Annotated in this window: 56 protein-coding genes and 1 tRNA gene (2 of these 57 only partly in view); 26 read left to right on the top strand and 31 right to left on the bottom strand. The window is 70.6% G+C overall.

Translation table 11 applies throughout. From position 1 onward, the window contains the following. The 4 genes from GT755_RS15185 to GT755_RS15200 all read right to left on the bottom strand — a co-directional run. Positions 1-508 carry the 5' portion of an alpha/beta fold hydrolase gene (locus tag GT755_RS15185; protein WP_161480359.1) on the bottom strand. The gene continues 377 nt to the left of window position 1, outside the view, so 508 of the gene's 885 nt are visible here — the first part of the coding sequence; the start codon lies at positions 506-508; its stop codon lies off the left edge, out of view. 23 nt (positions 509-531) lie between these two features. After that, positions 532-1,311, bottom strand: a complete 780-nt coding sequence (locus GT755_RS15190; RefSeq protein WP_161480360.1) for an enoyl-CoA hydratase-related protein — start codon at positions 1,309-1,311, stop codon at positions 532-534. Positions 1,312-1,324: 13 nt separating this feature from the next. Further along, positions 1,325-2,437, bottom strand: a complete 1,113-nt coding sequence (locus GT755_RS15195; protein ID WP_161480361.1) for a nitric oxide synthase oxygenase — start codon at positions 2,435-2,437, stop codon at positions 1,325-1,327. 274 nt (positions 2,438-2,711) lie between these two features. Continuing rightward, positions 2,712-2,784: transfer RNA gene (locus GT755_RS15200), tRNA-Asn, on the bottom strand. Positions 2,785-2,952: 168 nt separating this feature from the next. Here GT755_RS15200 and GT755_RS15205 point away from each other — a divergent pair. Further along, on the top strand, positions 2,953-3,234 hold the full coding sequence (locus GT755_RS15205) for a YtxH domain-containing protein (RefSeq protein WP_235966686.1): 282 nt from the start codon (positions 2,953-2,955) through the stop codon (positions 3,232-3,234). Between the two features lie 52 nt (positions 3,235-3,286). Here the strand turns inward: GT755_RS15205 and GT755_RS15210 are convergent, their stop codons facing one another. The 7 genes from GT755_RS15210 to ppdK form a co-directional block, all read right to left on the bottom strand. Beyond that, complete coding sequence (locus GT755_RS15210; protein WP_161480362.1) at positions 3,287-3,757, bottom strand: hypothetical protein; 471 nt, start codon at positions 3,755-3,757, stop codon at positions 3,287-3,289. A 67-nt stretch (positions 3,758-3,824) separates the two neighbouring features. Next, positions 3,825-4,931, bottom strand: a complete 1,107-nt coding sequence (gene rpoD / locus GT755_RS15215; RefSeq protein WP_231515294.1) for an RNA polymerase sigma factor RpoD — start codon at positions 4,929-4,931, stop codon at positions 3,825-3,827. A gap of 178 nt (positions 4,932-5,109) precedes the next feature. Continuing rightward, a complete protein-coding gene (gene dnaG / locus GT755_RS15220; protein ID WP_161480363.1) occupies positions 5,110-6,948 on the bottom strand; it encodes a DNA primase in 1,839 nt (612 codons plus the stop codon). Between the two features lie 9 nt (positions 6,949-6,957). Continuing rightward, on the bottom strand, positions 6,958-7,824 hold the full coding sequence (locus GT755_RS15225; protein ID WP_161480364.1) for a M23 family metallopeptidase: 867 nt from the start codon (positions 7,822-7,824) through the stop codon (positions 6,958-6,960). A gap of 67 nt (positions 7,825-7,891) precedes the next feature. Beyond that, complete coding sequence (locus GT755_RS15230; protein WP_161480365.1) at positions 7,892-9,085, bottom strand: NAD(P)/FAD-dependent oxidoreductase; 1,194 nt, start codon at positions 9,083-9,085, stop codon at positions 7,892-7,894. Between the two features lie 10 nt (positions 9,086-9,095). Then, positions 9,096-10,328: a deoxyguanosinetriphosphate triphosphohydrolase gene (locus GT755_RS15235; RefSeq protein ID WP_161480366.1), complete on the bottom strand. Its 1,233-nt coding sequence runs from the start codon at positions 10,326-10,328 to the stop codon at positions 9,096-9,098. A gap of 105 nt (positions 10,329-10,433) precedes the next feature. After that, positions 10,434-13,031 carry a pyruvate, phosphate dikinase gene (gene ppdK / locus GT755_RS15240; protein ID WP_161480367.1) on the bottom strand — a complete coding sequence of 866 codons (2,598 nt, stop codon included), beginning with the start codon at positions 13,029-13,031 and terminating at the stop codon, positions 10,434-10,436. A 301-nt stretch (positions 13,032-13,332) separates the two neighbouring features. On the opposite strand from ppdK, the gene GT755_RS15245 reads away from it, so the two are divergent. Next, positions 13,333-14,754, top strand: coding sequence for an alpha/beta hydrolase (locus tag GT755_RS15245; protein WP_161480368.1), 1,422 nt, complete (start codon positions 13,333-13,335; stop codon positions 14,752-14,754). Between the two features lie 8 nt (positions 14,755-14,762). Here the strand turns inward: GT755_RS15245 and GT755_RS15250 are convergent, their stop codons facing one another. Beyond that, positions 14,763-16,145: a glycine--tRNA ligase gene (locus GT755_RS15250; protein WP_202610044.1), complete on the bottom strand. Its 1,383-nt coding sequence runs from the start codon at positions 16,143-16,145 to the stop codon at positions 14,763-14,765. Between the two features lie 65 nt (positions 16,146-16,210). Continuing rightward, the gene (locus GT755_RS15255; RefSeq protein WP_030450688.1) at positions 16,211-16,492 is read right to left on the bottom strand and encodes an antibiotic biosynthesis monooxygenase family protein; all 282 of its coding nucleotides are present in this window, start codon (positions 16,490-16,492) and stop codon (positions 16,211-16,213) included. Between the two features lie 53 nt (positions 16,493-16,545). On the opposite strand from GT755_RS15255, the gene GT755_RS15260 reads away from it, so the two are divergent. From GT755_RS15260 to GT755_RS15285, 6 genes are all read left to right on the top strand, one after another. Then, positions 16,546-16,941, top strand: coding sequence for a DUF6703 family protein (locus GT755_RS15260; protein WP_161480369.1), 396 nt, complete (start codon positions 16,546-16,548; stop codon positions 16,939-16,941). Between the two features lie 61 nt (positions 16,942-17,002). Then, complete coding sequence (locus tag GT755_RS15265; protein WP_328794351.1) at positions 17,003-17,908, top strand: metal ABC transporter substrate-binding protein; 906 nt, start codon at positions 17,003-17,005, stop codon at positions 17,906-17,908. 14 nt (positions 17,909-17,922) lie between these two features. Next, a complete protein-coding gene (locus GT755_RS15270; protein WP_161480371.1) occupies positions 17,923-18,705 on the top strand; it encodes a metal ABC transporter ATP-binding protein in 783 nt (260 codons plus the stop codon). Then, positions 18,702-19,532: a metal ABC transporter permease gene (locus GT755_RS15275; protein ID WP_161480372.1), complete on the top strand. Its 831-nt coding sequence runs from the start codon at positions 18,702-18,704 to the stop codon at positions 19,530-19,532. The genes GT755_RS15270 and GT755_RS15275 overlap by 4 nt, the downstream gene beginning before the upstream one ends. After that, positions 19,529-19,906, top strand: a complete 378-nt coding sequence (locus tag GT755_RS15280; RefSeq protein ID WP_161480373.1) for a Fur family transcriptional regulator — start codon at positions 19,529-19,531, stop codon at positions 19,904-19,906. The genes GT755_RS15275 and GT755_RS15280 overlap by 4 nt, the downstream gene beginning before the upstream one ends. Positions 19,907-19,936: 30 nt before the next feature. Further along, positions 19,937-20,461, top strand: coding sequence for a CGNR zinc finger domain-containing protein (locus GT755_RS15285; RefSeq protein WP_161480374.1), 525 nt, complete (start codon positions 19,937-19,939; stop codon positions 20,459-20,461). On the opposite strand, the gene GT755_RS15290 is transcribed toward GT755_RS15285, so the two are convergent. Genes GT755_RS15290 through recO form a run of 3 tightly spaced genes read right to left on the bottom strand, consistent with a single transcriptional unit; the run spans position 20,458 to position 23,608 of the window. After that, positions 20,458-21,228 (bottom strand): isoprenyl transferase, encoded by a 771-nt coding sequence (locus GT755_RS15290; RefSeq protein WP_161480375.1) that lies wholly within the window; start codon positions 21,226-21,228, stop codon positions 20,458-20,460. The genes GT755_RS15285 and GT755_RS15290 overlap by 4 nt on opposite strands. 42 nt (positions 21,229-21,270) lie before the next feature. Beyond that, complete coding sequence (locus GT755_RS15295) at positions 21,271-22,848, bottom strand: hypothetical protein (protein WP_161480376.1); 1,578 nt, start codon at positions 22,846-22,848, stop codon at positions 21,271-21,273. 10 nt (positions 22,849-22,858) lie between these two features. Next, complete coding sequence (gene recO / locus GT755_RS15300; RefSeq protein WP_161480377.1) at positions 22,859-23,608, bottom strand: DNA repair protein RecO; 750 nt, start codon at positions 23,606-23,608, stop codon at positions 22,859-22,861. A gap of 168 nt (positions 23,609-23,776) precedes the next feature. Here recO and GT755_RS40570 point away from each other — a divergent pair, with 168 nt between their 5' ends. Together GT755_RS40570 and GT755_RS40575 are read left to right on the top strand one after the other, a co-directional pair. Further along, on the top strand, positions 23,777-25,312 hold the full coding sequence (locus GT755_RS40570; protein WP_202610045.1) for a CDP-alcohol phosphatidyltransferase family protein: 1,536 nt from the start codon (positions 23,777-23,779) through the stop codon (positions 25,310-25,312). Next, on the top strand, positions 25,309-26,025 hold the full coding sequence (locus tag GT755_RS40575) for a DUF5941 domain-containing protein (RefSeq protein WP_161480379.1): 717 nt from the start codon (positions 25,309-25,311) through the stop codon (positions 26,023-26,025). Before GT755_RS40570 ends, GT755_RS40575 begins: the two co-directional genes overlap by 4 nt. 24 nt (positions 26,026-26,049) lie before the next feature. Here GT755_RS40575 and GT755_RS15315 read toward each other — a convergent pair whose 3' ends face one another. Together GT755_RS15315 and GT755_RS15320 are read right to left on the bottom strand one after the other, a co-directional pair. Further along, entirely contained in the window at positions 26,050-26,706 is a 657-nt protein-coding gene (locus GT755_RS15315) for a hemerythrin domain-containing protein (RefSeq protein ID WP_161480380.1), read from the bottom strand. Between the two features lie 38 nt (positions 26,707-26,744). Next, a complete protein-coding gene (locus tag GT755_RS15320; protein WP_161480381.1) occupies positions 26,745-27,404 on the bottom strand; it encodes a hemerythrin domain-containing protein in 660 nt (219 codons plus the stop codon). Between the two features lie 93 nt (positions 27,405-27,497). On the opposite strand from GT755_RS15320, the gene GT755_RS40585 reads away from it, so the two are divergent. From GT755_RS40585 to GT755_RS15340, 4 genes are all read left to right on the top strand, one after another. After that, on the top strand, positions 27,498-30,878 hold the full coding sequence (locus tag GT755_RS40585) for a BTAD domain-containing putative transcriptional regulator (RefSeq protein ID WP_161480382.1): 3,381 nt from the start codon (positions 27,498-27,500) through the stop codon (positions 30,876-30,878). A gap of 86 nt (positions 30,879-30,964) precedes the next feature. Beyond that, positions 30,965-33,067 (top strand): MMPL family transporter, encoded by a 2,103-nt coding sequence (locus GT755_RS15330; RefSeq protein WP_161480383.1) that lies wholly within the window; start codon positions 30,965-30,967, stop codon positions 33,065-33,067. Between the two features lie 138 nt (positions 33,068-33,205). Beyond that, on the top strand, positions 33,206-34,096 hold the full coding sequence (locus GT755_RS15335; RefSeq protein ID WP_285579045.1) for a helix-turn-helix domain-containing protein: 891 nt from the start codon (positions 33,206-33,208) through the stop codon (positions 34,094-34,096). 60 nt (positions 34,097-34,156) lie between these two features. After that, complete coding sequence (locus tag GT755_RS15340; RefSeq protein WP_030450704.1) at positions 34,157-34,384, top strand: DUF397 domain-containing protein; 228 nt, start codon at positions 34,157-34,159, stop codon at positions 34,382-34,384. On the opposite strand, the gene GT755_RS15345 is transcribed toward GT755_RS15340, so the two are convergent. Both GT755_RS15345 and GT755_RS15350 read right to left on the bottom strand, forming a co-directional pair. After that, on the bottom strand, positions 34,381-35,100 hold the full coding sequence (locus GT755_RS15345) for an ABC transporter permease (RefSeq protein ID WP_161480384.1): 720 nt from the start codon (positions 35,098-35,100) through the stop codon (positions 34,381-34,383). The two genes, GT755_RS15340 and GT755_RS15345, sit on opposite strands and share 4 nt — an antisense overlap. Before the next feature lie 143 nt (positions 35,101-35,243). Beyond that, positions 35,244-35,981, bottom strand: coding sequence for an ABC transporter ATP-binding protein (locus GT755_RS15350; protein WP_161480385.1), 738 nt, complete (start codon positions 35,979-35,981; stop codon positions 35,244-35,246). A 55-nt stretch (positions 35,982-36,036) separates the two neighbouring features. Here GT755_RS15350 and GT755_RS15355 point away from each other — a divergent pair, with 55 nt between their 5' ends. From GT755_RS15355 to rocD, 4 genes are all read left to right on the top strand, one after another. Beyond that, positions 36,037-36,681, top strand: coding sequence for a TetR/AcrR family transcriptional regulator (locus GT755_RS15355; RefSeq protein WP_202610046.1), 645 nt, complete (start codon positions 36,037-36,039; stop codon positions 36,679-36,681). Positions 36,682-36,915: 234 nt separating this feature from the next. Beyond that, positions 36,916-37,347, top strand: coding sequence for an Lrp/AsnC family transcriptional regulator (locus GT755_RS15360; protein ID WP_034382928.1), 432 nt, complete (start codon positions 36,916-36,918; stop codon positions 37,345-37,347). A 200-nt stretch (positions 37,348-37,547) separates the two neighbouring features. Continuing rightward, positions 37,548-38,321: a dimethylargininase gene (gene ddaH / locus GT755_RS15365; RefSeq protein ID WP_161480636.1), complete on the top strand. Its 774-nt coding sequence runs from the start codon at positions 37,548-37,550 to the stop codon at positions 38,319-38,321. 11 nt (positions 38,322-38,332) lie between these two features. Further along, positions 38,333-39,535 (top strand): ornithine--oxo-acid transaminase, encoded by a 1,203-nt coding sequence (gene rocD, locus GT755_RS15370; protein WP_161480637.1) that lies wholly within the window; start codon positions 38,333-38,335, stop codon positions 39,533-39,535. A 19-nt stretch (positions 39,536-39,554) separates the two neighbouring features. Here rocD and GT755_RS15375 read toward each other — a convergent pair whose 3' ends face one another. From GT755_RS15375 to GT755_RS15385, 3 genes are read right to left on the bottom strand one after another with little or no spacing between them, the layout of a single operon-like run. Further along, on the bottom strand, positions 39,555-41,111 hold the full coding sequence (locus GT755_RS15375) for an alkaline phosphatase D family protein (protein WP_328794352.1): 1,557 nt from the start codon (positions 41,109-41,111) through the stop codon (positions 39,555-39,557). Between the two features lie 29 nt (positions 41,112-41,140). Further along, positions 41,141-42,037, bottom strand: a complete 897-nt coding sequence (locus tag GT755_RS15380; RefSeq protein WP_161480387.1) for an NAD-dependent epimerase/dehydratase family protein — start codon at positions 42,035-42,037, stop codon at positions 41,141-41,143. Beyond that, positions 42,034-42,474 (bottom strand): SRPBCC family protein, encoded by a 441-nt coding sequence (locus GT755_RS15385; protein ID WP_235966688.1) that lies wholly within the window; start codon positions 42,472-42,474, stop codon positions 42,034-42,036. The genes GT755_RS15380 and GT755_RS15385 overlap by 4 nt, the downstream gene beginning before the upstream one ends. Before the next feature lie 82 nt (positions 42,475-42,556). Between GT755_RS15385 and GT755_RS15390 the strand changes: the two genes are divergently transcribed. After that, a complete protein-coding gene (locus GT755_RS15390) occupies positions 42,557-43,225 on the top strand; it encodes a TetR/AcrR family transcriptional regulator (RefSeq protein ID WP_161480389.1) in 669 nt (222 codons plus the stop codon). 167 nt (positions 43,226-43,392) lie between these two features. Beyond that, the gene (locus tag GT755_RS15395; RefSeq protein ID WP_161480390.1) at positions 43,393-44,364 is read left to right on the top strand and encodes a Glu/Leu/Phe/Val family dehydrogenase; all 972 of its coding nucleotides are present in this window, start codon (positions 43,393-43,395) and stop codon (positions 44,362-44,364) included. A gap of 9 nt (positions 44,365-44,373) precedes the next feature. On the opposite strand, the gene GT755_RS39565 is transcribed toward GT755_RS15395, so the two are convergent. Further along, on the bottom strand, positions 44,374-44,643 hold the full coding sequence (locus GT755_RS39565; protein WP_235966690.1) for a hypothetical protein: 270 nt from the start codon (positions 44,641-44,643) through the stop codon (positions 44,374-44,376). Next, positions 44,640-45,266, bottom strand: a complete 627-nt coding sequence (locus tag GT755_RS15400; RefSeq protein ID WP_235966692.1) for a Gfo/Idh/MocA family protein — start codon at positions 45,264-45,266, stop codon at positions 44,640-44,642. The genes GT755_RS39565 and GT755_RS15400 overlap by 4 nt, the downstream gene beginning before the upstream one ends. 70 nt (positions 45,267-45,336) lie before the next feature. Between GT755_RS15400 and GT755_RS15405 the strand changes: the two genes are divergently transcribed. Continuing rightward, complete coding sequence (locus GT755_RS15405) at positions 45,337-46,443, top strand: NAD(P)/FAD-dependent oxidoreductase (RefSeq protein WP_161480391.1); 1,107 nt, start codon at positions 45,337-45,339, stop codon at positions 46,441-46,443. A 135-nt stretch (positions 46,444-46,578) separates the two neighbouring features. Here the strand turns inward: GT755_RS15405 and leuA are convergent, their stop codons facing one another. Next, complete coding sequence (gene leuA / locus GT755_RS15410) at positions 46,579-48,294, bottom strand: 2-isopropylmalate synthase (protein WP_161480392.1); 1,716 nt, start codon at positions 48,292-48,294, stop codon at positions 46,579-46,581. A gap of 191 nt (positions 48,295-48,485) precedes the next feature. Between leuA and GT755_RS15415 the strand changes: the two genes are divergently transcribed. The 3 genes from GT755_RS15415 to GT755_RS15425 are packed head-to-tail and all read left to right on the top strand — an operon-like array spanning position 48,486 to position 50,668. Then, the gene (locus GT755_RS15415) at positions 48,486-48,728 is read left to right on the top strand and encodes a DUF2630 family protein (protein ID WP_161480393.1); all 243 of its coding nucleotides are present in this window, start codon (positions 48,486-48,488) and stop codon (positions 48,726-48,728) included. 42 nt (positions 48,729-48,770) lie between these two features. Continuing rightward, positions 48,771-49,724: a GNAT family N-acetyltransferase gene (locus tag GT755_RS15420; RefSeq protein WP_161480394.1), complete on the top strand. Its 954-nt coding sequence runs from the start codon at positions 48,771-48,773 to the stop codon at positions 49,722-49,724. Then, the gene (locus tag GT755_RS15425; protein ID WP_161480395.1) at positions 49,721-50,668 is read left to right on the top strand and encodes a GNAT family N-acetyltransferase; all 948 of its coding nucleotides are present in this window, start codon (positions 49,721-49,723) and stop codon (positions 50,666-50,668) included. The genes GT755_RS15420 and GT755_RS15425 overlap by 4 nt, the downstream gene beginning before the upstream one ends. Before the next feature lie 137 nt (positions 50,669-50,805). Here the strand turns inward: GT755_RS15425 and urtE are convergent, their stop codons facing one another. From urtE to urtA, 5 genes are read right to left on the bottom strand one after another with little or no spacing between them, the layout of a single operon-like run. After that, entirely contained in the window at positions 50,806-51,495 is a 690-nt protein-coding gene (urtE, locus tag GT755_RS15430; RefSeq protein ID WP_062340107.1) for an urea ABC transporter ATP-binding subunit UrtE, read from the bottom strand. Continuing rightward, positions 51,482-52,243 carry an urea ABC transporter ATP-binding protein UrtD gene (gene urtD / locus GT755_RS15435; RefSeq protein ID WP_161480396.1) on the bottom strand — a complete coding sequence of 254 codons (762 nt, stop codon included), beginning with the start codon at positions 52,241-52,243 and terminating at the stop codon, positions 51,482-51,484. Before urtD ends, urtE begins: the two co-directional genes overlap by 14 nt. Continuing rightward, entirely contained in the window at positions 52,240-53,322 is a 1,083-nt protein-coding gene (gene urtC / locus GT755_RS15440) for an urea ABC transporter permease subunit UrtC (RefSeq protein WP_161480397.1), read from the bottom strand. Before urtC ends, urtD begins: the two co-directional genes overlap by 4 nt. Then, complete coding sequence (gene urtB, locus GT755_RS15445; protein ID WP_161480398.1) at positions 53,319-54,185, bottom strand: urea ABC transporter permease subunit UrtB; 867 nt, start codon at positions 54,183-54,185, stop codon at positions 53,319-53,321. The genes urtC and urtB overlap by 4 nt, the downstream gene beginning before the upstream one ends. A gap of 60 nt (positions 54,186-54,245) precedes the next feature. Next, positions 54,246-55,475: an urea ABC transporter substrate-binding protein gene (gene urtA, locus GT755_RS15450; protein ID WP_030450726.1), complete on the bottom strand. Its 1,230-nt coding sequence runs from the start codon at positions 55,473-55,475 to the stop codon at positions 54,246-54,248. Between the two features lie 231 nt (positions 55,476-55,706). On the opposite strand from urtA, the gene GT755_RS15455 reads away from it, so the two are divergent. Beyond that, complete coding sequence (locus GT755_RS15455) at positions 55,707-56,009, top strand: urease subunit gamma (protein ID WP_030450727.1); 303 nt, start codon at positions 55,707-55,709, stop codon at positions 56,007-56,009. Continuing rightward, positions 56,006-56,013 carry the 5' portion of an urease subunit beta gene (locus GT755_RS15460; protein ID WP_030450728.1) on the top strand. Its footprint extends 319 nt past the window's final position, so only the first 8 of its 327 coding nucleotides appear in the window; its start codon is at positions 56,006-56,008; its stop codon lies beyond the right edge, outside the window. Before GT755_RS15455 ends, GT755_RS15460 begins: the two co-directional genes overlap by 4 nt.

The raw sequence follows: 56,013 nt of genomic DNA on the forward strand, positions 1-56,013 counted from the left end.
TGCGGGTGACCGGGAGGGTCAGCATCTCCCGGGCCGCCTCCTCCCCCTCGTGGCCGGGCCGCAGGGCCACCAGCTGGCGCATGGCCTCGCCCAGGCCCTCCTCGTAGGCGTTGCCGTTCTGGACCACCAGGCCGGCGATGCGTTCGGGGTGGCGCAGGGCCACGCGGAAGCCGACCGGGGCGCCGTAGTCGAAGACGTACATGACGAAGTGGTCGAGGCGGAGCCGCTCGACGAAGCCCGCCATGACCTCGCCCAGCCGGTCGAAGGTCAGCGGGCTCGCCGGGACGTCGCTGTGGCCGAAGCCCGGCAGGTCGGGCGCGATCAGCCGGTAGTGGGCGCCGAGGGCGTCGACGAGCCGGCGATATTGGTGCGAGGCCGACGGGAAGCCGTGCAGCAGGAGCAGCACGGGCGACTGGTCGGTCTCGGGTACGGATTCGCGGTAGAAGACCCGGAGGCCGTCGATGTCGATGTGACGGTGCAGGGTCCGTGTGACGATCGGGAACGCCATTTCGCATCACCTCGTCACGGGCCCTACCCACTGAAGGGCGGGAACTCCGGGGGGCGTTTCTCCAGGAAGCTGGCCACGCCCTCGGCGAAGTCGGCCCGGCCGAACGACTCGGCCATCAGCTTCTCGGCCTTCGTCCGGGAGGCATCGAGGCTCCGGTCCCAGTCGCCCCAGACCTGCTGCTTGATCACCGCCATCGAGGTGGGCGAGCTCATGGCGGCCAGCTCGCGGGCGTAGGCGGCGACCTCGCCCATGAGCGCCTCGCCCGGCACCGCGCGCAACGCCAGGCCCAGGCCGGCCGCCTCCTCCCCCGTGAAGGTGCGGCCGGACAGCAGCAGGTCGAGCGCGCGGGCCTGGCCGACGAGCTTCGGCAGCACCCACGCCAGGCCGTATTCGGCGATGAGGCCCCGCCGGGAGAAGGCGGTCGTCCACTTCGCCTCGGCGGCCGTGAAGACCAGGTCGCAGACGAGGGCGTGCACCATGCCCAGCCCGGCGCAGGCGCCGTTCACGGCCGCGATGACCGGCTTCCCGATCGTCGTGGGCAGGGTGTTCGGCCGGGTGTCGGCGACCCGTTCGAGCGTGCCCTCCTGGAGCGCCGTGAGCGTCTGGAAGTCGGCCCCGGCGCAGAAGCCCCTCCCGGCCCCGGTCACCACGATCACCCGCACCGCCGGGTCGGTCTCGGCCTGGGTGAGCAGGTCGAAGTAGCGTGTGCCGAGCGCCTCGGTCCAGGCGTTGAGCCGCTCGGGGCGGTTGTAGGTCAGCGTCAGGACGCCGTCGGCGAGGTCGCTCAGCACCAAGTCACTCACGAATATTGTTCTACTACAGCCCCCGGTGGTGGGTGAAGGACGGCCGCAGCGCCACGTCGTCGTAGTACCGGTGGAACACCGGCGTCAGCGCGCCCGACAGCGGCGGGACGATCCACGACCAGTCGGCCGGGCAGACCCGGCCCGAGCGCTCCTCCTTCTCCAGGTGGGTCATGAACCGCTTCGCCTCGGTGTGGTGGTCGGTCATGGTCACCCCGGCCTCGGCGAAGGAGTGCAGCACGGCCACGTTGAGCTCGACGAGCGTGTGGTCGCGCCACAGGGTGCGGTCGCTGGAGGTGTCCATGCCGAGCCGCCGGGCGATCACCGGAAGCTGGTCGTAGCGGCCGGTGTCGGCCAGGTTGCGGGCGCCGATCTCGGTCCCCATGTACCACCCGTTGAACGGCGCCGCCGGGTAGCAGACGCCGCCGATCTCCAGGCACATGTTCGAGATCGCCGGGACGGCGTGCCAGCGCAGCCCCAGCTCCCCGAACCACGGGTAGTGGGGATGGCTGATCGGCACCTCCAGGATCGCGTCGGCGGGCAGCTCCCGCATCTCCACGTGGTCCTTCACCTCGATCAGCAGCGGCAGCACGTCGAACCGGCCGCCCCGTCCTTCCCAGCCGAGCGCCGCGGCCTCCCGCGTCAGCCCCAGATGCGACGGGTCGCCCACGATCTCGCCGTCGCGCTCGTAGCCGGCGTACCGGACGAGCTGGTCGTTGCGGATCCGGGCGGCGCGCTGACCAGGGCGGTCGGGGGCGAACACGGTGATCGTCGGCCGGATGCGGCCGCCGTTGGTCGCCTCGCGCAGATGGGCCACGCACTCGTCGGCGATCGCGTCGGCCGTGTCGACCTCACGCCGGTCGCGGACCCGCAGCGACTGCCAGTAGAGCCGACCGATGCACCGGCCGCTGTTGCGCCAGGCCACACGCGCGCCGAACGTCAGTTCGTCGAGCGTGTGCGTGTAGGTGCCGGTCTGCTCGATCTCGGCCGCGACCTCCCGCAGCCGCGCCTCCACGGGCCCGGCCGAGGGCACCTCGGCATGGTGCAGCCGGACGAATTCCTCCGCCTCCCGCCAGTCGACCCCCTCACCGCTTCGTGCCTCGTCGGTTCTCTTCCACCACGTCCGCATCGCGACTTTCCCCTCGCGGATCGCCGGTGGCCGTTCCGGGCGGCGACGACGACCCTCGTTGCGGTGGCCCTCTCCCCACCGCCGGTGCGTAGTTGGTCCGCGGCGACCACGCCTGCCGTCAGGCGGCATCACGGCGCGAGCACATTTTCTGCGCTTGCACCCGGATTTGTCATCTATTTCTGTGCATCTTTCGCCACAGAGCGTCAGGAGAGCGGAAGTGTACGCGCACACGAAGAAGCCCCGGTCTGATCTCTCAGACCGGGGCTTCGGGCAGCTCCCGCGATAGGACTCGAACCTATAACCTGCCGGTTAACAGCCGGCTGCTCTGCCGATTGAGCTACACGGGATCGTGCGGTGCTCCGCTGCCTTGCGGCTTTCCTTGCGGCGCGGAACTAGATTAGCGCACTCGGGGGGTGCTCTGTCACATCCATTGGCGCGCCCTTTGACGGAGCCCGGTTTGGATAGATGCACACCCATTGGGTAGGGGCCGGTGTAGCGAAGCGCGGAGGTGGAAGATGCGGTACAAGGTGATGTTCGCCGCCGGGCTGGGTCTTGGATACGTCCTCGGCACCCGCGCCGGGCGTGAGCGCTACGAGCAGATCGTGCGGGCCACGAAGAGGGTGTCCGACAGCCCCGCCGTACAGGAGGCGGCCGGACTCGTGGGTGCCCGCGTGTCGAAGATGACCGTGGCGGCCAAGGACAGAGTCCCGTTCCTGCGTAGGCCTGACCCCTGGGACGGGGAGACCACAGCCGGCCCGACAGGCTGGCCGGACCCAGAGGTCAACCGGATCACCTGACAGTCGAGACGACGAAGGCCCGCCCCGGCAGAGGGGCGGGCCTTCGTGACGTTCAGACGCCGAGGCTCCGGCGCACCTGCTCCAGGGCCTGTTCGGCGGCGGCCAGCACGCCGGGGTCACTGCCGTCGAGCCCGTCGTCGAACGCCAGTTCCCATTCGATGGTGTCGGTTCCGGCGAGCCGCCGGGCGATGAAGCGCACACCCGCGTTTGTGGTGAGTTTCACATAGCGGTTGGCGACGATGGAGTTCTGCACCCTTTCCCGGATGGTTTCCGGCAAGAAGCCGGGATCCTCGATATCCACCCGATAAACGCCGCCCGTAACCGTTGTGATGTTCATCCCGGTTTCGTCCCAGGAGGCCTTGTCGACGGTGTGCCACGGCACCCGCTCCCCGCCGGGCAGGTGCAGCGCGACGAAGGTCGCGACGGCGTAGCCGCCGGACGGCGTGGGGGCGAAACTCAGCACCCGCTCCCCCGACAGACGGGAGCGGACGTCGGCGGGCAGGCGGTTCCCGAACAGAGGCATACCTGGGAATGTACAAGCGGACGGCCCGTGTCCCGGGTCCGGGGCACGGGCCGTGTCCGGCGAAGGGTCAGTCGAGGTAGTCGCGGAGCATCTGGGCGCGCGTCGGGTGACGCAGCTTGGCGAGCGTCTTGGACTCGATCTGGCGGATGCGCTCCCGGGTCACCCCGAACTCCCGCCCGACCTCCTCCAGCGTGCGCGGATGCCCGTCGGCCAGGCCGAACCTGAGCTGGATGATGCGCTGTTCCCGCTCCGACAACGTGGCCAGGATGTCGTCGAGCTGGTCTTGCAGCATGATGAACGCGGCGGCCTCGATCGGCACCACGGCGTCGGCGTCCTCGATGAAGTCGCCGAGGTCGGAGTCTTCCTCGCCGATGGGCGACTGGAGGGAGACCGGCTCCTGGGCGATGCGCTGGATCTCGATGACCCGGTCGATCGGCAGGTCCATCTCGGCGGCGATCTCCTCGGGCGCGGGCTCGCGGCCGAGGTCCTGGTGCAGCTGACGCTGCACGCGCACCAGTTTGTTGATCGTCTCCACCATGTGGACCGGAATTCGAATGGTCCGCGCCTGATCGGCGATGGCCCTCGTGATCGCCTGCCGAATCCACCACGTCGCATAAGTCGAGAACTTGTAGCCCTTGGTGTAGTCGAATTTCTCGACCGCGCGAATCAGCCCGAGATTGCCCTCTTGAATGAGATCGAGGAATAACATTCCGCGGCCGACATATCTTTTCGCGATGGAGACGACGAGCCGCAGGTTCGCCTCGATGAGGCGCTGCTTGGCGCGCACGCCCTCCCAGACGAGATCTTCGAACTCGGGCCGGGCCACCCGGATCGCGGGGCTCTCACAGAGCTTGTCCTCCGCGAAGAGGCCGGCCTCGATGGCCTTGGCGAGTTCCACCTCCTCCTCGGCGGTGAGCAGCGGAACCCGGCCGATCTCCCGCAGGTAGATCCTGACCAGGTCGCTGGTCGGCGCCCTCTTACCGACGTCTTCCTCGTCGGGCTTGGACGTCTCCTCGTCGCCTTGCGGCTCGAGGACCTCCACTCCGTTCTCGGCGAGCATGCGCACGACGCGCTCCAGCGCGTCGGCCTCAAGCCCGGATCGGTCGAGCGCGGCGGCCACGTCGTCAACCGTGACGCTCCCGCGCTCTCTTCCCTTCACGACGAGCTCGGCCACCTGGTCTACCGATGGCGGCCCGCTTGGCAGCACCGATGCACCCACGGAACACAGTCTGCGGTATAACCACAACAAAACGGCAGGCCTATTTTTGTCACCGAAGGTTAGATCCGCGTCATTACCGAATCGATATCAAACCCGTGTTTCGCCTCTGTGAGGTGCGGAAAGGAATTGATATTCACGCCCCGGCCAGACGTTCTCGCAACATCCGCCGCTGCGCTTCGAGCGCGGCCAGTTCGCCGAACATCCGGTTGTAGTCCTGAGCTTCGTCGACGGGGTTCAGGCGCTGCATCCGGGACTTCAGGGCGTCGAGCCGGCGACTCACCGTGACCTCCTGGAGCCGGGCCAGCAGCCCGACGCCATGGCGCTCCTCGCCGTTCGTCTCCACCCTCAGCGGGTCGACCGCCAGACGGGTCACGAAGGGCCTGAGTTCCTCGGAGGCCCCCGCGAGGAGCCGTTCCACCCATTCCCTCCCACCGGCGCCCCCGGCCGCCGTGCCGCCGCAGGAGACGATCAGCTCGTAGAGCGCGGCGTGTTCCGCGCGGGTGAAGGCGCCGGCGCCGAGGACGTCGAACTCGGGGCCGAGCAGCGCCGGCCGCTGGACCGCCAGTTGCAGCGCCTCGAACTCGTAGCGCTGGTGCGGGTCGAGCGGGGCCGCCTTGGCGGGCTTCTTCTCCGGCCGGGCCTCGACCGGCCGGGCGGCGATCTCGGTGACCCGTTCGACGACCAGGCGCTCGTTCATGAAGCCGAGCCAGCGGTCGAGGTCGACGGCGTACATGTGGCGCAGGGCCTTGTCCTTGATCGAGGCGACCACGGGGGCGGCGGCGTCGAGCGCCGACAGGCGGCCCTCGTTGGTGCTGGTGTCGTAGCGGCCGATCACACTGCGGATGGCGAAGGCGAACAGCGGCTCGCGGCTGGCCACCAGGTCGCGGACGGCCGCGTCGCCCTTCTGGACCCGCAGGTCGCAGGGGTCGAGCCCGTCGGGCTGCACGGCCACGAAGGTCTGGGTGACGAACTTCTGCTCGTCCTGGAAGGCCCGCAGGGCGGCCTTCTGCCCGGCCGAGTCGCCGTCGAAGGTGAAGATGACCTCGCCCTGCCCCTGGTCGAACAGGATGCGGCGCAGCACCTTGATGTGGTCTTCGCCGAAGGCGGTGCCGCAGGTGGCCACGGCGGTCGGCACCCCGGCCAGGTGGAGCGCCATCACGTCGGTGTAGCCCTCGACCACGACCGCCTGCGACCGCTTGGAGATCTCGCGTTTGGCCAGGTCGATGCCGTAGAGCACCGAGCTCTTGTGATAGATCGGGCTCTCGGGGGTGTTCAGGTACTTCGGGCCGTCGTCGGCCTCGATGAGCTTGCGGGCGCCGAAGCCGATGACGTCGCCGGTGATGTCGCGGATCGGCCAGATCAGCCGCCCCCGGAACCGGTCGATCGGCCCCCGTCGGCCCTCCCGGGCCAGCCCTCCCTTGATCAGCTCCTGGACGCTGAACCCGCGCCCCATCAGGTGACGCGACAGCGCCTCCCACTCGTTGGGGGCGTACCCCACCCCGAAGTGGTCGGCGTCGGCCCGCTCGAACCCGCGCTCCGACAGGAACCGCCGCGCGACCGCGGCCTCGGGCGAGGTCAGGTGGGAGACGTAGAACTCAGCGGCGGCCCGGTGGGCCTCGATCAGCCGCGACCGCTCCCCCTGCTGCCGGCCCGGCACGTAGCCGCCCTGCTCGTAGCGGAGCTGGACGCCCGCCCGCCCGGCCAGCCGCTCGACCGCCTCGGCGAAGGTCAGCGCGTCGATCTTCTGGAGGAAGGAGATGACGTCGCCGCCCTCGGAGCAGCCGAAGCAGTAGTACATCCCCCGCGCGGGGGTCACGTTGAACGAGGGCGACTTCTCGTCGTGGAACGGGCACAGGCCCTTGAGATTGCCGCCTCCGGCGTTGCGGAGCTGGACGTATTCGCCGATCACGTCGGCGATCGGGGAACGCTCCCTGACGAGGGCGATGTCGTCATCGCTGATCCGGCCTGCCACGCCGTGAGTCTAGTCACCCACGCCGGGCACCTCGACGTCCAGCGGCCCCACCTCGACGGGCTGCACGGGCTTGCGGGTCGGCTTCGGCCGCTCGGGCCGCTCGACGCCCTTCACCTCGGGCTTGGACGAGCAGGCGACCGAGCACGCCGGCAGCGGCCCGGTCTTCTTCCGGACCGCCTTCATCTCCTGCGCCGGAGAATAGGTGCGGTTGCCGTTACGCCACGCGTCGAGGTAGTCCCACGGCTCGACCATGCCGCGCCTGATCCACCACTCGTTGGCGTCGGTCTTCCAGGTCACCGCGAAGTAGAGGTTGCTGGCGGTGTCGCGGGCGTTGCCGGTGTTCCCGACCGTCCCGAGCTGCTGCCCCGCCTTCACCTTCTTCCCCGGCACGATCCCCTCGGCCACGGTGTCGAGGTGCCCGCCCAGGTAGAGCACGCCGTCGTCGCCCAGCAGCGTGACGTAACGCCCTTCGCGGTCGCCTCCCCGGTCGGTCGAGGGCACCCACCGGTTCTGCACGTTCACCTCGCGGACCGTGCCGGAGACCGGCGCCACGAAGGCGCACCCCCGGTCGGCCCAGATCGTCGTCTTGGGCAGCACGAGCAGCTTGCGCGCGTAGGAGACCTTGCAGCCCTTCACGGGGAAGGTGTAGGTGAACTTCGACAACTTCGGCGGCGGCAGCAGCACCGGCTCCTCACCCGTCGGAGGCACCGCCGCCGAGATGAACGCCGGCTCGGGCGTCGGCCCCGCGTCGTCGAGGGGCGTGCCCGTGTCGGGGGCGGCGGGCGGGTGGGTGCTGACGCCTGCGACACCCGCCGGACCGCTGCAGGCGGCGGTCAGAAAGGCCAGCACGAGGAGGGCCGAGGTCCCGGGTCGCATGATCTCCACCCTGGTGACGTTATCTGACGTGACATGACCCAACGGCCGGTTTGGACCGAAGGTGAGGTCATCCTGCCAAAGGCGTCTCGGGGTCGGCCAGTCGCTTCGGGTCGACGGTGTCACCGTTTCTGATCAGTTTCTGGATGTCGCCGACGACGTCCCACACGTTGACGTTCATGCCCGCGATCACCCGGCCCTCGCGTAGCCAGAAGGCGATGAACTCCAGGTCGGAGCCGCGGATGACCAGGTCGTCGGCGCCGGTGACGTCGCCGGAGAACTCCATGCCGATCTCGAACTGGTCGGTGTAGAAGTAGGGGACGCGGTCGTAGACGACGTCCTGGCCGAGCATCGACCTGGCGGCGACCGGGCCCTGGTTGAGGGCGTTGGCCCAGTGTTCGACCCTGATCCGGCGGTTCAGCAGGGGGTTGACGGCCTCGGCGACGTCGCCGGCGGCGTAGATGTCGGGGTCGCTCGACCGGAGGGCGGCGTCCACGAGGATGCCGGTGCCGATCTCCAGGCCGGCGTCGCGGGCCAGTTCGACGTTGGGGGCCACCCCGATGCCGCCGATCACGTCGTCGGCGGGGATGGCCTCGCCGCTCTCCAGGACCACCTCGCGCACGTGGCCGTCGCCGGTCAGCCGGGCGACCTTCGCGCCGAGGCGCAGGTCGACGCCGTTGCGGCGGTGGACGCCGGCGAAGACCTCGCCCATCTCGGGGCCGAGCGTCCTGTGGAGGGGGGTCGGCTCGGGCTCGATCACGGTGACGTCGCAGCCGGCCTTGCGGGCCGCGGCAGCCGTCTCCAGGCCGATCCAGCCGCCGCCGATCACGACCACGTTGCCGCCGTGGGCGAAGGCGGCCCGGAGGGCCTGGCTGTCGGCGACGGTGCGCAGGTAGTGGACGCCGTCGAGGTCGGCCCCCTCGACGGGCAGCGGGCGCGGGGTCGCGCCGGTCGCGATCAGGAGCTTCTCGTACGCCACCCGCTCGCCCGTGCCCAGCACCACCTGGCGCGACGACCGGTCGATCGCGGTGGCGGCCGTGCCGAGGCGCAGGTCGACGTCGTGCTCGCGGTACCAGCCTTCGGGGTGGACGTACACCTTCTCCAGTTCCGTGGAGCCCTGGAGGTAGCCCTTGGACAGCGGCGGGCGTTCGTAGGGGCGTTCGTGCTCGGCGCCGAGGAGCGTGACGCCGCCCTGGTAGCCCTCCTCGCGGAGGGTGGCGGCGGCTTTGGCTCCGGCCAGGCCGGCTCCGATGATGACGAACATTCGGGCTCCTTTACGCGCTCCGGGCGGACAACATCCGGTGCATCGCGGTGGCGGACGCGTCGGTCAGCGACGCGATCTGGTCGATCACCGCCCGCAGCCGTCCGGCGTCGTCCCTGGCGTTCTCGAAGGCCGGGCGCAGGGCGGGCTGGAGGGTGTGGGGGGCGCCCAGCATGGTGAGCGAGGTGAGCTCGGCCAGCAGTTCGCGCTGCCGGGCCCGGACCGTCTGGTTGTCGGCCTCCCCGATCACGAACCGGACGGTGACGCCCTTGAGCAGGGCGCACTCCAGCCGGGTGACGTGGGGCACGACCAGGTCGGCGTCGTGGCGGCCGGCCTCGTCGAGGACGTAGGCCTCGCGGGTGGCGTCCTGGGCGCGGCGGCAGAAGCGGCCGATGAGCGTGCTCGTGAGCTGCTTGAGCGCGGCGAGGTCGGGGAAACCGCCGTCGAAGCGGCCGGGCCACAGGGGCTCGCCGATCAGCCGGGTGAAGGTCTCCTCCAACTCGCCCAGGTCGGCGTCGGGCAGGTACCACTCCTGGGTGAGCTTGCAGACCTCCAGGCGCTCGGCCGGGTCGCGGAGCATGCCCGGGGTGACGTAGCCGCTGTGCAGGGCGTCTTCGAGGTCGTGGATCGCGTAGGCGACGTCGTCGGCCCAGTCCATGATCTGGGCCTCGAAGCTCACCGAGCCGGGCGGGGCGCCCTGGCGCACCCACTCGAAGACCGCCATGTCGTCGGGGTAGACGCAGAACTTGTCCCCGCACGAGCGGTCCCACGGGTACTTGATCGCGGCGTCGAGGGTGGCCCTGGTCAGGTTGAGGCCGGCGTTGATGCCGTCCTCGGTGATGACCTTGGCCTCCAGCCGCGACAGCAGCCGGAGGCTCTGGGCGTTGCCCTCGAAGCCGCCCGCGCGCTCGGCGATCTGGTTCAGCGCGAACTCGCCGTTGTGGCCGAACGGCGGGTGGCCCAGGTCGTGGGCCAGGCAGGCGGTCTCGACCAGGTCGGGGTCGCGGTTCAGGGCCTTGCCCATCTCGCGGCCGATCTGGGCGCACTCCAGGGAGTGGGTCAGGCGGGTGCGCGGGCTGTGCATCATCTGGTCGACCGGCGCCACCACCTGCGTCTTGCTGGCGAGCCGGCGCAGGGCGTCGCTGTGGAGCACCCGGGCGCGGTCGCGTTCGAACGGGCTGCGTTCCGGATTCCCCGGCGGCTCGGGAACCCAGCGTGCCTCGTCGTGCTGGTCATATGGCCTCACGGCTCCCCCTTTCGTCGCGGCGAGGGAGCTAGAAGGTACCCGCAAATATCGGCCTTCACGACAAACGCGCTGGAAACATCTGATTGCCTGAGTCGCCGGGGTCTGTTACATAAGCGCGGCCCGCCCTGCCTCCAAGCGGGCCACCGGGACCCGGAACGGAGAGCACGAGACGTAGTCGAGGCCGATCTCGTGGCAGAACCGGACCGAGGCGGGGTCGCCGCCGTGCTCGCCGCAGATGCCCAGCTTGAGGCCGGGCCGAGCCCTGCGGCCCTCCTCGACGGCGACCTTCATCAGGCGGCCGACGCCGTCGCGGTCGAGCGACTCGAACGGCGAGACCCCGAAGATGCCCTTGTCGAGGTAGGTGCCGAAGAACGCCGCCTCGACGTCGTCGCGCGAGAAGCCCCACGTCATCTGGGTCAGGTCGTTGGTGCCGAAGGAGAAGAACTCGGCCGCCTCGGCGATCTGCCCGGCGGTCAGGGCCGCGCGCGGCACCTCGATCATGGTGCCGATGAGGGCGTCCACCCCGACCTCGGCGAGGATGCGCCGGGCCTCCTCGCGCACGCTCTCCAGTTCCTGTACGGCCCCCACGAGCGGGATCATGATCTCCGGTCTGGCGTCGTCGGCGGCCTTGGCGGCCTCGGCGATGGCCCGCACCTGCATCGCGAACAGGCCGGGCACGACGAGCCCGAGGCGGACCCCGCGCAGGCCGAGCATCGGGTTCTGCTCGTGCAGGCGCTGCACGGCCTCCAGCAGGCGGCGGTCCTTCTTGGTGCCCTTGCCGGTGGCGACCTTGACCGACAGGTCGATGATGTCGGGCAGGAACTCGTGCAGCGGCGGGTCGATGAGCCGGATCGTGACCGGCAGGCCCTTCATGGCGGCGAACAACCCGGCGAAGTCGGCCTTCTGGAGGGGTTCCAGCGCGTCGAGGGCGGCCTGCCGCTCCTCGGCGGTCCCGGCCAGGATCAGGTCCTCGATCAGCACCCGGCGGTCGCCGAGGAACATGTGCTCGGTGCGGCACAGGCCGATGCCGCTGGCGCCGAACCGGCGGGCCCGCGCGGCGTCGTCGGGGGTGTCGGCGTTGGCGCGCACGTCCAGGCGGCGGCGGGCGTCGGCGTGCTGCATGACCAGGTCGACGGCCCGCACCAGCTCGTCGTCGGAGGGACGGCCCTCGAAGTACTCCACGACCGGGGAGGCCACCACGGGCACCTCGCCCAGGTAGACGCATCCGGTGCCGCCGTCGATGGAGATGACGTCGCCCTCCTCGACGACGACGTCGCCGACGGTGAAGCGGCCGGCCTTCGCGTCGACCTCGATCTCCTCGGCGCCGCAGACGCACGTCTTGCCCATGCCGCGGGCGACCACGGCCGCGTGGGAGGTCTTGCCGCCGCGCGAGGTCAGCACGCCCCGGGCGGCGATCATGCCGGCCAGGTCGTCGGGGTTGGTCTCGCGGCGGACCAGGATGACGTCCTGGCCCTCGGCGGCCAGCTCGGCCGCGCGGGCCGAGGAGAACACGGCCCGGCCGACGGCCGCGCCCGGGGAGGCGTTCATGCCCCGGGTCAGCACGGTGTTGCCGTGGTCGGCCGCGAAGCGGGGGAACATGAGCTGGGCGAGCTGGTCGCCGGTGACCCGCCGGACCGCCTCGTCGAGGTCGATGAGGCCCTCGTCGACGAGCTGGGTGGCGATGCAGAAGGCGGCCCCGGCGGTGCGCTTGCCCACCCGGGTCTGCAGCATCCAGAGCTTGCCGCGCTCGATGGTGAACTCGATGTCGCACAGGTCGCGGTAGTGGCCTTCGAGCTTGGCCATGATGTCCATGAGCTCGGCGTAGGAGTGCGGGTCGATCTCCTGGAGATGCTGCAGCGGGACGGTGTTGCGGATGCCCGCCACGACGTCCTCGCCCTGGGCGTTCTGCAGGTAGTCGCCGTAGACGCCCTGGTGGCCGGTGGCGGGGTCGCGGGTGAAGGCGACGCCGGTGCCCGAGTCCATGCCGAGGTTTCCGAAGACCATCGCGACCACGTTGACGGCCGTGCCGAGGTCGGCCGGGATGCGCTCCTGGCGGCGGTAGAGGATCGCGCGGGGGGCGTTCCACGAGTCGAAGACGGCCTTGATGGCCAGCTCCATCTGCTCCTTGGGGTCCTCGGGGAAGTCGCGGCCCCTCTCCCGGCGCACGATCTCCTTGTAGGTGCCGACCAGCGCCTCGAAGTCGCCGGCGGTCAGGTCGAGGTCGGTGCGGCCGGCCTTGAGCTCGTCGATGGCCTCCTCGAAGAGGTCGCCGTCGATGTCCATCACCGTCTTGCCGAACATCTGGATCAGCCGCCGGTAGGAGTCCCAGGCGAACCGTTCGCTTCCGGACTGGCGTGCCAGACCCAGCACGGAACGGTCGTTCAGGCCGATGTTGAGGACGGTCTCCATCATGCCGGGCATCGAGAACTTGGCCCCGGAGCGGACCGACACGAGCAGCGGGTCGTCGGGGTCGCCGAGCTTCTTGCCCATCGCCGCCTCGAGCTTCTCGAGGTGGGTGCCGATCTCCTCGGCGGGAATCGACCCGTCGGCCATGTACGACCGGCACGCGTCCGTGGTGATCGTGAAACCGGGCGGGACCGGCAGCCCGAGGTTGGTCATTTCCGCGAGATTGGCGCCCTTGCCCCCGAGGAGGTCCTTCAGGTCTTTGTTTCCTTCGGTGAAGTCATAGACGAGCTTCGGCACGACAGTCTCCTCCAGGGGCCCAATTAATCGCGGAACCACCCCGCGAGCGGGACTCTACCGATTAAGCAGAGCACGAAACCTCACGGCTGTCACACATAAGTGTTCCCGCAGGTGAGGTGGGTAGAACCGGTCTAATCCAATTCCCCCGAACGTAAAGAACGGCCGTTTTTTCACAAGACCATGATTGGTCTGAACCAATTCGTCTGCGCGCATTGTTCCGGCCCCCCGCCAATTGGTAGAGACCAATGCCCTGTTATCGTGGAAACACCCTCCGACAAGATCCCGATCCGGAGGGTGACGAATGAGCCGAGCGAAGTTGGTCGTCATCGCCCTGGTGGCGATGACCGGGGTCGGCGGAGGCGGCGGCCCGGTCGACCCGGCCGGGCTGGCGTGGGCGACGTGCCCCGAGGCGCCGACGGCGCCCTTCCAGTGCGCGACGCTGACCGTGCCCCTCGACTACGCCGACCCGGGCAAGGGCACCCTCGGCCTCGCCGTGGTCCGCAGCAAGGCGACCGGGCCGAGGATCGGATCGCTGGTCCTCAACTTCGGCGGCCCCGGCGGCTCGGGGGTCACCACCCTGCTCGCCTCGGGCACCGCGTTCGCGTCCCTGAACCGGAGCTACGATCTGGTCAGCTTCGACCCGCGCGGGGTCGACCGCAGCAGCGGCATCCAGTGCCTGCCGCCCAAGGAGTTCGAGGAGTTCCTGGAGGCCGAGCCGTCGCTCGACGAGACCACCGAGCGGAACCTGTCGATCGAGTTCGTGCAGGGCTGCCAGAAGAACGCCGGGCGCATCCTGCCGTACGTCGGCACCGTGAACGCCGCCAAGGACATGGAGCTGCTCCGGCAGGCCCTCGGCGACCCGAAGCTCAACTACCTGGGCTTCTCCTACGGCACCCACCTGGGGGCCACCTACGCCACGCTCTTCCCGCAGAAGACGGGCCGGATGGTGCTCGACGCGGCCCTCGACCCGACGGTCGGCCTGCTCGAACAGTCGCGGACACAGGTGCTGGGCTTCCAGAAGGCGTACGAGAACTACCTGGCCGACTGCGAGAGGCAGGGCTGCCCGTTCGGCGGCAACGCGGCGGTGGTGCGCCTGCTCGACCAGCTCGAGAAGAAGCCGCTGATGGTGAACGGCCGGAAGGTGACCGACGACACCGTCCGCGCGGCCATCGGCGAGGCCCTCTACAGCAAGCTGAGCTGGCCCCTGCTGACCCAGGCGCTGACCGCCGCCATCGCGGGCGACGGCACCGGCGTGCAGACGCTGGCCGACCTGTACGCCGGCCGCCAGCCCGACGGCACGTACAACACCCTGCTGTCGTCGCTGAACGCGGTGCTCTGCGCCGACACCACCGAACGGCCGACCTTCGCGCAGGCCGAGGCGCTGGCCAGGGACCTGACGAAGGTCTCCCCGATCTTCGGCCCGGACGCCGCCAGCGCCGGCATCTGCAGCGTGTGGCCGACGCCGGGCGAGGACTCCAACAAGCGGGTGAGCTCCCGCGGCACCCAGTATCCGGTGCTGGTCGTCGGGGCGGTCAACGACCCGGCCACGCCGTTCGTGTGGGCCCCGCGGCTCACCGCGGAACTCGGCAACGCGGTGCTGCTGACGTTCCAGGGCGAGGGCCACGGGGCCTACGGCCAGACGCTCTGCGTGACCGGGATCGTGGACGCGTACCTGCTCAACGGGACGGTGCCCGCGAAGGGCACCGTCTGTCCGGCGACCTAGTCGTCGGGCTAGTCGTTGAGGTGCTGACGCAGGTAGGACTCGACCTGGTCGAGCGCGATGCGCTGCTGCGCCATCGTGTCGCGCTCGCGGATGGTCACCGCCTGGTCGTCGAGGGTGTCGAAGTCGACGGTGACGCAGAACGGGGTGCCGATCTCGTCCTGGCGGCGGTAGCGGCGGCCGATCGCGGCGGCGTCGTCGAAGTCGACGTTCCAGCGGCGGCGCAGCTGGGCGGCCAGGTCTTTGGCCTTGGGGGTGAGGTCGGCGTTGCGCGACAGCGGAAGCACCGCGACCTTGACCGGCGCGAGCCGGTGGTCGAGGCGCATGACCGTGCGCTCCTCCATCACGCCCTTGGCGTTGGGGGCCTGGTCGACCGTGTAGGCGTCGAGCAGGAACGTCAGCGTGGCGCGGTCGACGCCGGCCGCCGGCTCGATGACGTAGGGGATGTAGCGCTCGCCGCTGTCCTGCTCGAAGAACGACAGGTCGGTGCCGGAGGCCTTGCCGTGGCTCGACAGGTCGAAGTCGGTGCGGTTGGCGATGCCCTCGAGCTCACCCCACTCGGCGCCGGTGAAGTTGAAGCGGTATTCGATGTCGACGGTCCGCTTCGAGTAGTGGGACAACTTCTCCTTGGGGTGCTCGTAGAGCCGCAGGTTGTCCTTGGAGATGCCGAGGTCGACGTACCAGCGCAGGCGCTCGTCGATCCAGTACTGGTGCCACTCCTCGTCGGTGCCGGGCTTGACGAAGAACTCCATCTCCATCTGCTCGAACTCGCGGGTGCGGAAGATGAAGTTGCCCGGGGTGATCTCGTTGCGGAACGACTTGCCCTGCTGGCCGATGCCGAACGGGATCTTCTTGCGGGCCGACTGCTGCACGTTCAGGTAGTTGATGAAGATGCCCTGCGCGGTCTCGGGACGCAGGTAGGCCAGGCCCGACTCGTCTTCGACCGGGCCGAGGTAGGTCTTCAGCAGGCCGCTGAACTGCTTGGGCTGGGTGAAGGCGCCCTTGTTGCCGCAGTTGGGGCAGGTGATGTCGGCCAGGCTCGTGGGCGGGTTGCCGTGCTTCTCGGCGTAGGCCTCTTCGAGGTGGTCGGCGCGGTAGCGCTTGTGGCAGGCCTGGCACTCGGTCAGCGGGTCGGTGAAGGTCTCGACGTGGCCGCTGGCCTGCCAGACCTCGCGGGCCAGGATGACGCACGAGTCGAGGCCGACGACGTCGTCGCGGCCCTGCACCATGGCCTTCCACCACTCGCGCTTGACGTTGTTCTTGAGCTCGACACCCAGCGGTCCGTAGTCCCAGGACGCCCGCAGACCGCCGTAGATCTCGCTGGACGGGTAGACGAGCCCGCGGCGTTTGGCGAGACTGACGATGGTGTCCATGACGTCGGCGCGACGTGCCATGAGTAGTGCTCCATCCGGCTGGGTGTCGGCGATGGGAAAACGGGAATGGCGCAAGCTTAGTGGCCTCAGCCCTTGGGATAGACCTGCTCGAACGCCCCGGGCTCGTTGATCATCAGGGTCATCAGCGGATACATGGTCATGCGGGCCGCCGACAGGGCGCGGCGGTAGAACCCGGCGCCCTCCCACTCGCTCACCAGAGCCCACAGGTTGGGCTCGTCGACCGAGCGGCCGACCTGGCCGCGCAGGAAGCCGCTCTGCGCCGAGAAGAGGTCGATCACCTCGCGGGCGTGCAGTTCGAACTCCTCGGCCCTGGCTTCGGGCACGGAATAGCGGATCACGGCCAGCATGAGCCCAGCATGCCATCAGCCGGGGGTCTTCCACCTGCGAGTAACCTCGACGGGTGGCCAACCGTCGACCCCGCCATCCGCTCGCCCAGTCTTCGAACCAGCCGCAGAGGAAGAAGAAGGCCCCGCGGCCGCTGCCGCCCGGCGAGCAGTTCTTCACGCCCGGCGCGACCGGGCTGCGCAAGACCGTCGAGACCCGCAGCGCGCCGCTGCTCGTCTACCTCTACCAGATGCCGAAGTGGCTGCTGCCGGTCGTGCTGGTGGCCTTCTTCATCGGCGGCTTCGCCCTCCCCGACTGGCGCGGCGGCCTGTGCATGCTCCCGGTGATCGCCTTCACGGGATGGCTCGCCTACCTGTCGTGGCCCTCGCTCGGGGTGGGCGCGCGGGTGCTGCGGCTGGCGCTCCTCGCGTTCCTGCTGGCAGTGGCGGTGACACGGTTCGGATCCTTCTAGACCGTTTTGACAATCATTTTCATTTTCTGGCACACTCTGTCGGGTGATGCCCGGAAATGTTGTGCGTTTCATCGCCGGATCCGCCCTCGTCCTGACGGCCGCCTGTGGAGGTTCCACGGCGGCCGAGACAGGCAAACCGGTGGTGGACGCGGCGTTCTTCCCCCTGCAGTGGCTCGCCGAGAAGGTCGGCGGCCCCGACGTGACCGTCGAGGGCCTGACCAAGCCCGGGGTCGAACCCCACGACCTCGAACTCACCCCGCAGCAGGTGGCCGGGGTGGCCGAGGCCTCTCTGGTCGTGTACGTCAAGGGCGTGCAGCCCGCCGTCGACGAGGCGGTGGCCCAGCACGCCGCCGACCGGGGGTTCGACGCGGCCTCGGCCGTGCCCACCCTTGCGGCCGTCCACGACGAACACGCAGAAGAAGAGGAGGAGCACGGCCACGAGGAGGAGGAGCTCGCCTACGACCCCCACCTCTGGCTCGACCCCTCCCGCATGGCCACGCTCGCGACCGCGCTCGGCGGGCGGCTCGCCGAGGCCGATCCGGCTCACGGGGCGGCGTACAAGGAACGGGCGAAGCAGACCGCGGCGGCGCTGACCACCCTCGACGCCGAGTTCGCCAAGGGCCTGGAGACCTGCGCGAACCGCACGATCGTCACCGCCCACACCGCGTTCGGCTACCTCGCGAACCGCTACAAGCTCGAACAGGTCGGCATCGGCGGCATCGACCCCGACGCCGAACCGTCTCCTGCCCGTTTGGCCGAGGCCGCCCGGATCGCGAAGGAGAAGAAGGTGACTACCATTTTCACCGAGGAGCTCGTCAGCCCGAAGGTCGCCGAGGTCCTCGCGAGCGAGGTCGGGGCCAAGACGGCGGTTCTCAATCCGCTGGAGAGCCCTCCCCAGGGTGGTGACTACGTCTCCGGCATGACCGCCAACCTCACCGCGCTTCGCACCGCACTCGGCTGCCAGTGACCGGAAGGCGACCCATGAGCACGGCTTTCGACATGACCGCCGGTCAGGTGGCGATCGACGGCAGGAAGATCCTGCGCGGCATCGACCTGACCGTCGACGAGGGCGAGGTCGTGGCCGTGCTCGGCGCCAACGGCTCCGGCAAGTCGACCCTGGTCCGCGCCCTGCTCGGGGTCCAGCCGCTCTCCGGCGGCGCCACCCTCCTCTACGGCCGCCCGCCCGCCCGCTTCCGGGAGTGGTGGCGGATCGGCTACGTGCCCCAGCGGCTGTCGGTCGGCGGCGGCGTCCCGGCGACGGTCCGCGAGGTCGTCGCCTCGGGCCGGATCGCCCGGCAGCGGCGCGGCCGCTTCACCAGCTCGGCCGACCGCCAGGCGGTCGCGGCGGCCCTCGAGGAGGTCGGCCTCTCCGGCCGCGCGGGCGACCCCGTGTCGTCGCTCTCGGGCGGCCAGCAGCAGCGGGTGCTGATCGCCCGCGCGCTGGCCGGCGAGCCCGACGCGTTCGTCCTCGACGAGCCGACCGCCGGCGTCGACGCCGGCAGCCAGCGCATGCTCGCCGACACCCTGCGCGGCCTGGTCGAACGCGGCCGGACGGTGGTCCTGGTGGCCCACGAGCTGGGCCCGCTCGAACCCCTGATCAGCAGGGCGGTCGTGCTCAACCAGGGGTGCAAGGTCCACGACGGCGCCCCGCCGACGGCCGTCGGAACCCACGCGCTGCCCGGCCACGACCACGTCCACCCCCACGAGCCGGCCCCGGCGGAGAGCCCCGTGCCGAGCTGGGTCCTGGCGCAGGAGAAGGCATGACCATCTTCCACCTCGACTTCATGCGGTACGCCCTCGTCGCCGCCGTCATGGTCGGGCTGACCGCCCCCGCCGTCGGCACGTTCATCGTGCAGCGGCGGCTGGCCCTGCTCGGCGACGGCATCGGCCACGTCGCGCTGACGGGGGTGGCGCTCGGTTTCCTCACCGGCACCGCCCCGGTGGCGACCGCCGTCGTGGTGGCCGCGCTGGGGGCCGTGGCGATCGAGATGGTCCGGGCGCGCGGCAAGACCAGCGGCGACGTCGCGCTGGCCCTGCTGTTCTACGGCGGCCTGGCCGGCGGCGTGATGATCATCTATCTGACGCCGGGCGAGAGCACCGCGTCCCTGAACTCCTACCTGTTCGGCGCGATCACCAGCGTCGACTCGACCGACCTGTGGGTCATCGCGGGCCTCGCGGTGGCCGTCCTGGCGTTGCTGGCGGTCTTCGGCCGGGAGCTCTTCGTGCTCTGCCAGGACGAGGAGGTGGCCCGGGCCAGCGGCCTGCCGGTCAGGTTCCTCGGCCTGCTCATCGCCGTGATCGCGTCGGTCACCGTGGTCGTCGCCATGCGGGCCGTCGGCCTGCTGCTCGTCAGCGCGCTTATGGTTGTGCCGGTGGCCACCTCACAGCAGCTCACCCGGAGCTTCCGGACCACCATGGCGTTGTCGATGGTCTTCGGTGTGCTCGCCACCGTGGGCGGTCTGACGTCGTCGTTCTACCTCGACGTCCCTTCGGGGGCGACGATCGTGCTGCTCGCCCTCGCCGGGTTCGCGGTCGCGCTCGGGATCGGTAGATTCGTGAGGCGGAGCCGTACAGGGGAGTCGACAGCATGAGCAGAAGCCGCGACGCGGTGCACGAGATCCTTCGCCAGAGCGCCGCGTTCCGCAGCGCGCAGGACATCTTCACCGAGATGCGCGCCGACGGCTCGAAGATCGGCCTGACCACCATCTACCGCGCCCTCCAGGCGCTCAACGACGACGGCCGGGTCGACGTCCTGCGCACCGACGACGGCGAGGCCGTCTACCGCGCCTGCGCCACCGCCGCCCACCACCATCACCTGGTCTGCCGCGGCTGCGGCCGCACGGTCGAGGTCGACGGGCCCGACGTGGAGGTGTGGGCCGAGCGGGTCGGCGCCGAACACGGCTTCACCACCATCACCCACACCGTCGAGGTGTTCGGCACCTGCGGAGCGTGCGCGAAGGGTTAGAGTTCCTGGACACACGACACAGGAGCTGCGATGCCGTTCAGTCACGACATGGTGCACTCTCTGGCCACTGTGGTCGATCTGGTCAACTCCCCGCCCGGCGACCTCGACGAGCTCGGCGCCCTGGTGCTCCGGCGCCAGGTGAGCGGCGTGGAGTTCGTCAACGCCACCGACCTGGCCGAGGTCCAGGCCCTCTCCGCCGCCTTCCACCAGGTCTTCACCGCCCCCGACGAGGACACGGCGGTCACCCTGCTGAACACCCTGCTGGGCCGCACCCGCATCACACCGAGCCTGACCAGGCACGACGGCTTCGCTCTCCACGTCCACTACTTCGCGCCCGGCGCGTCGCTGGCCGAACACCTGGCCGCCGACTGCGGCGTGGCGCTGGCCCACGTGCTGGTCGAGGGCGAGGGGGAGCGCCTGCGCACCTGCTCGGCCCCCGACTGCGCGAACGTCTTCGTCGACGAGTCACGGAACCGCTCACGGGTCTACTGCGACTCGCGCACCTGCGGCAACCGCATGCACGTCGCCGCCTACCGCGCCCGCAGACGCGCCTAGACCGGGTTCGGCACCGCCCCGCCGTAGCGGCGGTCACGGCTGGCGTAGATCTCGCACGCCTGCCACAGGTCCCGCCGGTCGAAGTCGGGCCACAGGCGGTTCAGGAAGACCATCTCCGCGTACGCCGACTGCCAGAGCAGGAAGTTGCTGGTCCGCTGCTCCCCCGACGACCGGATGAACAGGTCGACGTCGGGGATCTCGGGCTGGTGGAGGTAGCGCGCGAAGGTCTTCTCGTTGACCTTGCCCGGCTTCACCCGCCCGGCCTGGACGTCGGCCGCCAGCTTGAGCGCCGCGTCGACGATCTCGGCCCGGCCGCCGTAGTTGACGCAGAACTGCAGCGTCAGGGTCGAGTTGGTCCTGGTCATCGCCTCGGCCTCGGTGAGCTCCTGGATGACCGACTTCCACAACCGCCCCGGACGCCCCGACCAGCGGACGCGCACCCCCATCGCGTTCAGCTCGTCGCGGCGGCGGCGGATGACGTCACGGTTGAACCCCATCAGGAACCGGACCTCGTCGGGCGACCGCTTCCAGTTCTCCGTGGAGAAGGCGTAGGCCGACAGGTAGGGGATGCCCATCTCGATGGCGCCCTCGATGACGTCGAACAGCGACGCCTCCCCCATCTCGTGACCCTTGGTGCGCGGCAGACCGCGCTGCTTGGCCCAGCGGCCGTTGCCGTCCATGACGATCGCGACGTGACGGGGGACCAGATCCGCGGGCAGGGCGGGCGGGGTGGCCCCGGAGGGGTGGGGCGACGGGGGACGAACCATGGTCCCTGAGCGTATTCGGTCCAGGACGGTCCTCGTTCCGCCTCAGTTGCGGTTGAACAGGCGCATGAGGCCGGCGATCACGGCGGTGCCGAGACCCCAGCCGAACAGGATGAGTGCCCACGCGAACCAGCGGGTGCCGTCGACGGGCTGCCAGTAGGGCTCCTGTTTCAGGTCGGCGACCGGGAGGAGCAGATCGAGGGTGTAGACGACCGGCTCGAAGTGGCGCGGCGTCTTCGGGTCGACGGCTGCGGGCGGCCAGACGGAGAAGATCGTGGCACCCGTCGCCAGCAGGGCGCCCAGCCAGATTCCCGCGAGCCACGTCCGGTAGCCGAATCCCACGGTCACCTCGGAGAACCAGCTCATGGCCCTGCCACCGGCCGTCAGAGTCCTCCGACGGCGGCGGTGACGTTCGAGCGCGACCCGGCGGGCGGCGGCCTCGTCGCCGCGGGCCCGGTAGATGGTGGCGAGCTGCTCGTAGGGCTGAGGGGAATAGCCGCCCGGATCTCGGGCGAGCCAGGCGAGCCGGTCGCGGACCTTGGTCTTGCCGCCGTCTTTAAGCGAGCCGTAGGTGCACCCTTCCAGGTGGAGGGTGGGCGGCCAGGAATCGCGGTCGTCTTCGATGACGCCGAACTTCGCCCCTTCGAGGTTCATGACGTCCGGACCTAGCGTGAATCTGGTTTTCACCCCACTCGCCTCGGCGAACGACAGATCCACCGAGGCCCCCTCGGCGAATGACGTCTTGTCGAGGTCGACGTTGCTGCCGACCCGTGATCCCATCCCAGATACATCTCCGCTCAGACTGGCCCCAGAGATGTTCACCCCGCGTTCGATCTTGGCCCGATCGAAGTTGATGGATTGACCGTCGGCAACAGATATTCGTGCGTTTTTGGCGACGATCCCCCCGTCGACTATCGAGTTGAGGAGATAGATACGGCCGGTCGATCGGAATGAACCATCGATGAAAACCGTCTCGCCTATGTGCGCGCGCACCGCGTTGACAGCTGACATATCCGTGACGCGGAACGTCGTTCCGCGCGCGGTCAATAGTCCGCCGATGTAAGTACTGATCATGCAGAGCTGGCCGCATACCGATGCGTCACGGAGGAAAAGGCCACCCTCGATCCTGGCCCGGCTCAGCGTTACGGCCACCCCCTCCGCAGGGTGCAAGTGGGCACCGGACAGTCTCATGGTTCCTCCGATCCGAGCTCCGAGAAGATCCACTTCACCCATCACGGTGGTGCCGTCGGTGAGCTCCAAATCGCCCTGAGTCTGCAGATTCGGACCGTGAAGGTAGGAAAGTCTGCAGTCGGCCAAGCGGATCGTCACCGCACTGGAATCAGCCAGATTGACGCCTGCCTCGAAATCACATCCGGTCATCGCGACAGGCGCGGTGAGCGTGCCGGCTTCGAGCTGGAGTTCTTCGGCGATCCGTGCTCCGATGACCCGTAACGCGGGACGGGCTCCGCGTGGAAGGTCGCACGCGCCAAAAAGGACAGCAGCGATGACTTCGGCGCGCACCCGGCGGTCGGGCAGTCGACTGATATCGACGGGCGTTCCCATGGGAAACGCGGTGACGATCTTCTGCTCGGCGGTGTTCAGATCGGCGGGGAGTAGCTCCACCGCCCGCAATCTAACGGAATTCAGACGGCGCGACGCCGCGTTCAACGTGCTTCAGTGAACGGATTCCATGTTCCAGGTGCCACTGCAGATAAGCCGCCACCAGCCCGCTGCACTCCACCCGGTTCCGGGCCTCCGAGGCGTCGGCCGCCTCCCAGTCGCCGCGCAGCAGGGCGATCATCAGCGCGATCGTCTCGGCCGCCGGGACCGCCGCGCCCGACGGGCGGCAGTTGGCGCACACCACGCCGCCGGCCACGATCGCGAACGCCCTGACCGCCTCCGCGCCGCAGCGGGCGCACTCCGACAGGGCGGGGGCGTAGCCCGCCACTGCCAGGGAGCGGAGGAAGAAGGCGTCGAGGACCAGGCGGGGTTCGTGGGAGCCGTCGACCAGGGTTCGCAAGCCGCCGACCAGCAGGAGGAACTGGCGGAGGGCGGGTTCCTTCTCGCCCAGGGTCAGGCGGTCGGCGGTCTCCAGCATGGCCGTGCCGGCCGTGTAGCGGGGGTAGTCGGAGACCAGGGGTTCGCCGTAGGGGCGGATGGTCTCGCACTGGGTGACCATGTCGAGGGAGCGGCCGGTGTGGAACTGGACGTCGACGTGGGTGAAGGGTTCGAGGCGGGCGCCGAAGCGGGACTTGGTCTTGCGGACGCCCTTGGCGACCGCTCTGACCTTGCCGGTGCGTCTGGTCAGGATCGTGATGATGCGGTCGGCCTCGCCCAGTTTGTGGGTGCGCAGGACGACGCCCTCGTCACGGTAGAGACTCACGGCGTCAGCCTACTCGGGTCACGTTTGGTGAAATTTAGGTAAGTAACCTCGTGGCGCTGCCTATACGTCCGGTAAACCTGTGGTGCGACGGGTTAACCGAAAGGTCACTAAGCTTTGGCCTCTGCGTGGGTTTCCTCCGCCCGCCGCATGAACCAGAGAAAGGGTGCCATGACCCGCGTGGTGCTGCTGGGCTCCGAAAACGGAGCGCCCCCGCTGCCGCTCACCGGCCTGCCGGGCTCCCCCATGGCCTTCCAGCGGCTGATCGACCAGGCCGCGGCTTACGACCCCGAGCCGGTCATGATCGTTCGGCCAGGTCAAGCCGCATTTTACCCGGGCGCCCGGACGGTGGAAAGCGCCGACCGGGCCGGGGACCTGCGGGCGATCGCCGAGGTGGCCGCGGGGCTGGACGAGGACCTGCTGGTCCTCCCGGCCGATTCGCTGATCCACGACGAGCTGATCTACCAGCTCGTGAAGTCCAAGCGGGGCGCCGTCGCCCTGGTCGTCCGCGAGGAGCGGGACCCCGACGCCCCCGAGCCGCCGCCCATCGAGGAGGCGGTGCCCGAGATCGGGATGAACATCCTGGAAGGGCGTCCCCAGCGGGCCCGCATCAGCAAGACGCGGGTGATCTCGCAGGGCAGCGCCTACCACCAGGTGACCCGGCCCAACGCGGCGCTGCTCGGGCCGCTGCACCTCAAGGCCAGCCAGGTCGCCAACCTGGCCGAGGCGGCCGGCGACGTGGCCGAGTTCGCCTCGCTCACCGGGCCGGAAGACGGCGTGACCGAACTGCTGGTGCTCGGGCTGGTCCGCCGCGGCGTGTCCGTCGGGATCCGGGGCCGCCGTGACCTGTTCTACCGGCAGGTCAATGCCGGGAACGCGGACGAGGCCGTGCGGGAGTTCCTGACCTTCGACGAGGACCGGGCCCGGCTCGACAACGCCGTGAAGGGCGCCGACGGGTTCTTCACGACCTACTTCGTCAGCACGTACTCGCGGTTCATCGCGCGCTGGGCGGCGCGGCGGGGGCTGACCCCCAACCAGGTCACGCTGATCTCGATCGCGCTGGGGCTGCTGGCCGCGGGCGCGTTCGCGACCGGCGGGCGGCCCGGTTACGTCGCCGGCGGCGTGCTGATCTACTTCGCGTTCGTCTTCGACTGCGTCGACGGGCAGGTCGCCCGGTACGCCCGCAAGTTCGGCGTCCTCGGGGCCTGGCTCGACGCGACGTTCGACCGGTTCAAGGAGTACGCCGTCTTCGTCGGCCTCGCCGTCGGGGCCACGGTCTCCGGGCAGTTCGGCGACGGCGAGGAGATCTGGACGCTGGCCCTGATCGCGCTGGCGCTCCAGTCGGTCAAGCACCTGCTCGACTTCTCCTTCGGCGCGGCCAACCGCCGCAAGCCGCCGAACCCGCTGCCGACGCTCGACCTGGCCGTGGCCGACGACCGGCCGCTGCGCGACGCCCTCGAGGTGCGCAAGGCCACCAGCGGCGGCGCGGTCAAGAACCTGCTGCGGTTGTGGACGAAGGCCGGGAAGTTCCGGACCGTCCACTGGGCCCGCAAGATGATCGTCTTCCCCATCGGCGAGCGGTTCGCCGCCATCGCCGTCGTCACCGCGTTCTTCGACCCCAGGGTCACGTTCCTGGTGCTGATCACCTGGGGCGGCATCGCGGCCACGTACACCCTGACCGGACGTCTCCTGAGGTCGATGGCATGATCACGCACCCCCAGCCCGAGCCCGAGGTCCTCGACCCCCACCTGGAGCGGCAGCGGGTGCAGACCGCGCGCCTGGTGGCCTACCGCGACGACGGCCCGCTGGTCACGCTGCTGAAGCCCCGGCTGGGCCGCGGGCTGCCGCCGGTGCCGATGACGCTGGCGGCGCTGCTGGCGATCGTCGCGCTGGCGGTGACCGGGTCGCTGACCGAGGGGCCGATGCTGCTGGTGCCCGCGGTGGTGCTGACCGTTCTGGTGCTGCCGACGGCCTCGCACAACCACCTGGGGCGGTTCGACTGGCTGACCCCGCCGCTGCTCCGGGCGGCCGAGTTCCTGACGATCATCCTGATCGGGCTGGCCTCCGGCACCCCGAAGTGGCTGCTGTTCGTGCTGCTCTACATCGTGGGCTACCACACCTACGACACCGTCTACCGGACCCGCCAGAGCATCTGGCCCCCGGCGTGGATCTTCCAGGCCGGTCTCGGCTGGGAGGTGCGGCTGCTCGTGCTCGGCGTGGGCGCCGCGACCGGCACGCTGACCTGGGTGGCGGGCGCGCTGACCCTCTACCTGGTGGTGCTGTTCTCGGTCGAGAGCGTCAACAGCTGGGTGCGGCTCGACAAGCAGTCGGCGCTGGCGGTGGCCAACGCCGAGCAGGACCTCGAGGCCAGCCCCGAGGACGCGGTCGAGGCCGCCACGGGCGACGCCGAGGCGAACTAGCCCTCGCAGGCGGACGGGCCCGGCTCAGCCGCGCACCAGCGCCTTGCGCTTGGCGTAGAAGCGCCTCCCCGCCAGGTTCCACACGAGCTTGGCGGGGGCGGGCAGGTTGCCCATGAAGTGGGCGCGTTCCTCAGGGGTGGCGTCCTCCAGGATCGCGCCCAGCACGATCAGCTGCTGCTTCAGCGAACCCGCCGACGCCTCCTTGACGCCGCGTTCGCCCATCTCCTTCCACTCGGCCACCGTGATGTGCTCGGTGACCAGCGGCAGGATGTGCGTCTCCTCCTCGCGCAGGTGCTCGTCGAGGGCCTCGTGGTGGTCGGTGAGCAGGTCGGCGAGGCGGTCGCGGGTGACCGGGTCGGCGGTGCGCTCGAACTCGGGCAACAGGTCGCCGATGCGGCGGATGGTGTCGGCGATGTACTCGTGCTGGTGCTCCATCCGGTTGACCAGGTCGGCCTCCAGGGTGACCCGGGCGAGCAGTTTCGGCCACAGGAGGTCGTCCTCGCCGGTGTGGTGGGTGTGCAGGCCCTCGGCGTAGCCCCGGTAGTGCTCCGCCATGAGGGCGGCGCGGGCGACGTCACCGGGCCTGACCCGGCGGAACAGCTCGGGCATCATCTTCGACTCGCGCCGGAAGACCCGGTGGATCATGACCATCTCTTGGACGTAGGGGCGTTCGTTCGTCATGCGCTCCAGGGTGGGGCGGGGCACTTGGAGCTGATTGGTCAGCCTCTTGAAGGGCCGCGTACCAGCGCCACCTGGCGCGCGTAGCGGCGGCGGCCCACCAGGAACCAGGCCAGCCGGGCGGCCAAGGGCAGGGTGCCGAGCAGGTGGGCGCGTTCGGCCGGGGTGGCCTCCTCCAGCAGGGCGCCGAGGAACAGCAGCAGCTTGTCGTTGGGGGTCTCGGTGGCGAACCGGGCCCCGGCGGCGGCGTACTCGGCGACCGTGAGGTGCTCCTCGATCAGGCTCAGGACGTGTTTCTCCTCGTCGTCGAGGTGTTCGAGCAGGGCGGCCCGGTGGTCGGCGTACAGGGCGGCGAGGTGGTCGCGCAGGGCGGGGTCGGCGGTGCGTTCCCATTCGGGCAGGGCCGCGCCGATGCGGTCGAGGCCGGCCTGGACGCGTTCGTGCTGGTGCTCCATGCGGATCACCAGGTCGGCCTCCAGGTCGACCCGGGCCAGCAGTTTGGGCCAGATGAGCTCGTCCTCGCCGGTGTGGTGGTGGTGCAGGCCCAGGGCGTAGTCGCGGTGGTGGGCGGCCAGGATCCCGGCGCGCACGACGTCGCCGGCGGCGACGGTGGGCACGAGCTCGGCGAGCATGCGGGACTCGCGGCGGAACACCCGGTGGACCACGAGCATGTCGTGGGTGTCGGGCCGATCGGCAGACATGATCTTCTTCCCTTTCTGTCGAGGTCAGGCATCGAATGTCCGCCATGCGGCTTGAAGGTCTCTTGGGATGTTCTGGGGGTATAACCTGGCCGCGTGACCGTTCGTGTACGGGTGCTTGGTCCCCTCCAAGCGGACGTCGACGGGCGTTCGGTGCCCCTCGGCGGGCCACGCCAGCGCGCCGTGCTCGCCCTCCTGGTCGCCTCACGCGGAGACGTCGTCTCCGTCGACCGCATGATCGAGGACCTGTGGCGCGGGGAACCCCCGGCCAAGGCCATCGCGTCGCTCCAGTCCTACGTGGCCAACCTGCGCCGCCTGCTCGAACCCGGCCGGCCGCCGCGTGCCCCCGCCTCGGTGCTGGTGAGCGCCGCCCCCGGATACGCCGTCCGGCTCGACGCCGACGCCGTGGACGCCTGGCGGTTCGAACGTTCCGCCGCCGAGGCCCGCGCCCTGAGCGCCCGCGACCCCGCCGCCGCGCGCACGCTGCTGAGCGACGCCCTCGGCATCTGGCAGGGCCGGGCGTTCGCCGAGTTCGCCGACGAGGACTGGGCCGTCGCCGAGGCCGCCCGGCTGACCGAGGTGCGCCTGGTCGCCCAGGAACTGCTGGTCGAGACCACCCTGCGGTCGGCGCCGCCGGCGGACGCCGTACCGGCGGCCGAGATGCTGACGCGGCGCGAACCGCTCCGCGAGGAGGGCTGGCGGCTGCTGGCCCTGGCCCTGTGGGGCAGCGGACGCCAGGCCGACGCGCTCGCGGCGCTGCGCCGGGCCCGCACCACCCTCGCCGACGAACTCGGGCTCGACCCCGGCCCGGCGCTGACCGACCTCGAAGACGCCGTGCTCGCGCAGCGGCTCGACCTGCTCCACGCCGCCACCCACGCGCCCGGACCGGCCGAGACCGCGCAGGTCACGATCGCCGCGCCGCGCGCGGCCGAAAACTGGACCGATCCCACGGGCCCGCTGTTCGTCGGCCGCGACCTCGAACTGGCCGAGATCGCCGACGCCGCCGCCCGCGCCGCCGCCGGAGAGGCGGGCGTGGTGCTGATCAGCGGCGAGCCGGGGGCCGGGAAGTCGACCCTGATGGCGCGCATCGCCGACGACCTCGACCCCGCGGTCTGGCTGGTCGCGACCGGGCGCTGCCCCGAGACCGAGGGCGCGCCGCCCGCCTGGGCGTGGATCGAGGCGCTGTCCCCGCTGACCCGGACCACCCCCCTCGGCGAGCACGCCGAGGCGCTGGCCCCGCTGCTCGGCGACGCGCGCCCGCCCTCCGACGACGGCGCCGCCGGCCGGTTCCGCATGCACCGCGCCGCCTGCGCCTGGTTGCGCGCCATGACACAGAGCACGGGTGCCCGGAAAGGGCAGGCGCTGGCGATCCTCCTCGACGACCTCCACCGGGCCGACGCCGAGACGCTCGGCCTGCTGGTCGCCGTGGCCCAGGAGCTGACCGCCGCGCGGGTGCTGCTGGTGGCCGCCTACCGGCCCTCCGACGTGACCGACGCCCAGGAGGACGCGCTGGCCGCGCTGGCCGCCCGCTCCCCCACGCGGCTCCACCTCGACGGCCTGTCCGAGGGCGACGTCGAGCGGCTGGTGACCTCGGTCTGCGGACGCGAGGTCGAGGCCGGGACCGTCGCCTGGATCGCCGAGCGCACCGGCGGGAACCCCTTCTACGTACGGGAGAGCGCCCGCCTCCTGGCCTCGGAGGGCAGCCTGGCGGGGGTGGCCCGGAGCGTTCCCGAAGGGGTGCGCGACGTCCTGCGGCGGCGGCTGGCCCGGCTGCCCGCGCCCGCCGTCACCGTGCTCCGGCTCGCCGCCGCCGTCGGCCGGGAGGCCGAGGTCGAGGTCCTGGTCGGCGCCGCCGACGCCGACGAGGACGGCGTGCTCGACGCCCTGGAGGCGGGCGTGCTGACCGGCCTGCTCACCGAGCCGTCGCCGGGCCGGGTGCGGTTCACCCACGCGCTGGTCCGCGACACCCTCTACCACGACCTCTCGCAGGTGCGCCTCACCCGCATGCACGCCCGCGTCGCCGACGCCCTGGCCGCCCTGCACCCCGACGACCACACGGCATTGGCCCACCACTACGCCCGCGCGGGCACCTCGGCGACCGCCGAACGCGCCGTCGCCCACTCGGTCAAGGCCGCCGAACTAGCCACCCGCCGCTACGCCTACGACACCGCCACCGAACTCTACGAACAGGCCCTCGATGCGTTCGAGCGGCTGCCCGCCCAGGCGATGGCCGACCGCGACGCCGCCAAGGTCGAGCTGCTGGCCGCGCTGGTCCGCGCCCAGGTGCAGGACGGCGCGGTGGCGCACGCCCGGGTGACCCGCCAGAAGGCGGTGGAGATCGCCCAGGCGGCGGGCCGCGACGACCTGCTGATCGCCGCGTTCTCGTGCTGGACCGAGGCCACCCCGTGGCTCATCCGCCCCTACTCCTACGTCGACGAGCGCACCGTCGGCCTGATCACCCGCCTGCTGAAGCGCGACGACCTCGACCCGGTCGTGCGGTGCCGGCTGCTGGAGATGGTCGTCTCCGAGCTGGAGAACGAGGGCGACCCGCGCAGCGCCGCGGCCGCCGCCGAGCTGGAGGAGCTGGCCGCCACGCTCGACGACCCGGCGATGACCGCGCTGGCCCTCATCGTCCGGCTCAAGGAGACCCCGTTCGAACTGGAGCCGCGGCGGGTCCTCGACCTGGCCGTGCGGCTGGTCGAGCTGGCCACGCGCCACGACCACCTGCTGGCCTACCGCTGGTACGGCGAGTTCGTCGCCGCCCGGGCGTGCTGGATGCTCGGTGAGCTGCCCGGCATGCACCGGCATCTGAAGGCGGCCGCCGACCTCGCGGCGGCGTACCAGATGATCGAGGCGCGCGAGGTCACCAACGTCGCCTACGCGACACTCCGCCACGTGGCCGGCGACCTCGACGGCGCCCTGGCGGCCTATGCCGCCGCCTTCGGCCTGCTGCACCGCAAGGGCTCGATCAACGCCGAGGGCGCCCACGCGCTGGCGGTCTTCTCGATCCGGCTGACCCAGGACCGGCACGGCGAGTACGCGGACATCGCCTGGGCCCTCCAGCAGGAACACGGCGCGATCGTCAACGACCTGCTCGCGGTGGCGCTCTGCCGCGAGGGCCGCCTGAAGGAGGCCGCCGAGATCCGGACCCGGCTCGCCCCGATCCGCAAGGACTTCTACTACTCCCTCTACCTGGGCCTGCGCGCCATGGCGGCGACCCAGGTCGGCTCGCTGGAAGAGGTCAGGGAGATCCGCGAGCAACTGCTGCCGCTGCGGGACGGCATGCCGGGCGCGGCCTCGTTGTCGGTCTCGCTGCGGCCGGTCGCCCATCTGCTGGGCGACCTGGCGGCGCGCCTGGGCGACCTCGGCGAGGCGGCCGGTCACTACCGGCACGCGGCCGAGGTGGCCCGGCACCGGGGCGCGCCGCTGTGGGCGGCCGACGCGGAGAAGGCGCTGGCCGGGCTCCCGCAGGTGTGACCTTCCGGTCTCCAAGCCCACCCCAAGAGGCGGCCAAGCGGCCGGGTCCACCGTGGGGGTGTACCGATCACGAGAGGACACCCCCGATGTCACGCTTGCTCGGCCGCCTTGGTGGCGCGGCCGCCGCACATCCGTGGCGCACGCTCGCCGTCTGGCTGGTCGCGCTCGTCGCCGCGACCGGCCTGTCGATGGCCGCGGGCGGCACCACCCACGACGACTACGACGTGCCCGGCATCCCCTCCCAGGAGGGCAGTGCGTTCCTGGAGGAGCACTTCCCCGCCATGGCCGGCGCCGGTTCGCGGGTCGTCGTCCACGGCGACGGCGCGGTGCCGCCGGACCTGCTGGCCACGCTGGCCGACCGGCTCGCCGCGATGCCCCACGTCTCACGCGTCGCCCCGCCGCGCCTGTCGCCCGACGGCGACACCGCTCTGATCGAGGTCGGCTACTCGGTGCCGGTCACCGACTTCGCGGGCTCCGAGGCCGTGGACGCCCTCACCGGCGCCGCCGCCCCCGCCGAGGAGGCCGGGTTCACGGTCGCGTTCGGCGGCGAGGTGCCGGAGAACGTCTCCGCGCCGAGCGGCACCGCCGAGGTGGTCGGGATCGTGGCCGCCCTGGTGATCCTGATCGCCGGGCTCGGCTCGCTGGTCGCGGCCGGGCTGCCGATCCTCGTCGCGCTGATGGGGCTGGGCGTCGGCACCGCGCTGGTCACCCTGCTGGCCGCGCTGACCGAGATCTCCACCATCGCCCCGACGATCGCCACGATGGTCGGGCTCGGGGTCGGCATCGACTACGCCCTGTTCCTGGTCAGCCGGCACGTCGAGGCGCTGCGGGCCGGGCTGCCGCCCGTCGGGGCGGCGGCCCATGCCACCGCGACCGCCGGGACCTCGGTGCTGATGGCCGGCCTGACCGTGCTGGTCTCCCTGTTCGGGCTGAACCTGTCCACGCTGCCGGTCTACGCGTCGTTCGCGTACGCCACCTTCGCCACCGTCGGGGCCGTCATGGTCGCCTCGGTCACGCTGGTGCCGGCGATGCTCGGCCTGGCGGGCCGCCGGGTGCTGCCGCGCCGGGAGCGGCTGGGCCTGGTGCGGCCCGTCGTCCGGGCGCCGCGCACGGCCCGGTGGGCCGCGTGGGTGGGCGAGCGCCCGGTCCGGTCGGCGCTGGTCGCGGTCGTGGTGCTGCTGGCGCTGGCCGCGCCGACGCTGGGCATGCGCACCTGGCCGCAGGACGCCGGAACGCAGCCCGAGAGCGCGACCACCCGCGTCGCCTACGACCTCGTCGCGGCCGAGTTCGGCCCCGGCGCCAACGGCCCGGTCGTGCTGGCCATGGACGCCTCGCTGGCCGCGGAGGTCGCCGCCCGGCTGCCCGGCGTGCCCGGCGTCAAGGCGGTGGCCCCGCCGGTCACGCAGGGCCGGGCGGCCGTGATCGCCGTCGAACCGGAGACCGGCCCGCAGGACGAGCGCACCACCGAGCTCGTCCGGCACCTGCGGGCGACCCTCCCCGACGGGGTGATGGTCACCGGGGTGGTGGCGGTGTTCGGGGACATCTCCGACCGCCTGGCCGAACGGCTCTGGGTGGTGGTCGCGTTCGTGGTGGCGCTGTCGCTGCTGCTGCTGACCGTGTTGTTCCGGGCGCCGGTCGTCGCCCTCAAGGCCGCAGTGATGAACCTGTTGTCGGTCGCGGCGGCGTACGGGGTGATCACGGCGGTGTTCCAGACCGACGCCGGGGCGGCCCTGGTCGGGCTGCCGCACGGCGGCGCGGTGTCGAGCTGGGTGCCGATCCTGATGTTCACCGTGCTGTTCGGCCTGTCGATGGACTACGAGGTGTTCCTGCTGTCCCGGATCCGGGAGGACTACCTCGCCACCGGCGACGCCAGGGGCAGCGTGATCCGGGGCCTGGCCTCGACCGGCCGGGTGATCTCCAGCGCCGCCGCGATCATGGTGGCGGTGTTCGTCGGCTTCGCGCTCGATCCCGACGTGACCGTCAAGACGACCGGGGTGGGCATGGCGGCGGCCGTGCTGATCGACGCGACGCTCGTGCGGCTGGTGCTGGTTCCGGCCACGATGGCGCTGCTCGGACGGGCCAACTGGTGGTTGCCGCGCTGGCTCGACCGGCTGCTGCCGGAGGTGCGCCACCACGACGCGGCCCCGATTGTCAGCCGGTCTAACGAATCAGTACTAATCAAAAAATAACTGCATATGCACGTGCAGGTGGCGGCTCTTGGCATTTTCCCATGAATGCTGCACTGTTTGCCAAGGGCCGCTGATGCGACAATGATGCACTGGTTAAGGAAATGCCCGACCTGTGACGTAACGCGTGTGGAGACTGTCGTGACCGCTGAACCGCACCACCCCGGCGTGCTCTCGTACTCCCGTGGTGGCCCCACGGTGCTGCGCATCCTCCTGGGCGCCCAGCTCCGGCGGCTCCGGCGGGCCAAGGGCATCTCGCCCGAGGACGCCGGTCACGTCATCCGGGCCTCCCACGCGAAGATCAGCCGCCTGGAGCTCGGCCGGGTCAGCTTCAAGGAGCGCGACGTCGCCGACCTGCTCACCCTCTACGGCGTGACCAACGCGGCCGACCGCGACGCGATGATCAACCTGGCCCGGCAGGCCAACTCGCCGGGCTGGTGGCACAAGTACAGCGACCTGCTCCCCTCCTGGTTCGAGATGTACGTCGGCCTGGAGGAGGCCGCCTCGGTGATCCGGGCCTACGAGGTCCAGTTCGTCCACGGGCTCCTCCAGACCCCCGACTACGCCCGCGCGGTCATCCTGCTCGCCAACGCCGGCGCCCCCCAGGAGGAGATCGACCGCCGCGTCGCCCTCCGCATGACCCGCCAGGCCCGCCTGCAGGGGCCCGACGCGGTCAAGTTGTGGACGGTCATCGACGAGGCCGCCCTGCGCCGCCCGCTCGGCGGCCGCGACGTGATGCGCGCCCAGATCGACCACCTGCTGGAGATGAGCGAGCACCCGAACATCACGCTCCAGATCGTGCCGTTCGAGCGCGGCGGCCACGCGGCGGCCGGCGGCCCCTTCACGATCCTGCGCTTCGACGAGCGCGAGCTGCCCGACGTGGTCTACCTCGAACAGCTCACCAGCGCCCTCTACCTGGAGAAACTCGACGAGGTGGACCGTTACATGCAGGTCATGAACAGCCTGTGCGTGGAGGCCCACCAGGCGCGGAGGACACAGGAACTCCTGACGGAGATTCGCACCTCTCTGTAATCTCCGATGCACGTGCAGATGACCTACTAGGGTGGCCCTCTGAACCGATGAGAGGGTGCGATGGGATACGTTCCGAATTCCGGCCAGCTGCGGCACGTCGTCTGGAAGAAGAGCAGTCACAGCAACCCGAACGGCAGCTGCGTGGAGTTCGCCCGCCTTCCCGACGGCACCACGGCCCTGCGCAACTCCCGCGACCCGGAGGGCCCGGCACTGGTCTTCGGCGCCGAGGCGCTGACGGCGATGCTCACCGAGATCAAGTCGGGCCGCCTCGACCACCTGCTCGGTTAGGCGTTCTCCCGGCCGAACACCCGCGTCGCCAGGGGGAGCGCGACCGCGAGGAACAGCGCCACCCCGAGCACCGCCTGCCCGACCCCTGCGGCCGACCCTGCGAAGAGTGACCGCAGGGCGTCGACGACATGGCGGAACGGGGTGGCCTGCGAGGCGGCGTCCAGCCAGGCGGGGGCGCCCTCCATGGGGAGCAGCGCCCCCGACAGCAGCAGGAGCGGCACCACCGCCGTGCCGGCGACCGGCGGGAACAACTCGTCGCCGAGCGTGAGGGCCGCCGCGTACGACAGCGCCGCGAGCCCCAGCGACATGACGATCACCAGCGCGAGCCCGGCGGCCATGCCCGGGACCGAGGCCCGCAGCCCGAAGGCGACGGCGAGCACGAGCAGGACGACCGCCTGCACCAGCAGCAGCACGGCGTCCTTCATGACCCGTCCGACCAGCAGCGCGAACCTGCTCGCGGGGGTGACCCGGAGCCGTTCGAGCACCCCGAAGCGGTGGTCGAAGACGATGTTGAACCCGGTCAGCCCGCAGGTGAGCAGCGCGAGCTGCATCAGCAGGCCGGGGACCAGGACGTCCCAGGTGCCGACGCCCGACCCGGTGAACACCGGCCCGAAGAGGACCAGATAGAGCGCGGGCTGGACCACCCCGAAAACGATCACAAAAGTGTTACGGAACGTTTCGCGCAGATAATGCGCCGCCACAACAAACGCAGTCATCCGATGACCCCCTTCTTGTCACCCTGCTTTTCCGGACGTTTCCCGACGAAGATCGTTTGCGTCTCGGGGATCCGCCCGATGAAGGCGTCCGGCAAAATCCGGACACATATTTCCGCACAGAACCGGCCCCTTTTTCTCGCCGGTCAGGCCGCGGCCTCCGCGGCGTCCTCCATCGGGCGGCCCGTCACCGTCAGGAAGACCTCGTCGAGGGTGGCCGCCGCGTGGTCCCGCTTGAGGTCGGCCGGCGCGCCCGTGGCCACGATGCGGCCGTCGTCGATGATCAGCACCCGGTCGCACAGGGCGTCGGCCTCGTCGAGATAGTGGGTGCTGAGGAAGATCGTGGTCTTCAGGCCCCGGATGTACGTCCAGAGCTCGGCCCGCGCCCGGGGGTCGAGGCCGTTGGTCGGCTCGTCGAGGAACAGCACCCGGGGGGCGTGGACCAGCCCCAGCGCCAGGTCGGCCCGCCTGGCCTGGCCGCCCGACAACGAGGCCGGGGTGCGTCTGTCGAAGCCGGCCAGGTCGAGCCGTTCGAGCACCTCCCCGGTCCGCCGCCGCGCCTCGCGGGCCGAGTGGCCGTGGAGCCGGGCCTGGAGCCGCAGTTCCTCGCCGATCAGGGACAGGGGGGTGAACATGCCGCCCTGGGCGACGTATCCGATGGACCGGCGCACCCCTGCCGGGTCGGCGACGAGGTCGTGGCCCGCCACGGTCGCGGTGCCGGAGGTCGGCCGCAGGAGGGTGGTCAGCATGCGCAGCGTGGTCGTCTTCCCGGCCCCGTTGGGCCCGAGGAAGCCGCAGATCTCGCCTTCGCGGACGTCGAGGTCGACGCCCCGCACGGCCGGGACGCCCTTGAAGGTCCTTGTCAGTGCTCTCGCTTGGATCACTTCGGTAGAGTAACCACAAATTTGGTGTCACTACAAGTTTGGTAGGATCCCCGCCATGGAGACCCTGCGCGAGCGCAAGAAGCGGGAGACCCGGCTCAAGATCTCCGACATCGCGATGAGCCTCTTCCTGCACCACGGCTTCGACAACGTGACCGTCGCCGAGGTCGCCAGGGTCGCCGACGTCTCGGTCAACACGGTCTTCAACTACTTCCGGACCAAGGAGGACCTCTGCCTCGACCGCCTCGACGAGGCCGAGCAGCTCCTCGCCGTCGTGGTCCGCGACCGGCGGCCGGGCGAGACGGCCGTCGAGGCGCTCCGCCGCGACGTCCTCGACGCCCTCGACAACCGCGACTGGCGGTACGGCACGTCCGAGGGCAGCGAGCTGGTCGCCAAGATGATCAACGACGCGCCGTCGCTGGTCGCCCGCATCCGGGAACTGCACGAGCGCCGCGAGCACATCCTCGCCGAGACCCTCGCCGACGAGGCGGGCACCGAGCCCGGCGACATCACGCCCCAGATCATCGCCGCCGGGGTCTGTGCGGTGGTCCGCATCACGGCCTCGTCCTACTTCGCCCGCCGCACCGCCGGCGAGACACCGGACGCGATCCTGCCCGACCTCAGGAGAGAGGTCGTCAGGGCCTTCGACCTCCTCGAACGCGCCGCTCCGGGCTTCGCCCGCGCCCCGCTTCCGGCCGGCTGAGCGCCCTCCCCAACAGCCACGCCCGGCATTCCGGATCCGCGCTCAGTGCCCGGTCCGGCCTGACGCCTCTCGTGACGGCGCGGTCCGGGGCGCGACCGGTCGGCGCCGGGTGGCCGCCCCGCCGGAGGCGGCGGGCGGGGCCGGGCGGGCGGAGCCGTAACGGAGCCGGAAAGGTCGCCCGCCCGGTGCGGCCGAACGGAGAGAACAGAGGTTTCAGGCGGTATACAGATGCTCGTGAAGCTGGACGAGCTAGACCGGGCGATCATCGGGGCCCTCGTGGACGATGCCCGGGCGACATATGCGGAAATCGGCGGCCAGGTCGGGCTGTCGGCCCCGGCGGTCAAACGACGGGTCGACCGGCTGGTTCAGCAGGGGGCCATCACCGGGTTCACCGCCCGCGTCGAACCCTCCGCCCTGGGGTGGACGACCGAGGCCTACGTCGAACTGTTCTGCCGGGGCAAGACCTCACCCGCCGAGATCGGGCTGGCCGTCTCCCGGCACCCGGAGGTGGTGTCGGCCTGCACGGTGACCGGCGAGGCGGACGCGCTGCTGCACATCCGCGCCACCGACGTCCGGCACGTCGAGCAGGTCATCGAGCGGATCGCCGCCGAGCCGTTCGTCACCCGGACGAAAAGCGCGATCGTGCTCACCCGGCTGATCACCTGAGCAACAAATCACCGCCGAGCGCCGCAAAGACGCAAGAGACCGCGTTAAGGACGCAATGTCGCCGCATTGGAGCCCAGGTCGCCTGTTCCTAGTCTGAGAGCAGTTGCCCCAGCTCACCGCCGGAGACGTGCGTGAACACACCCGCTTACGAGACGACGACCACCACCCGCGAGCGGGTGGCCACGACGCGTCACTTCCTTATGTGCCGGCCGGAATTCTTCGCCGTCACGTACGCGATCAACCCCTGGATGGATCCGGCCGCCGGGGCCAGCGCCGGGAAGGCCCTTGAGCAGTGGAACACCCTGAAGGCCGCCTACGAGTCGCTGGGCCACCGGGTGAGCCTGATCGACCCGATCGACGGGCTGCCCGACATGGTGTTCGCCGCCAACGGCGCCCTCGTGGTCGACGCCCACGTCTACGGCGCGAAGTTCGCGCACGCCGAGCGGGCCGACGAGGGACCGGCCTACGCCAAGTGGTTCGCCGAACTCGGCCTGCCGGTCAAGGAGGCCAACTTCACCAACGAGGGCGAGGGCGACTTCCTCACGCTCGACGAGGTGATCCTGGCCGGCACCGGCTTCCGGACCGACGTGGCCGCCCACATGGAGGCGCAGGAGTTCCTGGGCCGCCCGGTGGTCACGCTGCGCCTGGTCGACCCGCGGTTCTACCACCTCGACACGGCGCTGTTCCCGCTCGACGGGCACAACGTCGCCTACTACCCGGGCGCCTTCTCCGAGGGCAGCCTGCGGGTGCTGCGGCGGATGTTCCCCGACGCGATCATCGCCTCGGAGGAGGACGCGCTCGTGCTGGGGCTGAACGCCGTCTCCGACGGCAAGAATGTGATCGTCAACGCCGAGGCCACCGGGCTCAGCGCCGAGCTGGAGCGGGGCGGTTACTCGGTCATCCCGGTCGACCTGTCGGAACTGCGCAAGGCCGGCGGCGGCCCCAAGTGCTGCACCCTGGAGATCCGCCTTTGAACACGCGAGACATGATCGAGCTGGCCGAGAGCCGGAGCGCGCACAACTACCACCCGCTGCCCGTGGTGATCGCCTCCGCCGAGGGCGCCTGGGTCACCGACGTCGAGGGGAGACGCTACCTCGACTGCCTGGCCGGATATTCGTCGCTGAACTTCGGCCACGGCAACCCGGTGATCCTGGCGGCGGCCCACGCCCAGCTCGACCGGGTCACCCTGACCAGCCGCGCCTTCTTCAACGACCGGTTCGGCGCGTTCGCGGCCGGGCTGGCCGAGTTGTGCGGCAAGGACATGATCCTGCCGATGAACACCGGCGCCGAGGCCGTGGAGACCGCGATCAAGGTCGCCCGCAAATGGGGCCACGACGTGAAGGGGATCACCGACCCCAACATCGTCGTGATGGAGGACAACTTCCACGGCCGCACCACCACGATCGTCAGCTTCTCCACCGACCCCGACGCGCACGACGGCTTCGGCCCCTACACGCCCGGGTTCCGGATCGTGAAGTACGGCTCCGCCGAGGCGATCGCCGACGCGATCGACGAGAACACCGTGGCCGTGCTGCTGGAGCCGATCCAGGGCGAGGCCGGGGTGCTGGTCCCGCCGGACGGCTACCTCCGCCAGGTCAGGGAGCTGTGCACCGAGCGCGGCGTGCTCATGATCGCCGACGAGATCCAGTCGGGCCTGGGCCGCACCGGCGACACCTTCGCCTGCGACCACGAGAACGTGGTCCCGGACATGTACGTCCTGGGCAAGGCGCTCGGCGGCGGCGTCGTCCCGGTGAGCGCGGTCGCGGCCGACGCCGACGTGCTGGGCGTGATCAGGCCCGGTCAGCACGGGTCGACGTTCGGCGGCAACCCGCTGGCCTGCGCCGTCGGCGAGACCGTGGTCAACCTGCTGAAGACCGGCGAATACCAGGCCCGCGCCCGCGAGCTGGAATCGGTGCTGTTCGATGGCCTGCGGGCGCTGCCGGGCGTCACCGCCGTACGCGGCCGGGGCCTGTGGGCGGGGGTCGACGTCGACCCGTCGCTGGCCACCGGCCGGCAGGTGTGCGAGCGCCTGATGGCGCGCGGCGTGCTGGCCAAGGACACCCACGGGAGCACGATCCGGCTGGCCCCGCCGCTGGTGGTCGAGGCCCACGAGATCGAGTGGGCGCTGGCCCAGCTTGAGGCGGTGCTCACCGGAAGCGAGCTGCGGGCGGCCGAAGGCCGGCCGTAGCTCGCGTTGTGAATCTGCCCTAACGAATAGGAGTGAGCTCCACCCGGGAGACCTCCTTGAGTTTCGGTGGGTCGTCGAGGACGGTCGGCGTCTCCCACCGGACCACGTGCGTGCCGTTCTCCTTGGTGAGGGTGGCCAGCGCGTTGGGGAACCAGGGGCCGTCGGTGATGCGCCACTTCACCGGCGGCCTCGGGAGCTTGGCCGTCCGGGCGATCAGGGCGCCGATCACCGTGGCCACCCCGAACTGGGCGATCACGTTGGCCAGGCGCAGGGTGCGGCTGAGCGGGTTGCGGATCGGCGAGCAGACGAGCTGGTAGATCGGCAGGCCCTTGACCCGGGCGACGTAGGAGTAGTGCACGTCGCCCGACAGCAGCATGACCGTGGTGCCCGAGGCGGCCAGCATGGTCAGCAGGCGGTCGAAGGAGCGCCGGAAGGCCGCCCAGTGTTCCAGGTCGACGGCCTGCCGGGCCCTCTCCATGAACCGGGCCACCGTCTTGCCCCAGGCCCCGTCGCACAGGGCCTCGTTCCAGGTCTCGATGTGGTGGATGCCGGCCGGGAGCAGGATGGGCACCGACGACCCGACCAGCACCCGCTCGGGCGGGTCGGCCAGCACCTCCTCCAGCCACGCCCATTCGGTCGCGTCGAGCATCGACCGCTCGCGGGGCTCCAGGTGGCGGGCGCACCGCGAGTCGAGCATGATCAGCCGGGTGTCGCCGAAGTCGCGCGCGTAGCTCCACCGGCTGGTCGACGGGTCTTCGTCGGCCTGCTGGGCGAAGGCGTCGAGCACCGCCGCTCCGTCGCCGTCGCCCGCGCGGATCTTCGTGTAGACCTCGTCGGCGGCCCGTTCGGCCGGGGACAGGTTGCCCAGGTGCTGGTAGACCCAGTAGGCCCCGAGCCCCGCCACGACCCGGCGCGGCCACCACGGGACCTTCGCCATCTTGGCCCGCCAGTCCTTGCTGGTGTTCCAGTCGTCGCGCAGGTCGTGGTCGTCGAAGATCATGGTCGTCGGCACGGTCGACAACAACCAGCGGATCTCGGGGTCGTTCCACGCCTGCCGGTAGAGCTCGGCGTACTCCTCGAAGTCGGCGATCTCTCCGACGGGCTCCTGGTCGCCCCGGCGGGCCTTTATGTAGTCGAGCATCTCCCGTGACGGCTCGTCGGCGTACACCTGGTCGCCCAGCATGATGAGCAGGTCGGGGAGCTCGTCGTGGACGGTCAGGGCGTGCCCGAAGGCGAAGAGGGTGTCCACGCCGTGGGTGATCGTGTGGGCCGTGTCATGGGGGACGCTGGTCCGGCACGAGCCGAAGACGACCTTGTTCAGCCGGTCGACGGGACGGATGACGCTGGGGTCCATCGTCTCCAGCGGCCACACCGCCTCGTCGCCGAGATGGATCTGGTAGGGGACGGGTTCGCTCACGGGGACGTCCACGATCGCGTAGTGGTGTCCGTGCACCGTGAAGGTGCGTTCTGTCGACTGTTCGGCGCCCGCAGTGACGGTGACCGTGCAGGGGTCGCTGGTCTCCACCCAGATGGACGCGGTCGACGCGTCGACGTGGCGGAGGAGGGGGCCGATCACTAGTTGTGCCACTCTCCTAGTGATACCGCCTATCTCGGGATGGATGCCACCAGGGCCTCGTCGATCGGCGTCGGCGTCATGCCGAAGGTCTTCTGGAAGTCACCGGAATCGAGCAGGAAAGGCGCCTCGAACTGGTAGAGGGTCTCGCGCAACTCCCTCATCTTCGGCGAGCCCCAGCCCATGGCGTGGAAGACCGCTTTGGGCACCCGCACGACCCTCGGCCTCCGGGCGCCCGCGAGCGCGGCCGTCCGTTCGGCGACCTGGCGGAAGGTCAGCGCCTCCGTGGTCGGCACGTGCCAGGGCCGTCCCCAGGCGCGTTCGTCGGCGCCGGCGATCAGCAGGGCGCGGGCGACGTCGGGCAGGTAGGTCCAGGAGTGCGGGACGTCGGGGTCGCTCAGCACGACCACCGGCCGGTTCTCGGCGGCGGGGCGGATGACCTGCATGGTGAGGTAGGCCTCGCCGGTCGAGCCGGGGCCGAAGTAGTCGGAGCCGCGGACCTCGGTGGTCCTGATCCCGGCGGCCAGCGCCTGCTCCCACATCCGCGCCCGGACCCGCCCCTTGACGTGGGTGGCGGCCAGCGGGAGGTCCTCGGTCATGGGGCCGGTGACGGGGCCGTAGGCGTAGAGGTTGCCGAGGATCACCAGCACCGCGCCGGTCTCCCGGGCGGCGCGCAGCATCGCGGCGTGCATCGGCGGCCAGTCGGCCGGCCAGCGGTGGTAGGGCGGGTTGACGCAGTTGTAGATCACGTCGGCCCCCTCGCAGGCCCGCAGCAGCGCGTCGGCGTCCGCCGCGCTGGCGGCGACCTTCACCGCTCCCGGGGCGCCCGAGCCCGAACGGGAGACCTGGACGACCTGGTGCCCCTCGGCCAGCAGCAGCCCGGCGAGCTGACCGCCGACCTGACCGGCCCCGATGACGACGTGCCTCATTTCTCGGCCTCCTTCTTGATGGCGTGCAGGAAACGTTCGTGTCCGGCGCGCAGCTTCGCGGCCGGGTAGAGCAGCCCGGCCAGCGGCCCGGCGAGGGATTCGGAGATGGTGAGGCGGGTGCGCCCGCCGGGCAACGGCTCGACGAGGTTGCGGTCGACCGCCCGGTAGAGCCCGAGCGCCACCCCGCTCCAGGTGAGCTCGCGGCCCTCGGTCACGACGGCGAACCGGGAGCTGATCCGGACGCCGCCCAGCCGCCACCGGAACCGCTCGCCGGGGGCGGTCTCCCCCAGTTCGAGCACCCGGTGCTCGGGCCACCAGCGCTGCCAGCCGCGCAGGTCGGACAGCAGCGCCCAGACCTCGGCGGGCGTGGCGTCGATCTCTGTCGACGAGGTGTTGCGCACCGGAGCGCGCTCCTCGAAGCTCTGCAGGTCTCTCATGAGAGCAATGCTCTCTCTTTGGAGCATCGCTCGTCAAGAGCACTGCTCTCTTTTCTGTACGCCGCTCTGTTAAGCTGCGGAGATGAGCGCAGCCAAGACCGCGCGGGAGCGCGTGAGAGCCGAGATGGTCCGCGAGATCACCGACATCGCCCGCACCCACCTGGCCAGAGAGGGCGCGGCGGGGTTGTCGCTACGGGCGATCGCCCGGGAGATGGGCATGGCGTCGTCGGCGATCCACCGCTACTTCCCGACCAAGGACGACCTGCTCACCGCCCTGATCATCGACGGCTACAACGCCCTGGGCGAGGCCGCCGAGGCGTCCCAGCACGACCAGGACCCCACGGCCCGCTGGCTGGCCCTCTGCCACGCCGTCCGAGACTTCGCGCTCGACCGCCCCCACGAGTACGCCCTGCTCTACGGCTCACCCGTACCCGGATACCGGGCGCCGGCCGACACCGTCGCCCCCGCCCTGCGGGCGACCCTCGTCTGCGGCCGGATCATCGCCGACGCCGACCCCGCCCCGCCCGACTCCACCCCGCCGCCGGCCCTGCTCGGCCCCGACGTCGAGGCCCTCCGGCAGGTCATGCCCGGCGTCTCCGACGTCGCGGTCGCCCGCGCGGTCACCGCGTGGACGGCCCTGTTCGGCGCGGTCAGCTTCGAGTTGTTCGGCCAGTTCGACAACACGATCACGCACCGCCGCGAGTTCTTCGACCACGGCATGCGATCCCTCGCGAGATACCTCGGTTTGTAACACCCCGTTCACGATAAGTGACAAAACCGGTGCGATAGTGGACAGCAGGATCCGCGAAAAAACGGCGACATGCCCGCAAAACAGGGCATCGCCGTGATCCACGTTCACGACAATGGTGGACATCACCGTCAATGGCGACGGTGATCGATCCGAGAGGCACCACCACTATGACCGTCACGGACATCCCGACAGCGCCGTCGGCCCCGCTGGCCTCCGCCCAGCACCACCTCGCCGAGGCCGCCCGCTTCCTCGCCCTCGACGAGGGCCTGCACCAGTTGCTCGCCACGCCCCGCCGGTCACTGACCGTCTCGGTCCCGGTCCGCCGCGAAGACGGCCGGATCGACGTGATCGAGGGCTACCGGGTCCAGCACAACCTGTCGCGCGGCCCGGCCAGGGGCGGCGTGCGATTCCATCCCGCCACCGACCTCGACGAGGTCACCGCCCTGGCCATGGGCCTGACCTGGACGTGCGCCCTGGCCGGGCTGCCCTACGGCGGCGCGAAGGGCGGCGTGGCCGTCGACCCGGCGGGGCTGACCGAGCGCGAGTTCGACCGGCTGACCCGCCGCTACACCCACGAGATCCAGCCGCTGGTGGGCCGCGACGTCCCGCTCACCTCCGCGCGGCCCGACCTGACCGAGGCGGTGGCGCTCGGCGTGCGGGTGCTGCTCGGCCCCGGCGGGGGGCGGACGGTCGCCGTCCACGGGTCCGGCGCGCTCGCGGCCATGGTCACCGCCACGCTGGCCGAGGCCCGGTTCACGGTCGTCGGCGGCGGGCTGGGCGCCGACGCCGACGTGCTCGTGCTCACCACCGGCACCGTCACCGCCCACGACGCCACCGAGGTCCGGGCCGGGATGGTCGTCGAGGCCGCCGACGGGCCGGTCACCCCGGCGGCCGACCAGATCCTGACCGGGCGGGGCTGCGTGGTCGTGCCCGACCTGCTCGGGAACGCCGGCGGCGTGATCGCCTCCCACAACGAGTGGACGGTCGGCGATCTCGGCTCCCGGCTGCGCGAGCACCTGGAGCCCGCCTACCGGCAGGTCGCCGCGTTGTCACGGGACAGGGGCCTGACGCTGCGCCAGGCCGCCCACGCGATCGCCGTCGGCAGGGTGGCGGACGCCTGCCAGTCGAGGAGCTGCTGACCGGCCGGGTTACCGGCCGGCCTCGTCGAGGATCCGCTCGCACAGGCGGTGCGTCTCCAGCGCGTCGCCCGCGTCGAGCAGCCTGCCCTCGCCGACCGCTTCCAGGAAGGCGAGGCAGGCCCCGCGGAACCCGCGCTGGGTGCCGACGGGCACCCAGTCGGGCCGCCGCCTGCGCACCTCCCCGGCCTCGGTGAAGGCGACCTCCTCGCCGAGGTCGAGCACCTTGCGCTTCTCGCCCCTGCCGATGACCTCGCAGGTCTCCTCGGTCTGGCCGCTCACCCGGGACATGATCCCGAGGTGGTGAACCCGTCGCCGGACAGTTCGAGCACGACGTGCTCCAGCAGGCCGCCGGTCTTCCGGAACCGCACCGACGTCGTGGTGACCTCTCCCGGGGCCAGGAAGCGGAGCGTGTCGGCGACGTGGATGAAGTCGTCGTAGACCATCGTGCGCGGGTCTTCCGGCCGGGTGTGCCGGTTCTTCTGGAGGATGACCAGGTCGCGCGGGAGCTCCCGGAGGGCGAGGAGGCCGGGGGCGTACCGCCGGTTGAAGCCGACCATGAGCGGCACCCCGCGCTCGCGCGCCAGCTCCACGAGCCGTTCGGAGTCCTCCAGCCGGTAGGCGAGCGGCTTGTCGACGAAGACGGGCACGCCCGCCTCCAGCAGCTCGGTCACGATCGCCGGATGGGCCCCGGTGGCGGCGTGCACGAACGCCGCGTCGGCTCCCCCGTCGACGACCTCGGCCACCGACGTGTGCCGCCGGGTCACCCGGTAGGCGTCGCCCAGCTCGCGCAGCGTCCCGGGGTCGCGGGTGCAGAACACCAGCTCGGCCCCGTCGACGGCGCTGAGCACCGGCAGGTACGCCTTCCGGGCGATGTCGCCCAGGCCGATCACCGCGATCCTCATGGCCCGAAGGTTACCGCCCGGAAACCGGCGGGCCACATGGGGGCAATGTGGCACGTGTTCACTTCCCGCCATGAGCTCCCACGCCGTGGTGATCATCGGGGGCGGGCTGGAGGGTCTGTCGATCGCCGCCGCGCTGACCGCCCGAGGGCAGCGTGACGTGCTCGTCCTGGAGCGCCGGACCACCGGCTCGGGCGGCACCGCCAAGTCGAGCGGGCTGGTCCGCTGCCACTACGAGTGCGCCACCCTGACCGCGATGGCCTGGGAGGGCATCGGCTTCTTCGAACGCCACCCCGGCCTCGGCTTCCGGCAGACCGGGCACGTCGTCGGCGTCGGCGAGGAGTCGGCCGCCGCGCTGCGCGCCAACGTGGCCCGCCGCCAGGACCTCGGCATCGACGTCGCGATGGTCACCCACGACGACGTCGCGGCCCTGTGGCCGGGCCTGGAGACCAAGGACTTCGCCGCCTTCGCCTTCGAACCCCGCGGCGGCCACGGCGACCCGGTCGCGGCCTGCCGCCACTTCGCCCAGGCGGCCCAGCGCGGCGGCGCCCGCATCCTCGAACACACCAGGGTCGCCGCCCTCCTGGGCGACTCCTCCTCGATCGCGGGTGTACGCCTGGCCGACGGCCGCGTGGTCGGCGCGCGGGCCGTGATCGTCGCCGCCGGAGCCTGGACCGCCGAACTCGTGGCGCCCCTCGGGGTGACCCTGCCCGTCGGCGCGATGCGCGAGCCCATCGTGATCGCCGCCCCCGGCGCCCCGGTCGGCCCGGTCCCGGCCTTCACCGACCTGGTCGGCATGCAGTACGTCCGCCACGAGAACAACGGCCGCCTGCTCATCGGCAGCCACACCGGGGCCGAGCTGACCACCCCCGACGGCTACCTCAACCGGGCCACCGACGTGGAACTCGAACGCGCCGCGGCCCGCTTCACCACCCGCTTCCCTGCCTTCCCCGACGTCGTCTTCCCGCAGTCCTACGCGGCCTGCTACGACATCACGCCCGACCTGGCCCCGCTCGTCGGCCCGGCGGGGCCCGAAGGGCTCTACGTGGCGGCCGGCTTCAGCGGCCACGGCTTCGCGATCTCCCCTGCCGTGGGCCGGATCTGCGCCGAGATGGTGCTCGGCCGGTCCGCGCCCCCGCAGGACCTCTCCCCGGGCCGGTTCACGACATCTGGTCCGTGACGGCGGCGGCGTGGCGCGGCCGGTCGGCGCCGGATGCGGCGCGGGCCGGCGGCGGCGGTCGGGGCCGGGGTGGGCGGGGCCGTGACGGAAAGCAGAAAGGCGCGGGATCGACGGACCCCGCGCCTTTCGGCGGACCTATCGGCCGGCGCGGTTGACCGCCGAGATGATCGCCTTCAGCGAGGCGGTCGTGGTGTTGGCGTCGATGCCCACGCCCCACAGGACCTGGCCGTCGATCTCGGTCTCGACGTAGGAGGCCGCCTTGGCGTCGGCGCCGCCGCTCATGGCGTGCTCGGTGTAGTCGAGGACGCGCACGTCGATGCCCACCGAGCCCAGCGCGTCGCAGAAGGCCGAGATGGGGCCGTTGCCGGTGCCGTGGATCTCGCGGATCTGGCCCTCGATCCGGACGTCGGCGCTGATGGCGTCCTTGTCGTCGACGGCCGAGGTGGTGCGGTGGGCCAGCAGGCCGATGCGGCCCCACGGGTTGGCCGGGTTGGGCAGGTATTCGTCGGTGAACGCCTCCCACATCTGGGCCGGGGTCACCTCGCCGCCCTCGGCGTCGGTGCGGGCCTGGACCGCGCGCGAGAACTCGATCTGCAGCCGCCGGGGCAGGTCGAGCTGGTGGTCGGCCTTCATGATGTAGGCCACGCCGCCCTTGCCCGACTGGCTGTTGACCCGGATGACCGCCTCGTAGGTGCGGCCGATGTCCTTCGGGTCGATCGGCAGGTAGGGCACCGCCCAGGCGAACTCGTCGACCGGCACGCCCGCCGCCGCGGCGTCGCGCTCCAGGTGCTCGAAGCCCTTCTTGATCGCGTCTTGGTGGGAGCCGGAGAACGCGGTGTAGACGAGCTCGCCGCCCCACGGGTGACGCGGGTGGACGGGCAGCTGGTTGCAGTATTCGACGACCCGGCGCACCTCGTCGATGTCGGAGATGTCGACCTCGGGGTCGACGCCCTGCGAGAACAGGTTCATCCCCAGGGTCACCAGGCAGACGTTGCCGGTGCGCTCGCCGTTGCCGAACAGGCAGCCCTCGATGCGGTCGGCCCCGGCCATGTAGCCCAGCTCGGCGGCGGCGACGGCGGTGCCCCGGTCGTTGTGGGGGTGCAGCGACAACACGATCGAGTCGCGGTAGCGCAGGTTGCGGTGCATCCACTCGATCGAGTCGGCGTAGACGTTGGGCGTGGCCATCTCGACCGTCGCCGGCAGGTTGATGATCACCTTGCGGTCGGGGGTCGGCTGCCACACGTCGTTGACGGCGTCGCAGACCTCGACGGCGTACTCCAGCTCGGTGCCCGTGTAGGACTCCGGCGAGTACTCGAAGTAGATCTCGGTCTCCCCCGCCATGTCGTCGGCCAGCTTCTTGCACAACTTGGCGCCCTCGACGGCGATGGCGGTGATGCCCTCCTTGTCCAGCCCGAACACCACGCGGCGCTGCAGGGTGGAGGTGGAGTTGTAGAGGTGGACGATGGCCTGCCTGGCCCCGCGCAGCGACTCGTAGGTGCGCTCGATCAGCTCGGGCCGGGCCTGGGTCAGCACCTGGATGACGACGTCGTCGGGGATGCGCCCCTCTTCGATGATCTTGCGGACGAAGTCGTAGTCGGTCTGGGACGCGGCCGGGAACCCGACCTCGATCTCCTTGTAGCCCATCTGCACCAGCAGCTCGAACATCTTCAGCTTGCGGGTGGAGTCCATCGGGTCGATCAGCGCCTGGTTGCCGTCGCGCAGGTCGACCGCGCACCAGCGGGGGGCCTTGTCGATCACCTTCGACGGCCAGGTACGGTCGGTCAGGGCGACGGGGGTGAAGGGCTGATAGCGCCGGAAGGGCATGGGACTGGGCTGTTGCCGGGGGTACATTTCTAGGGCTCCTCGTAAGTGGTCACATCACAGGACGTGGCCGACGCGCATGACTCGCACCGCGACGAGGGAGCCGGCCTGTTACAGGCCCTCGACGCGGCGGCTAAGGAGGAGCAGCCCGCGCAGCATAGGTCCGAGGCTACCAGAGCCCCCGGAGTGGCCTCCCCGAGAGGACCAATAGAGTGGGGATCATGCAGGACAACGAGATTCTCGGCCGCATCGGCGACCTCATCGACGAGGAGCACCAGCTCCGCGCCCGCATCTCCTCCGGGCAGGCCACCACCGACGAACGCGGCCGCATCAAGCACCTCGAAGAGTCCCTCGACCAGTGCTGGGACCTGCTCCGCCAGCGGCGGGCCCGGCGCGGCGTGGGCGAGAACCCCGACGGCGCGGTCGCCCGCCCGATCTCCGAGGTCGAGGGCTACCAGCAGTAAATCCGGTCGCTTTCGGGCGGCCTCCGGGGGTGAACTGTCCTGATGGACATCGTCCCCCTCGATTTCGCGGCCGAGCCCGGGAGGCTGGCCGAATACCACGCGCTCACGGCCGGCGTCTTCGCGCCCGGCCCGCGGATTCCCGCCCACCTGTTCCGGCTGGTGGCCGAACGCGGCTGGCGCCTGACGCCCGCCGAGACCTGGCTCGCCGTCGACGGCGGCCGGGTGATCGGCGGCGTGACCCTCCACCTGCCCGACGACGCGAACGCCCACGTGGCGCTCGTCCGCTACCTCTCGGTGGACGCCGCGCACCGCCGCCGGGGCGTGGGCAGCACGCTGCTGGCCCACGCCGCCGACCGGGCCCGGTCGCAGAAGCGCACGATGGTCCTGATCGAGCTCGCCGCCGGGAGTGCCGGCGCGGCCTTCGCGCGGGCCAAGGGGATGCGCGAGGTCGCCGCACAGGCCCGGCGGGTGCTCGACCTCACCACGTTCGCTCCGCCGGAGCGGGAGATCCCCGGCTATCGGCTGGAGTTCCTGCGCGGACGCAGCCCCGAGGCGCTGACCGGCGACATGATCACGCTCATGGAGGTCATGAACGACGCGCCCCTCGACGACCTGGCGATCAACGACGAGAGCTGGACCCCCGCCTCCATGCGGCAGATGGAGGAGGCCTGGGACCTGGCCCGCCAGGACGTCTTCACCGTCGTCGCCCGCGCCGCCGACGGCTCGCCCGCCGCCTTCACCCGCCTGTTCGCCGACATCCAGGAAGCCGACGGCTGGGGCCGGCAGACCGACACCGCCGTGCTGCGCGCCCATCGGGGCCGGGGCCTGGGCAGGTGGGTCAAGGAGGCCAACACGGCCTGGCTGAAGCGGGCCCGCCCCGACCTCACCCGCGTGATCACCTGGAACGCCGTCTCGAACGGCCCCATGGTCGCGATCAACGAGCGCCTGGGCTACCGGCTGCTCGACGTCTGGAACGAATGGGAACTGCGCGTATGACGATCGACGTCGTCCCCCTCGACTTCGACGCCTCCCCCGACCTGGCGGCCGGCTACCACCGGGTGGCCGGCGGCCTGCACGCGCCCGGACCGCCCCTGTCACCCCGCCTGTTCCGGTTGTGGGTGGAGCGCGGCTGGCGCTCGGTGCCTTCGGAGACCCATCTGGCGGTGGCCGGCGGCGAGGTGATCGGCGGCGTGACCCTCCACCTCTTCGACCGCGACCGCCTCGGCGACGCGCTGATCCGCGTCCTTGAGGTGGCTCCCGGGCACCGGGGCCGGGGCGTCGGCTCGGCGCTGCTCGGCGTCGCCCGCGAGCGCGCCCGCGCCCACGGCCGGTCGAAGCTGGTCGTCGAGGCGAAGGACGACGGTTTCCTGGCCCGCCACGGCTTCCGCAGCGTGTACACCGAGGCCAGGCGGGTGCTCCACCGGTCACGCCAGGCCGGGGACTCGCCCGGCCCGTCCGGCTACACCTTCGAGACGACCGTCGGCCCCACCCCGCCCGGCCGCCTGGCCGAGATGGTGCCGCTGCTGGACGCGATGAACGACGCCCCGACCGACGACCACGAGGTCGACGCCGAGCGGTGGACCACCGGTCTGATCCGCGTCTACGAGGACACCTGGGCACCGGCCGGCCAGACCGTCTACACCACGGTCGCCCGCGCCGCCGACGGCGAGGCGGCGGCGTTCACCCGGGTCTTCGTCGACGCCGACGAGCCCGAAGGCTGGGCCCGGCAGACCGACACGGCCGTGCTCAAGAGGCACCGGGGCCGCAACCTTGGATTCCACGTCAAGCTGCGGAACACCGCCCGGATGTTCGCGGCCGAACCCGGCGTCGAGCGCGTGATCACCTGGAACGCGGTCTCGAACCGCCACATGATCGCCATCAACGAGCGCCTGGGCTACGAGTTCCTGGACGTGTGGCGGATCTGGGAGCTGCGCGCCTGACGGGAGAAAAAGGGGGACCCGCCGGGCCGGCCCGGACTGTGCCACCAAGTCCGGGAGAGGCCCGACGGGTCCTGACTTAGACGCTACCCTTCTTCTGGCCGTTGAGCTGCGCCGTTACTGAGAACTGTCAAGAACGGTCAGACGGCCAGCAGTTTACGGGCCTCCTCTCCCTGGAGGTCGGCGGCCGTCCCGGCGTGGACGACGTGGCCTCCGTCGAGGATCAGGTAGCGATCGGCCAGCCGCATGGCCAGGTCGAGATACTGCTCCACGAGAAGCACGGCGATTCCCGAGGCGTGCAGCGTCTCGATCGCCTCTTCGATCTCGATGATGATCGACGGCTGGATGCCCTCGGTCGGCTCGTCGAGGATCAGGAGCTTCGGCTTGGTCACCAGGGCCCGCGCGATGGCGAGCTGCTGCTGCTGGCCGCCGGACAGGAAGCCGGCCCGGCGCTTCAGCAGCGGTTTGAGGCGGGGGAACACGTCGAGCGCCTCGTCGAGCGCCGACTGGGGGTTCCCCGACGCCTCCAGCGTCACCAGCAGGTTGCCGAGGACGCTGAGCTGAGGGAAGGTCTCGTGGCCCTGGGGGACGTACCCCATGCCGAGTTTGACCCTCTCGTGGGGTTTCATCTTGGTGACGTCGTGGCCCTCGAAGGTCACCGTCCCGCCGGTCGCCGGGATGACGCCCATGATCGTGTTGAGCAGGGTCGTCTTGCCGACGCCGTTGCGGCCCATGACGCAGACGAGCTGCCCCGGTTCGACGGCCAGCCCGACGCCGAAGAGCACCCGGGCACGGCCGTATCCGGCCTCCAAACTGTCAACTGACAACATCGTGTGCGGCCTCCTCGCGCGCGCGACCCAGATAGACCTCTTGTACCCGCGGATCGGCCCGCACTTCGTCGACCGAGCCCTCGATCAGGAGTTTTCCCTCATGGAGGACGGTGACGGTCGAGGCATAACGCCGGAGGAAGTCCATGTCGTGCTCGATCACGATGACGGTGTGGTCCTTGGCGATCTCGGTGAGCAGGTCGCCGGTCCTGACGCGCTCCTCCGACGACATGCCGGCGACGGGTTCGTCCAGGAGAAGGAGCCGGGGGCCCTGGGCGATCAGCATGCCGATCTCCAGCCACTGCCGCTGCCCGTGGGAGAGCACTCCGGCCTTGCGCGAGGCGAGGTCGGTGAGCTGGGTGGTCTCCAGCGCCTGGGCGACCTTCTCCGTCACGCCCCTGCGCCTGGTCAGCAGCGAGACCAGCGGCTTGCGGAACGACGCGGCCAGGTCGAGGTTCTCCAGGACGGTCAGCTCCTCGAAGACCACCGAGGTCTGGAAGGTGCGCCCGATCCCGAGCCGCACCCGCTGGTGCTCCCGCTTGCCGTTGACGACCGCGCCGTCGAAACGCACGGTGCCCGTGGTCGGCTTGGTCAGCCCGGTGATGATGTCGATCAGGGTCGTCTTCCCGGCGCCGTTGGGGCCGATCAGGAAGCGGAGTTCGCCGTTGTCGACGGTGAAGTTCACCCCGTCGAGCGCGCGGAACCCGTCGAAGACGACCGAGACGTCGCGGACCTCCAGCAGCGCCGTCATGCCGCCACCTCCTTCTTCCGACGCAGCGACCCCAGAATCCCGATGATGCCCTTGGGCGCCAGGCCGATGACCAGGATGAACAGCGCGCCCTGGAGGTAGAGCCAGGCGTCGGGGAGTTCCTCGCTGAAGTAGGTCTTGGCGTAGCCCATCAGGATCGCGCCGAGCACCGCCCCGGCGAGCGCGAACCGCCCGCCGATCGCGACGGCCACCACCAGTTCGAGGGACGGCACGACCCCCAGCAGCGCCGGCGAGATGATCCCGACGATCGGCACGAACAGCGCGCCCGCGATGCCCGCCATGACCGCCGAGAGGGTGAAGGTGATCGTCTTCACGGTGGCCGGGTTGTAGCCGAGGAACCGCACCCGGTCCTCGCCGTCCCGGACCGCGAGCAGGAGCCGCCCGAACCGGGAGCGCTGGAGCTGCCAGGCCCCGACGAAGAGAATGCCGAGCACGATCGCGACGGTGAAGTAGAGCCCGCGCTGGGTCGAGTCGGCGGCGACGTCCTGCCCGAAGAACTCGAAGAAGTTGGTCAGGCCGTTGGTGCCGCCGGTGAGACCCTGCTGGCCGACCAGGAGGATGACCATCGCGGCCGCGAGGGCCTGGGTCAGGATCGCGAAGTAGGCCCCACGCACCCGTTGGCGGAACACGAGCGTGCCGAGAAGCCAGGCGATCGCTCCCGGCACGACCACCACCATGGCGATCGCGAAGACCGGGTTGCGGAACGGCTCCCACAGGGCCGGCAGCGTCTCGACGCCGCTCCAGACCATGAAGTCGGGCAGGCCGTCGCCGGCGTCGTTGAGCTTGAGGTGCATGCCCATCGCGTAGCCGCCGAGGCCGAAGAACACCCCCTGCCCGAGGGTCAGCATGCCGCCCTGGCCCCAGGCCAGGCCGATGCCGAGGGCGACGATCGCGTAGGTGAGGTACTTGGCCAGCAGCCCCAGCCGGAACGGCTCCAGCACCAGCGGCATGACCACGAGCCCGATGACCGCGACGAGCGCGAAGAGGGCCGGGCCGCGCCAGTCGCGCGGTTCCTTGACGGGGGCCTCGGTGACGGGGGGCTTCTCGAGTGTGGCTGTCATGTCAGCGCCCTTGAACGGAGGACGAACAGGCCCTGCGGCCGGAACTGGAGGAAGGCGATGATCACCGCGAACACGATCACCTTGGCCAGGCTGGCGTTGGTCCAGAACTCCGCGTACGAGTTCAGCAGCCCCAGCGCGAGCGCGGCGATGACCGCGCCCCGGAGCTGTCCGAGGCCGCCCGCGACGACCACGAGGAACGCGTCGACGATGTAGTAGGTCCCGAGCGTCGGCCCGACCGGGCCGATCAGGGTCAGCGCGACCCCGGCGATCCCGGCCAGCCCCGACCCGATGAAGAAGGTCCGCTGGTCGACCCGCCCGGTGTTGATGCCGCTGGTCGCGGCCAGCTGCCGGTTCTGCATCACGGCCTGCATGCGGCGTCCCTGCGCGCTCCGGTTCATGTAGACCCAGATCGCCACGACCGAGCCCACGGCCAGCAGCAGGATGAACAGCCGGTTGTAGGGCATCGGCCCGAGCGCGCCCTGCAGCCACGTCGGCGACAGCACCTGCACGTTCGGCGCCCCGAACAGGTCCCGCGCCACCTGCTGCAGCACGAGCGAGACACCCCAGGTCAGCAGCAGCGTGTCGAGCGGGCGCCCGTAGAAGTGCCGGATCGCGGTCCGTTCGAGGATCAGCCCCATCAGCCCGGCCACCAGGAACGCCACCGGCAGCGCCACCAGCACCGCGTTCCGGTCGGCGAAGTCCTGCAGCAGGTAGGCCGTGTACGCCCCGGCCATGATGAACTCGCCGTGGGCCATGTTGATCACGCCCATCTGCCCGAACGTGAACGTCAGCCCGAGCGCGATGAGCAGCAGGACCGCCCCGATCGACAGTCCGATCGGCAGCTGGTTGAGGATTCCCTCCACCCTGCCCCCTTTCTGGAAGTACGGTCCCGGGGCGCGCGCGGGCGCCCCGGGAGATCGGCGTCAGGAGGCGAGGCTCCCGGCCCACGGATACGACTTCAGGTAGGGGTCGGGCTTGATCGGCTCGCCCGAGTTCCAGACCTCCTTGATCAGTCCGTCGGGCTGGATGATGCCGATGCGGGCCGTCTTGTACATGTGCTGCGTCTCGCCGTCGATGGTGACCAGGCCCTCGGGACGCTCCAGCGCGATCCCGCCGGAGGCCTTCTTCACCGCCTCGACCTCGGTGGTGCCGGCCTTCTTGACCGCCTCGGCCCAGAGGTAGACCGCGTTGTAGCCGGCCTCCATCGGGTCGGAGGTGACCTTGGCGGCGCCGTACTTGGCCTTGAAGGCGGCGACGAACTTCGTGTTCGCCGCGTTCTCGGTGGTCTGGTAGTAGTTCCACGCCACCGGGTGGCCGACGATGTTGTCGACGCCGATTCCGGTGACCTCCTCTTCGGCCACCGAAACCGAAAGGACCGGCATCGACTCGGCCGTCACTCCGGCGCTCTTCAACTGCTTGAAGAAGGCCACGTTGCTGTCGCCGTTCAACGTGTTGAAAACCGCGTCGGGCTTCGCCTGAACGACCTTGTTGGTCAATGTGGAGTATTCGGTGTGACCGAGCGGGGTGTATTCCTCGCCGAGGATCGTCATTCCGTTCGCGGCGGCGTAGGCCTTGATGATTTTGTTGGCCGTGCGCGGGAAGACGTAGTCGCTGCCGACCAGGAAGATCTTGGTCTTGCCCTGTTCCTTCAGATAGTCGAGACCCGGGATGATCTGCTGGTTGGTGGTCGCGCCGGTGTAGAAGATGTAGGGCGAGGACTCCAGGCCCTCGTACTGGACCGGATACCAGAGCAGCGCCTTGTGGCGCTCGAAGACCGGGAGCATCGCCTTGCGCGAGGCCGAGGTCCAGCCGCCGAAGACGGTGGCGACCTTGTCCTGGCTGATCAGCTTGTTGGCCTTCTCGGCGAAGGTCGGCCAGTCGGAGGCGCCGTCCTCGACCACCGGTTCGAGCTTCTTGCCGAGCACGCCGCCCGCGGCGTTGATCTCCTCGATGGCGAGCAGCTCGGCGTCGCGGACCGTGACCTCGCTGATGGCCATCGTGCCGCTCAGCGAGTGCAGCAGGCCGACCTTGATGGTGTCGCCGCCCGCCGCGGCCCCGCCACCGGTCGTGCTCTCGGTCGGCTCACCGCCACAGGCGGCCAGAGCCAGCACCAGACCCGCGCCCACCGCGGTCCGTAAGAATGCGTTGCGCAATGAATTTCCTCCTTGCCGATACGGCCCCCGCACCGACCCATCTGCCGCAAAGGTGATCGAACGCGATTTCCCGGGAAAATCGGTGAGGTTAATAGCCGATTACCGAAACTTCACTCAATCAATGAACGCGGCGGACGGCGCTATCATTGACCGAGAGCGCCGGAAAACTCGGAAACGCGTCCGTCATCGCGCGGAAACGCCATTGAAACCGATCTTTCTTAGGGTCCGGCCATGCGGCTCACCCCACACGAGCAGGAACGCCTGCTCATTCACGTAGCGGCCGGCGTCGCGCGCGACCGGATGGACCGAGGCCTGCGCCTGAACCATCCGGAGGCCACGGCGATCATCGCCTCGTTCCTGCTCGAAGGGGCCCGCGACGGCCAGTCGGTCGCCGAACTCATGGACGCGGGCCGCAAGGTCCTGCGCCGTCAGGACGTCATGGAGGGCGTGCCGGAAATGCTGGACTCCGTCCAGATCGAGGCGACCTTCCCCGACGGCACCAAGCTCGTCACCGTCCACCACCCGATCTCATGACGGT

This window comes from Herbidospora solisilvae (genome assembly GCF_009901565.1).
Classification (GTDB): Bacteria; Actinomycetota; Actinomycetes; order Streptosporangiales; family Streptosporangiaceae; genus Herbidospora; species Herbidospora solisilvae.

Bases quoted from the DNA above. Each gene is read 5' to 3' on its own strand.
- GT755_RS15415 (WP_161480393.1), top strand. From the start codon at position 48,486: ATGCAGGACAACGAGATTCTCGGCCGCATCGGCGACCTCATCGACGAG.
- GT755_RS15285 (WP_161480374.1), top strand. From the start codon at position 19,937: ATGCCGTTCAGTCACGACATGGTGCACTCTCTGGCCACTGTGGTCGAT.
- GT755_RS15425 (WP_161480395.1), top strand. From the start codon at position 49,721: ATGACGATCGACGTCGTCCCCCTCGACTTCGACGCCTCCCCCGACCTG.
- GT755_RS15225 (WP_161480364.1), bottom strand. From the start codon at position 7,824: ATGCGACCCGGGACCTCGGCCCTCCTCGTGCTGGCCTTTCTGACCGCC.
- GT755_RS15195 (WP_161480361.1), bottom strand. From the start codon at position 2,437: ATGCGGACGTGGTGGAAGAGAACCGACGAGGCACGAAGCGGTGAGGGG.
- GT755_RS15280 (WP_161480373.1), top strand. From the start codon at position 19,529: ATGAGCAGAAGCCGCGACGCGGTGCACGAGATCCTTCGCCAGAGCGCC.
- rocD (WP_161480637.1), top strand. From the start codon at position 38,333: ATGATCGAGCTGGCCGAGAGCCGGAGCGCGCACAACTACCACCCGCTG.
- urtD (WP_161480396.1), bottom strand. From the start codon at position 52,243: ATGACGGCGCTGCTGGAGGTCCGCGACGTCTCGGTCGTCTTCGACGGG.
- GT755_RS15395 (WP_161480390.1), top strand. From the start codon at position 43,393: ATGACCGTCACGGACATCCCGACAGCGCCGTCGGCCCCGCTGGCCTCC.
- GT755_RS15205 (WP_235966686.1), top strand. From the start codon at position 2,953: ATGCGGTACAAGGTGATGTTCGCCGCCGGGCTGGGTCTTGGATACGTC.
- GT755_RS15385 (WP_235966688.1), bottom strand. From the start codon at position 42,474: ATGAGAGACCTGCAGAGCTTCGAGGAGCGCGCTCCGGTGCGCAACACC.
- GT755_RS15245 (WP_161480368.1), top strand. From the start codon at position 13,333: ATGAGCCGAGCGAAGTTGGTCGTCATCGCCCTGGTGGCGATGACCGGG.
- GT755_RS15405 (WP_161480391.1), top strand. From the start codon at position 45,337: ATGAGCTCCCACGCCGTGGTGATCATCGGGGGCGGGCTGGAGGGTCTG.
- GT755_RS15345 (WP_161480384.1), bottom strand. From the start codon at position 35,100: ATGACTGCGTTTGTTGTGGCGGCGCATTATCTGCGCGAAACGTTCCGT.
- GT755_RS40570 (WP_202610045.1), top strand. From the start codon at position 23,777: ATGACCCGCGTGGTGCTGCTGGGCTCCGAAAACGGAGCGCCCCCGCTG.
- GT755_RS40575 (WP_161480379.1), top strand. From the start codon at position 25,309: ATGATCACGCACCCCCAGCCCGAGCCCGAGGTCCTCGACCCCCACCTG.
- GT755_RS15455 (WP_030450727.1), top strand. From the start codon at position 55,707: ATGCGGCTCACCCCACACGAGCAGGAACGCCTGCTCATTCACGTAGCG.
- GT755_RS15400 (WP_235966692.1), bottom strand. From the start codon at position 45,266: ATGAGGATCGCGGTGATCGGCCTGGGCGACATCGCCCGGAAGGCGTAC.
- GT755_RS15330 (WP_161480383.1), top strand. From the start codon at position 30,965: ATGTCACGCTTGCTCGGCCGCCTTGGTGGCGCGGCCGCCGCACATCCG.
- ddaH (WP_161480636.1), top strand. From the start codon at position 37,548: ATGTGCCGGCCGGAATTCTTCGCCGTCACGTACGCGATCAACCCCTGG.
- GT755_RS15380 (WP_161480387.1), bottom strand. From the start codon at position 42,037: ATGAGGCACGTCGTCATCGGGGCCGGTCAGGTCGGCGGTCAGCTCGCC.
- GT755_RS15355 (WP_202610046.1), top strand. From the start codon at position 36,037: ATGGAGACCCTGCGCGAGCGCAAGAAGCGGGAGACCCGGCTCAAGATC.
- GT755_RS15210 (WP_161480362.1), bottom strand. From the start codon at position 3,757: ATGCCTCTGTTCGGGAACCGCCTGCCCGCCGACGTCCGCTCCCGTCTG.
- GT755_RS15290 (WP_161480375.1), bottom strand. From the start codon at position 21,228: ATGGTTCGTCCCCCGTCGCCCCACCCCTCCGGGGCCACCCCGCCCGCC.
- GT755_RS15315 (WP_161480380.1), bottom strand. From the start codon at position 26,706: ATGACGAACGAACGCCCCTACGTCCAAGAGATGGTCATGATCCACCGG.
- GT755_RS15390 (WP_161480389.1), top strand. From the start codon at position 42,557: ATGAGCGCAGCCAAGACCGCGCGGGAGCGCGTGAGAGCCGAGATGGTC.
- leuA (WP_161480392.1), bottom strand. From the start codon at position 48,294: ATGTACCCCCGGCAACAGCCCAGTCCCATGCCCTTCCGGCGCTATCAG.
- GT755_RS15230 (WP_161480365.1), bottom strand. From the start codon at position 9,085: ATGTTCGTCATCATCGGAGCCGGCCTGGCCGGAGCCAAAGCCGCCGCC.
- GT755_RS15340 (WP_030450704.1), top strand. From the start codon at position 34,157: ATGGGATACGTTCCGAATTCCGGCCAGCTGCGGCACGTCGTCTGGAAG.
- GT755_RS15250 (WP_202610044.1), bottom strand. From the start codon at position 16,145: ATGGCACGTCGCGCCGACGTCATGGACACCATCGTCAGTCTCGCCAAA.
- urtC (WP_161480397.1), bottom strand. From the start codon at position 53,322: ATGACAGCCACACTCGAGAAGCCCCCCGTCACCGAGGCCCCCGTCAAG.
- GT755_RS15420 (WP_161480394.1), top strand. From the start codon at position 48,771: ATGGACATCGTCCCCCTCGATTTCGCGGCCGAGCCCGGGAGGCTGGCC.
- GT755_RS15320 (WP_161480381.1), bottom strand. From the start codon at position 27,404: ATGTCTGCCGATCGGCCCGACACCCACGACATGCTCGTGGTCCACCGG.
- GT755_RS15275 (WP_161480372.1), top strand. From the start codon at position 18,702: ATGACCATCTTCCACCTCGACTTCATGCGGTACGCCCTCGTCGCCGCC.
- GT755_RS15270 (WP_161480371.1), top strand. From the start codon at position 17,923: ATGAGCACGGCTTTCGACATGACCGCCGGTCAGGTGGCGATCGACGGC.
- GT755_RS15255 (WP_030450688.1), bottom strand. From the start codon at position 16,492: ATGCTGGCCGTGATCCGCTATTCCGTGCCCGAAGCCAGGGCCGAGGAG.
- urtE (WP_062340107.1), bottom strand. From the start codon at position 51,495: ATGTTGTCAGTTGACAGTTTGGAGGCCGGATACGGCCGTGCCCGGGTG.